Consider the following 56559-nt stretch of genomic DNA (forward strand, 5'->3'; position numbering starts at 1 on the left):
AGACCTCGTCGGCCACGGCGAGGTCCCAGCCCGTCGCCGCGCGGACCTGGTCGACCGTGACGCCGGGGTGGACCTGCGCGAGCTCGAGCTCGCCGAACCGGTCCGGGCGGCGGAGCACCGCGAGCGGGGTGATCACCGTCGAGACGCCGTGGCCCGGGGGCACGGCCCGCGGGTCGAGGTCGCGTGCGCGCACCGGGCTCGGCGAGGTGCAGAAGTCGAGCTCGGCGGGGAAGGCCCCCGGGTCGTGGCGCCGCAGCACGGTGATGCACTCGCGCGCGTTGGGCATGATGTCGGCCGCGCCGCCGGAGCCGGGCAGCCGGACGGTGGGCCGCTGCCAGTCGCCGATCACGCTGGTGTTGAGGCTGCCCCAGCGGTCCACCTGGGCGGCGCCCAGGAAGCCGACGTCGACGTGGCCGCCCTGCAGCACGTATCCGAAGAGTGCCTGGAGGTTGACCACCGCCTCGGCGCCGGAGACCAGCACCGAGTCCGCGATCCCCTCGGCCATCCCCTCGGGGTGGGCGCCGCAGACGCCCGACTCGTAGACGAGCTGGATGTCGGGCTCGACGGTCCGCATCGCCAGGTCGACGGCCAGCGTCGGCAGCCCGACGCCGGCGAAGACCCGCCGCTTGCCGGCCAGCTCGCGGGCCGCGACGGTGGCGAGGAACTCCGTGCTGGAGACCGTGATCCCGGCGGGGCCGACGAGGGTCTCCCCCGCGCCCGTGCCCGTGCTGGTCTCCGTGGTCGTGCTCGTCATGCGGACCTCCGTCCGTAGTCGACCTGGCCCGACAGCCGCTCGCCGACGGCGTTGCGCTGCCAGCGCTCCTCGCCGAGCCGCTCGAGGTAGGCCTCGCGGTCGGGGAGCTCGTGCACCCACTCCTGGAGCCAGGAGCGGAGGAGCTGCGGGTCCTTGCTGATCGCCGTCCACTCCCGGTAGAAGGCGTTGTCCCGGTCGTAGTGGCCCTGCACGTACGACGGGTGGGCGCCGCCGGGGCAGTGCACCACGGCGTCGACCGCGTGCGCGGGGACCAGGGTCCGGTTCGGGTCCGACCGGACGACCTCGTCGTCGACGACCTCCTCGACGGTGACGATCACCTTCCGGGCCGCGTAGGCGACCTCCTGGATGGCGCCGACGATCCCCCACACCTGCACGTTGCCGAACCGGTCGGCGCGCTGGGCGTGGACGACGGTGACGTCGGGGGCCAGGGCCGGGACGACGTGCACGTCGGGTCCCCCGTAGGGGTCGGCCACCTTCCGGATCTGCGGGTTGAGCGCGGGCAGGTCGCTGCCGGCGTACGACTTGAGCGGGAAGAACGGCAGCCCGGCCGCGGCAGCCTGGTAGCGGCCGTACATGCCGTAGTGGCTGTACTCCTCGACCTCCAGGGGCTCGGGGTCGGCCCGCTCGATCCGGCGCCGCAGCTCGTGCAGCGAGCCGGCCGAGCCGGAGGCGAAGAACGACGCGACCAGCTTGCGCACGCACCCCGCCGCGATCATCTGGTCGGCGACCAGGTCGGGGGTCATCCGGCAGAGCGTCAGGTCGCGACGGCCCTGCCGGATGATCTCGTGGGCGGCGGCGAAGGGGATCAGGTGACCGAACCCCTCCAGCGCCACGGTCATGCCGTCCTCGACGTGCTCGGCGATCGCCTCGGCGAGGCCCGTGACCTTGACCTCGCTCACGACGCCGTCGCCCCCGCCGGGGTGGCCGTGGCGGACGCCGCACCGGACGCCGTGCGCTCGGCCTGCTGCGCGGGCACGGCGCCGGGAGCCGGCGCGGTCGAGCCGGCCGCCGGGGCGGTCGCGTCGTCGCCGGGACCCGGCCGCGGCGGCAGCACGCGGGTGACCACGCCCAGCGCCACGACGATGCCCAGCCCGACCAGGCTGCTCGTCAGCTCCGGCGCCAGGATCAGCGCGCCGGCCGGGACCCCGATGATCCGGACCACCGGGTGCAGCCGGCGCTCCAAGCCGATGGCGTAGCCCTCGAAGGCGCAGGCCATCACGAAGACGCCGACCACGGCGAAGACCAGGGTGACCGCGATCTCGCTCGCCGTCCCCTGCGCCACGAGCGCCGGGTTGGCCGCGAAGCAGAAGGGGATCACGTACTTGACCATCCCGAGCCGCATGGCCGTGAGCGAGGTCTGCATCGGCCTCGTCCCGGCGATGCCGGCCGCCGCGAAGGAGGCCAGCGCCACCGGCGGGGTGATGTAGGAGACCGTCGCCCAGTAGATGACGAACAGGTGCGCCGCGATCGGGTCGATCCCGAGGGTGACCAGCGCCGGCGCCATCACGATGGCGAGCAGCACGTAGACCGCGGAGACCGTCATGCCCATGCCGAGGACGAAGGAGGTGATCGCGCCGGCGACGAGGATCAGCACGACGCTGCCGCCGACGGCGCTGACCAGCTCGCGGGCCAGGGAGAGGGAGACGCCGGTCATCGACAGGCCGCCGATGATCAGGCCCACGCCGGCGATGATGCCGAGGATCTCGGCGATCGTGCGGCCGGCCTTGAAGACCACGTCGACCAGGCCCTTGGGCGAGAGCCGGTCGCTCGGGCGGACCATCGTGTAGACCAGCAGCGCGGCGGCGATGATGAACGGCGCCTGGGCCTCGCGGCGGTAGACCACCAGCAGGAAGGTCAGCCCGGCCAGCGCGGCGACGTACGGCCAGCCGCGCAGCAGGGTGCCGAGGAACTTCGGCAGCTCGGAGCGCTTGAGCCCGCGCAGCCCGCGGCGCGCCGAGTAGGCGTCGACCTGGGTGAAGATGCCGAGGTAGTAGAGCAGCGCCGGGATGGCGGCCGCGAGGGCGATCTCGCTGTAGGGGACGCCGACGAACGAGACCATGAGGAACGCCGCGGTGCCCATGATCGGCGGGGTGATCGACCCGCCGGAGGAGGCGGTGGCCTCGACGCCGGCGGCGTACTCGCCGGAGAAGCCGTCGCGCTTCATGGCGGGGATGGTCAGCGGGCCGGTGGTGAGCACGTTGGAGACGGCCGAGCCGCTCATCATGCCCATGCTGGCGGAGCTGACGACCGCGACCTTGGCGGAGCCGCCGCGGCGGGTGCCGAGCATCGACTGGGCGAGGTCGTGGAAGAACGCGCCGCCGCCGACCGACTGCAGCACCACGCCGAAGAGCAGGAAGCCGACCAGGATGCCGGCCGCGGTCTGCAGCGGGAGACCGAGGATGCTGTCGACGCCCATGGCGTGCATCCGCGCCGCACCGTCGAGGTCGAACTGGATGCCCGTGAGGAAGTCGACCGGCATCTGCGAGGCGAAGAGCGGGTAGACCGAGAAGACGCCCGCGATCAGGGTGACCACCAGGCCGGCGGTCCGGCGCAGGGCCTCGAGCACCAGCCCCCAGAGGACGTAGGAGGCGACCAGCGCCGACGTCGGGCCGCCGTAGTCCCAGCCCTGGTTGAGGATGTTCTCGGCGTTGAGGCCGAACCAGGCGGGGACCGCGAGCGCCACCGCGGCGAGCAGGACGTCGTGCCACGGCACGCCGTGGCGCTGGGAGGCGCGCATCGGGAACGCCAGGAAGACGATCGGCAGGAAGCACGCCAGGACGAAGTACAGGAACGTGTTGCGGAGCATGCCGCTGCCGAACGGGTTCCAGTAGAAGACCTGGCTGATCGTGATGGCGATGCCCGCGAGGGTCAGCGCCACCACCACCCAGCGCCAGATCCCCCGGCAGCGGGCGACGGAGCCGTGCTCCTCCTCCGCCTCGACGAGGACGTGGGTCGTGGTCATCAGGACTCCAGGTTGTCGTTCTTGTAGGCGACCCAGGCGTCGTGGACGTTGCCGTCGGCACCCTCGGTCTCGACGAACTCGTCCCAGGCCTCGTCGAGCTGCTCCTCGCGCTCGAGCAGGGCCTCCTGCTGGGCGGCCGCCTCCTCGGTCCAGGCGTCGTTGGCCTCGAGGTAGGCGATCAGCCCCTCGTGGAACGGCACCTCCTTGGGCACGACCTGGGCCTGGTCGAGGTTCCACGCGTCGGTGGTCGCGGTGGCGTCCTTGAAGGAGTCGTAGTTGTCGTTGATCGCGGCGACGATCGCCTCGACCTCGTCGGCGTCGGCGTCGGCGTAGGTCACGACCGGGACCGTGTAGAGCAGGCCCTTCGCGCTCTCGCCGTCCTCGAGGCCGGGGGCGCCGGTGAACTCGCCGATCTCGGTCGACGGGGCGATCTCCTCGACGGCCTCCACCTTGTCGGCGCTGTCGTCGTCCATGCTGAGCCAGCGCACGGGGAAGGCGGACTCGAGCTCGTAGAGCGAGGCGCCGTAGACCTGCTGGAAGAGCACGTCGATCTTGCCGTTCTGCAGGGCGCCCGGCTGGTCGCTGTAGCCGACCTCGACGACGTCGACGTCGTCCCAGGTGAGGCCGCCGTAGGCGAGGAACGCCTCGAGCTTGTTGTTGACCGACGGGTTGGCCGTGATCTGGGGGAACTTCTTGCCCTTGAGGTCCTCGAAGGTCTCGATGCCCGAGTCGTCCTTGACCATCAGGCCGTGGGGGGCGACCGGCGCCCAGACGACGCGCAGGTCCTGGGGGCCCCAGTCCTCGGTCGCGAAGTCGTAGTCGCCCTCGAAGCCGAAGATGTACTCGTCGCCGGTGCGGGCCAGCTGCGCCTGCTCCTCGCGGAGCGGCGTGAGGCGGCCGACGGCGGTGTCGGAGGTGATGACCCGGACGTTGGTGCCCTCGTTGGAGGTGATCGCGTCGGCCACCGCGGCGACGTCGGCGTAGGTCGAGGTGCCGGTCCCGTAGGTGCTCCACACGATCTGGCTGGGCATTCCCTCGGTGACCTCGGCCCCACCGCAGGCGGTGAGCGCGAGGGCCGTGGCCGCAGCCAGTCCGGTCCCGAGCAGAGGCTTCCTCATGGGCTGTTCCCTTCGTCGTGGACCGCGTGCTGGGTCCCGTTCATGACCTGTGTCTCAAGTCACTGTGCGTGATGCGGGTCGCATATATCCAATACTTTGTGAGGCGCTGATTGATGTCGAGGGGGTATCAACAGGGGCCTACCGGGGAGTTCCCTTGTCTCAATAGAGTGGCCGGCGTCACCCGACGAGAGGAAGTCCCGTGTCCCCCGCCAGCAGCACGCCCACCCACGCGCCCGCCTCGGAGGCGGCCGTCACCCTCGACGAGCTGCTCCGCCTGCTCACGCTCCGCGAGGAGGACGGGTACGCCGTGGGGCAGCCGCAGCAGCACCCCGAGGACCGGGTCTTCGGCGGGCTGCTCCTGGCCCAGGCGGTGGTCGCCGCCGGCCGGTCGGTCCCCGCCCACCACCGCCCGTTCACCCTCCAGGCCGACTTCGTCGCCGGCGTGCCGACCGACGAGCCGCTGCGGTGGCGGGTCGACCACGTCTCCGAGGCGGCGAGCCTGACCACCCGGCGCACCACCCTGGTCGCCCCCGACGGCTCCGAGCGGTTCACCGCCCTCTCGCGCTGGGGCAGCGTCCGCGACGACCTCGCCGACCACCGACCGGCCGCGGCGCGCGCCGCCCCGGCGCCCGAGGAGCTCCCCGGCCTCCCGGAGCGGTTCGGCGACGACGAGCGGATCCCGCGGTGGTGGCGCGCCGAGCGGCCCGTCCACTTCCGGCACACCGAGGCGCCGCCGTACGTCGAGACGACGGCGCGCCAGGACCACCAGTCCGCCTGGCTGCGCACCACCTCCGCCCTCCCCGACGACCCGGTGGTGCACGCGGCGGTGGTCGCCTACGTGACCGACATGAGCATCCTCGAGGGCGCCTTCCGGGCGCTGGGCTCCCGCAGGCACGCTCCGGGCAGCCGGATCCTCAGCCTCACCCACACGCTGGCCTGGCACGCCCACCCCGACCTGAGCAGCTGGCACCAGTTCGACAGCGAGGTGCGCGCGGTCGCCCACGGCCGCACCCAGGGCGAGGGCCGGATCTTCGACCGGGACGGCCACCACGTCGTCACCGCGGGCCAGGTCGGTCTCGTCCGCCTCGCCTGACCGGGCCTGGGCCCGGGCCCGGGCCCGGGAGCAGGCTTTCCGTCAGACGACGGGCGCGTCCGGGGCGCCCGGCGGGGTGGGCAGCGCCTCCTCCGAGGCCCGCAGCACCTCGCGCAGGGCCGGGTTGTCGTCCCCCTCGCGCCAGGCCAGCCGGGCGTAGACGGGCTCGCGCCACTCCGCCAGCCGGACCATCGTGATCCCCTCGGTGCGGACGTTGGCCACCGCCGTGTCGACCGTGAAGGTGATCCCGACCCCGGCCGCCACCAGCGCCAGCGCGGTCCAGGAGTCGGGCGCCACCTGGACGATGTCGGGCGCGTAGCCGGCCTCGTGGCAGGAGCGCACGAAGGCGTCGCGCACGCTGGACCCGGGGTCGGCGGGCAGGGTGATGAAGGGCTCTCCGAGGCACTCGGCCATCGAGACCTCCTCGCGCTCGGCGAGGGGGTGGCTCGACGGGACCGCGAGGACGTAGCGCTCGGCGGCCACCGCGCGCGAGACGATCCCCACCGGCTGGACCACGAACCGCACGAAGGCCAGGTCGAGCTGGCCGTCGACCACCGAGCGCAGCCCTTCGTAGGCGTAGGTCACCGACTGCATGCTCAGCTCGATGCCGGGGTGCCGCTGGCGGACCAGCCGGGCCAGCCCGCTGATCAGCAGGTGGGAGGAGGGGCCCGCGAAGCCGAGCCGCACCCGACCGGTCTCCCCCAGGCCGGCGGCCCGGACGGCCGACCGCGCGACGCGCACGGAGTCCAGCACCTGCTGCGCCGGCTCCACCAGCGCCTGGCCCGCCGTGGTCAGCCGCACGCTGCGCGTGGTGCGGTCGAAGAGCTGCGCGCCCAGCTCCTTCTCCAGCTGCTTGATGGTCCGGCTGAGCGGCGGCTGCGCCATGTGCATCCGCTCGGCCGCGCGGCCGAAGTGCAGCTCCTCGGCGACGGCGAGGAAGGCCTGCAGGTGGTGGAGCTCCATGACCCCGTTCCTACCACGATTGATGTCGCGGCGTACACAATCAACTCAGCATTAGGTATTGGACGTGACTCAATCTTCTGGGCCATCGTGAGCGACATGGATCACACCGCCGACTCCTCCCTCCCTCTCGCCGGCATCACCGTCGTCGCGCTCGAGCAGGCCGTCGCGGCCCCCCTGGCCACCCGCCACCTCGCCGACCTCGGCGCCCGGGTGATCAAGATCGAGCGGGTCGGGGAGGGCGACTTCGCCCGCAACTACGACCACGCCGTCCAGGGCCTGGCGTCGCACTTCGTGTGGCTCAACCGCGGCAAGGAGTCGGTGGCCCTCGACCTCAAGGACCCCGCCGGGCTGGCCGCCGCGAAGGCTCTCGTCGCCCGTGCCGACGTCTTCGTGCAGAACTCCGCGCCCGGCGCGGCCGCGCGCCTCGGGCTCGACGGCGAGCAGCTGCGCGTCGAGCACCCCGGCCTGGTGGTGGTCAACATCTCCGGCTACGGCACCGCCGGGCCGCGCCGCGACCGCAAGGCCTACGACATGCTGATCCAGGCGGAGGCCGGCCTCATCTCCGTCACCGGCACCCCCGACACCGCCACCAAGACCGGCGTCCCCAGCGCCGACATCGCCGCCGGGCTCTACACGACCCAGTCGGTGCTCGCGGCCCTGCTGCGCCGGGCCCGGACCGGCGAGGGCGCGGTCGTCGACGTGTCGATGTTCGACGCGACGGCGGAGTGGCTCGGCCACCCCATGTACATGCAGATGTACGCCGGCCGGCAGATCCCCCGGATGGGGCTCAGCCACGCCTCGATCGCGCCGTACGACGCCTACCCCACCCGCGACGGCCAGATCCTCATCGGCGTGCAGAACGACCGCGGCTGGGTCGCCCTCGTCGACGTGCTCGAGCGCCCCGACCTGGCGAGCCACCCGCGGCTGGCCACCAACGTGCTCCGGGTCCAGCACCGCGAGGAGTGCGACCGGGTCGTCGGCGAGCTCACCGCGCAGTGGACCACCGCCGAGCTCGACGAGCGGCTCGCCGCGGCCGGCGTCCCCGCCGCGCAGCTCAACGACATGCAGGGGCTCATCGACCACCCGCAGCTGGAGGCCCGCGACCGGTGGCGCGAGGTCGACAGCCCCGTCGGCCCGCTGCGCGCGCTGCTGCCGCCGACCACCTTCCGCGACGTCGAGCTGCCGATGGGCGCCGTGCCCGCGCTCGGCTCGCACACCGCCGCGGTGCTGGCCGAGGTCGGCCTCGACGACGACGAGGTGGCCCGGCTGCTGGCCTCCGGCGCCGCCCAGGCCGCCGACGCCGACCACCCCGTCGCCGTCACCGGCTGACCGCTCGACTCCCCCCCACCTGCCCCGACCTGCCCCGACCACAGAGACCTGACGAGACCAGGAGTCCCGATGGAGACCGAAGAGTTCAACGCCATCCTCGACGCCGTGCGCACCTTCGTGCGCAAGGAGGTCGTCCCCGCCGAGGACGAGATCGAGGAGACCGACCGGATCCCCGACCGGATCCGCAAGCAGGCCGCCGAGATGGGCCTCTTCGGCTACGCGATCCCCGAGGAGCACGGCGGCCTCGGCTTCACCATGTCGGAAGAGGTCCGCCTCGCCATCGAGGTCGGCTGGACCACGCCGGCCTTCCGGTCGATGTTCGGCACCAACAACGGCATCGCCGGCCAGGTGCTCGTCAACTTCGGCACCGACGAGCAGAAGGCACGCTTCCTGCCGTCGCTGGCCTCGGGCGAGACCGTGGCGTCGTTCGCCCTCACCGAGCCGGAGGCCGGATCGGACCCGAGCGGCATCCGCACCCGCGCGGTCCGCGAGGGCGACCACTACGTGATCAACGGCCAGAAGCGGTTCATCACCAACGCCCCCGACGCCGACCTCTTCATGGTCTTCGCCCGCACCGACGACTCCACGTCGGGCACCAAGGGGATCTCGGTCTTCGCGGTCGACGCGAAGAGCCCCGGCATCGAGATCGGCCCCAAGGACGCCAAGATGGGCCAGCGCGGCGCCACCACCTCCGAGCTCTCCTTCACCGACGTCCGGGTGCCCGTCGAGGACCTCGTCGGCGGCGTCGAGGGCGAGGGGTTCGGGGCGGCCATGCGCTCCCTGGCCAAGGGTCGCCTGCACATCGCCGCGCTCTGCGTGGGGATGGCGAAGCGGCTGATCAAGGAGAGCGTCGACTACGCCGCCGTCAACCGCCAGGGCGGCACCCCGATCGCCGAGTTCCAGCTCGTCCAGGCGCTGCTGGCCGACTCCGAGGCCGAGGCCTACGCCGGCCACGCGATGGTGCTGGAGGCCGCCAAGGCCTACGACGACGGCAGCGACCAGCGGCTCGCCCCGTCGAGCTGCAAGCTCTTCTGCACCGAGATGGTGGGCCGGGTCGCCGACCGGGCCGTCCAGGTGCACGGCGGCATGGGCTACATGCGCTCCGTCCCGGTGGAGCGGTTCTACCGCGACGCCCGCCTCTTCCGTCTCTACGAGGGCACGAGCGAGGTGCAGAAGCTGATCATCGCCAAGCAGCTGCTGCGCGGGGCGGGCAAGTGAGCGGTCTCCTCGTCGAGGACCGCGGCCCGGTTCGCGTCCTCACCCTGGACCGGCCCGAGCGGCGCAACGCGCTCGACCTGCCCGACCGGCGCGAGCTGCTCGCCGCCCTGCGCGACGCCCGCGCGGAGCCCGGCTGCCGCGCGCTGGTGCTGACCGGCTCGGGGGCGATCTTCTGCTCGGGCGGCGACATCACCTCGATGTCACCCGACCCCGAGGTCTCCCGGGAGCGGCTCGACCTGGTCAACCAGGTCGCCCGCGAGCTGGTGACCACCTCGCTGCCGGTGGTGACCGCCGTCGAGGGCGGGGCCTTCGGCCTGGGCCTCTCGCTGGCCTGCGCGGGCGACCTGGTCGTCGCCGGCACGTCCACCCGCTTCTCCGCCTCCTTCGCGAAGATCGGGCTGGTCGCCGACACCGGCCTCTCCTGGACGCTGCCCCGCCGGGTCGGCCCGGGCCGCGCCCGCGCCATGCTGCTCACCGCCCGCACCGTCGGCGCCGAGGAGGCGATGCGGATCGGCCTCGTCGACGAGCTGGTCCCCGACGGGACGACGCTCGAGCGGGCGCTGGAGCTGGCCGCCACCCTGGCGTCGTACTCCGCCCCCGCCACCGCGGCCACCAAGCAGCTGGCGGCCGACTGCGGCGGCACCCTCGACGAGCTCCTCGAGGCCGAGAAGCGGATCCAGGTCGGGCTGCTCGCCTCCGACGACTTCGCCGAGGGCCGGGCGGCCTTCCTCGAGCGGCGCCCCGCGGCGTTCGCCCAGCCGCGCCCCTGAGGAGGGCACGCGGGGCGCCTCAGGACTCCTCGACGAGCAGCTCCAGGACCGCCCGCTCCAGGGCGGCCTGGCGCTCGTCGGGGGTGCTCCACTCCCGGTCGTCGACCCCGATGGTGGTCCCTTCCTCGTAGGCCTCGACCACCCGCGGGTCGACGTAGGAGGTCCGCGCCAGCGTCGGGGTGTTGCCGAGGAACTGCGACACCTCCTTGAAGCAGCCCGAGACGACCCGCTTCCGCGACGTCCGGGTGACCTTCTTCCCCGCCGCCTCGGCCGCGCGCTGCGCCTCGGCGAGGTGGGCGGCCGCGATCACCGTGGCGTGCCAGGTCCGGAAGTCCTTGGCCGTCGCGTCGACCCCGGTGGTCTCGCGGATGTAGTCGTTGACGCTCGCGGAGTCCAGGGTCCGCCAGGTGCGCCCGTCCTTCCAGGCCAGCAGCCGCGGCTGCTCGGGCGTGCGCCGCCGGCGCATCACCTCCAGCGCCTCCACCACGGCCGGGTCGTCGATCTCGATGGAGTGCTCGACGCCCGACTTGCCCTCGAAGCAGAAGATCAGCTTCTGCCCGCGCCGCGTGACGTGCCGCCGCTCCAGCGTGGTGAGCCCGAAGCTGCCGTTCTGGTCGGCGTAGACGTCGTTGCCGATCCGGAAGTAGCCGAGGTCGAGCAGCCGGACGGCGACCGCGCAGGCCCGCCCGCGCTCCATCCCCTCGGTGCCGAGGTCGGTCAGCACCTTCTCCCGCGCCACCGACATCGCGCGGCCGAACTCCAGCACCCGGTCGAACTTCGCGGCGTCCCGCTTCGCCCGCCACTGCGGGTGGTAGAGGTACTGGCGACGGCCCGCGTCGTCGGTGCCGACCGCCTGCAGGTGGCCGTGCGGGTACGGCGTCACCCAGACGTCGCGCCAGGCCGGCGGGATCACCAGGTCGCGCACCCGCTGCGCGTCCTCCTCCGACAGCCGCTCGCCGTGCTCGTCGAGGTAGACGAACCCCTTCCCCGCGCGTCGGCGGGTCCAGCCCGGCTGGTCGGGCGAGGTGCGGCGGAGACGGGGCATGCCGTCATCCTCACACCGGGCGCAAGAGCCACCCGAGCAGCCGGCGCCACCACCCCGCCCCGGGCTCGTCGGACGACCCGTCGGACGCTCCGTCGGACGCCCCGTCGGCCGGTCCGGCGGCCGGCGGCCCGTCGAGCGCCCTCCGCACGCCTGCGGGCAGCCGCACCCGCAGCACCTCGCTGCCGACCCCCTCGGTGCTGACCCACACGTGACCGTCGGGGGTGACCGCGAGCCCCTCGCCCTGCGGCTGCGGGGGCAGCGGCAGGTCGGCGACCTTCTCGACCGCGGGGTAGGAGTAGACGTGGAGCCGGTCGTAGGAGCGGAGCAGCAGGTGGCGGCCGTCGGGCCAGAACGCCCCGTCGGTCACGAGCCCCGCGACCGGAGCCAGCGGCTCGAGCGGGTTGGGCCGGTCCGCGGCCAGCACCGCGGGAGCCGCGACGAGCTCGCCGCCGAGCACCCCCTTGCTGACCAGGTGCAGGCGACCCGTGCGGGGGTGGACCACCAGGGCCTCGGCGTCGCGGGCCCCGTCGGGCCAGGTGAGCCGCCAGCGCGGCGGGTCCACCTGCTGCGCGCGCCGGCCCAGCGGCACCCGCAGGACCTCCACGGCGTCGCGGGCCCGCAGGTTGTCCCCGACGTCGGCGACCCAGACCTCCCCCGGTCCGGCCGGGGCCAGCGCCTCGACGTCGACCGGGTCGGGGGCCCACCGCGTCGTCCCGACCGTCTCCCCCGTGGCGGGGTCGACCGCGAAGACCCGTCCGGAGTCGCCGCTGTCGTTGACCGTCGCGAGCAGCCCGTCCACGAGCGCCAGCCCCGAGGACTCGACCACCTCGGGGTCGCGCAGGACCGTCACGACCTCCCCGCGCGGCCCCGGCCCGCCGGCCGTCGCCCCCACCAGGAAGGGGGTGGCGACGACCAGGGCGCCCAGCCACACGCGGACGCTCACGGGCGCGGCCTCACAGGTCGAGGAGCTCGGCCAGCCGCGGCCGGATCCCCCAGGTCGCGACCAGCTCGTCGTACTCCTTGCGGACCCCGCCGCCCTTGACCGGCCCGCCGGTGCGCACCGCTCGCAGCAGCGCGTTGCGCGGCGTGTGCTCGCTCTCGACGAACTCGACGACGTCGACCCGGTACCCCTGCAGCCGCAGGATCGAGGCGCGCAGCGCGTCGGTGAGGGTGTCGGCGAAGCGCTCGCGCAGGATGCCGTGGCGGGTGAGCAGCGCGTACGGCGCCGGGGTGGGCGTGCGGCGCAGCTGGGCGGCGACGTCGTGGTGGCAGCAGGGGGCCGCGAGGACGAGGGCCGCCTCCCAGCCGACGGCACGGGCCAGCGCCTCGTCGGTGGCGGTGTCGCAGGCGTGCAGCGCGAGGACGACGTCGGGCGGCTGCGGCAGCTCGGCCGCCGCGATGCTCCCGACGACGAAGTCGGCCTCGACGCCCAGCCGCTCGGCCACGCCTGAGCTGTGGTCGGCCGACTGCTGCTTCACGTCGACCCCGGTGACGCGCACGGGCAGCCCGCGCACGTGGGTGAGGAACCGCTGGGCGGCGAAGGTGAGGTAGGCGTTGCCGCAGCCGAGGTCGACGACCCGCAGCGGGTCCTCGGCCGTGGGGCGCCGCAGGTGGCCCTTCTGCAGCGCCTCGCCGAGGCTGGCGTCGAGCAGCCGCAGGAACTCCTCGACCTGGCGGTACTTCGCCTGCCGGCTCGGCTTGATCCGGCCCTCGGCGGTGGAGATGCCGAGCGCGACGAGGACGGGGTCGTCCTCCGGGAACAGCCGTCCCTTGTCCCGGTCGTGCTCGCGGTCGACCTCGACCGCCTCCGCCCGCTCGGTGGTGTGGACCAGTGCCTCGAGCTTCTTGGTCACCCGGACCTGGTGCTGCTGCGTGGTGGTCTCCACGTGCCAGTTGCCGAACGGCTCGTCCATCAGGTCGTCGACCGCGTCCCGCGCCGGGCTCGGCTGCCCCGGCTCCCCCACGGCGTGGTTGGTCGTGTGCGCCTGGGTCTCGTCGTAGGCCGTGACCTGCAGGTGGCGCCCCGCCTTGAGGTCGACGTAGCGCAGCTCCACCCGCTTCCACCGCGGCTGGGCGCCCTTCTGCCGCCCCGACGCCACCGCCCGGACCAGGACGTCGGGGTCGAGCACGAAGCTGCGCATCCGGGTCAGCGCGCGGAGCAGGGGTTCGGCGGCCATCAGGCGCTCCTCACTTGACCAGCGCCGCGACGAGCACGATGAGGATCAGGCCTCCCAGCGCCAGCGGGATCACGAGTCGGCGGTGGCGCGGGTTCATGGGCTCGATGCTAGTTCCCACAGCCCCGGAGGGTTACATCTGCCACAGCCCGGAGGGCTACATCTGCCACAGCCCGGAGGGCCACACCTGCCACGGGGGGCCGGGGCTCGCCGGCAGCCGGCCGTCCCGCCAGGCCGCGTACCACCGACCGGGCTCCCGCAGCAGGAATCGCGTCCCGTCCTCCCCGGTCTCCGTCCCCACCGCATCACCGCCCAGCACGACGTAGCCGCCCCGCGTCGCCACGAAGGGCACGAACCCCTGAGCCTCCATCGTCGCCCGTAGTCGCACCCTGGCCAGTGCCGAGACGCGCCACGGGCCCGCCGCGGACGAGTCCGGACGACGAGGACCCAGCCGCGCCACGAACGTGCCCCGCTGGCAGGCCTCCGGCAGGCTGTCCCTCCCCAGCGGCAGGTCCTCCAGGCACGGACGCGCCGCCAGCTCCGCCACCCGCGCCCGCTCGTGCAGCACCGTGCCCCGCAGCCGCATCCCCTCCCCAGCGAGACCGGCGTCCAGCACCCGCCGGGCCGTCTCCCGGTCGAGCCCCGCGAGCTCGCCCAGCAGCGCACCCGCCTCGCGGCGGCTCATCAGCTCCGCGGCTCCGTCCGTCAGCAGCTCTGCGGCTCCGTCACTCCGCCTCGTCTCCCCCATGGCCCGCGAGCGTAGGGCCGACAGGCCCCGCCGCGCCGACTCCCTCCACAGCCTCCAGGAGAGGTCCTCCCAGCAGTCAGGTTGGCGTGTCGATCGACAGCGTCTGACGCAAGAGACGCTGTCGATCGACCGCCCAACCAGACCGTGGAGGCGGGGGTCCGAGCACCGGTCCCAGGCCTCCGGTCCAGCGCCGGCTCCAGACCCTCAGCGGTCGCCAGCGAGCAGCTCGGCGAGGTGGAGCGCCCGCACGTCGGCGAGGTCGTCGAGCTGGTGCCGGCAGGAGAGGCCGTCGGCGAGCACGACCGCACGGGGGTTGGTCCGCACGGCGGGCAGCAGCTGGAGCTCCGCGACCGCGACCGAGACCTCGTAGTGCCCCTGCTCCATGCCGAAGTTGCCCGCCAGCCCGCAGCAGCCGCCGACCCGGGTCACGGTGGCGCCGGCACGCTGCAGCAGCCTCGCGTCAGCCTCCCAGCCGACCACCGACTGGTGGTGGCAGTGCGGCTGGGCGACCACCTCGACCCCGCTGAGGTCCGGCGGCTGCCAGCCGCGCTCCGCCTCGAGCCGGGCGAGGAGCTCGGCCAGCGAGAGCACGCCGCCGGCGACCTCCTCGGCGCGGGGGTCGTCGCTGAGCTGGACGGCGTCGGAGCGCAGCGTGGCGAGGCAGGACGGCTCGAGCGCGACGACCGGAGTCCCCGAGGCGACGTAGGGAGCAAGCGTCGCGACCGTCTCCTGCATCGTGCTGCGGGCCTTGTCGAGCTGGCCGGTGGAGATCCAGGTGAGCCCGCAGCAGGCGTCGGGGCCGACCAGGGCGGCGGTCAGGCCCGCCTCGCCGAGCAGCCGGATCGCGGCCTGCGCCGCCGACGGCCGGAAGTGGTCGGTGAAGGTGTCCGCCCAGATCCACACGTCCACCTGCGCAGCCGCGCCGGCAGCAGCTACGGCAGCCGTGCCGGCAGCCACACCGGCCGGGGACCCGGCGGGGACCCCGGCGGGAGGCAGCTCACGGGTGCCGAGCAGCGAGCGCGCGGTCCGCGGCGCGACCCGGGGCAGAGAGCGTCGCGGGTCGACCCCGGCGAGGCGGGCGGCGGCCCGGACGAGCGGCCCGGCGCCCATCGCCCGGCCGGCCAGCCCGCGGCCGAACCGCTGCGGCGCGAGGCGGACCAGCGCGGGCAGCCAGCCCAGCGTGTAGTGGGTGCGGGGGCGCCGCTTCCCGCGGTAGGTCTGGTGCAGCACCTCGGACTTGTAGGTCGCCATGTCGACGCCGGTGGGGCAGTCGCTGGCGCAGCCCTTGCAGGAGAGGCAGAGGTCGAGCGCGTCGTGGACGGCCGGGTCGGCGAGCCCCTGGACGAGGGTCCCGTCGAGCGCTTCCTGGAGCACCCGGGAGCGGCCGCGGGTGGAGTCCTTCTCGTCACGGGTCGCCTGCCAGGAGGGGCACATCACCGACGACGCGGGGCCCGTCCCCGGTCCGGCCACGCACTTGCCCACCCCGGTGCAACGGTGCACGGCCCGCCCCATGCTGCCGCCGTCCTCGACGAAGCGCAGCAGGGTCGGCACCTTCGCCACCGGGCGGGCGGGCCGCAGGTCGGCGTCGACGGGCGCGGGGTCGACCAGCACCCCGGGGTTCAGCAGCCCGTCGGGGTCGCAGGCCGCCTTGGCGGCGCCGAACAGCCGCAGCGAGTCGGCGTCGTACATCCTCGACAGCAGCTCGGAGCGGGCGCGGCCGTCGCCGTGCTCGCCCGACAGGGAGCCGCCGAGCGCGACGATCCGGTCGGTGGCCGCCTCGAGGAACTCGCGGAAGACGCGGCGCCCGCCGTCGGGGGCGTCGCCGTCGAAGGGGAAGTCGATGCGGGCGTGGACGCAGCCGTCCCCGAAGTGGCCGTAGGGCACCCCGTCGAGGTCGAACTCGCGCAGCACCTCGTCGAACTCCCGCAGCCAGGTCCCCAGCTTCTCGGGCGGCACGGCGGCGTCCTCCCAGCCGGCGTACGCCGGGCGGCTGAGACTGCGGGCGGCCAGCCCGGCGCCGTCCTCGCGGATCCGCCAGAGGGCCGCCGCGGCCGCGGCGTCGGGGACCGCCAGGCGGGAGAGCTCGCCCGCGGGCGGCAGCGTCCCCTCGCCGGTGGTCTCGACGAAGAGCCACCCGGCGCCGCGGGGCAGCTCGGGGACGGCCTTGCCGGCGCCGCGGACCAGCTCGACGATCCGGGCGTCGAGCCCCTCGCAGGCCACCAGGCCCAGGCCCTGCTCGCGGGCCCCGGCGAGGATCCCGGGCACGGCGTCGGCCGCCTCGACCATCGAGGGGTAGCCGAGCACGACGAGGCGTCGCGGCTCCTCCTCGACCATCCGCACGGTCGCCCCGAGCACCACCCCGAGCGTCCCCTCGGAGCCGACGAGGAACCGACCCACGTCGCGGCCGTGCTCGGGCAGCAGGTGCTCGAGGGAGTAGCCGCTGACCTGGCGGGTGAACCGTCCGAAGTGCTGCCGCACGTGCCCCAGGTCGGCGGCGACCAGGTCGAGGAGGCGTCGGCTCACGGGGTCGGTCGGCTCGGTGCCGGCGGCGAGGGTGGCCGTCGTCCCGTCGCCCCACAGCACGTCGAGGCCGAGCACGTTGTCGCTGGTCCGCCCGTAGCCCAGCGCCCGCGAGCCGCAGGCGTTGTTGCCGATCATCCCGCCGATGGTGCAGCGCGGGTGGGTGGAGGGGTCGGGGCCGAACCGGACGCCGTGCGGCGCGGCCGCGCGCTGCAGGTCGGCGTGGACGGTGCCGGGCTCGACCCGGGCGGTCCGGGCCTCGCCGTCGACCTCGAGCACCCGGTGCAGGTGCTTGCGGGTGTCGACCACGATCCCGGTGCCCACGGCGTTGCCGGCGATCGAGGTCCCGGCGCCGCGCATGGTGACCGGCGTCCCGGTCTCCCGCGCGACGGAGAGGATCGCGGCGAGCTCGTCGCGGTGGCGCGGCCGCGCCACCACCTGCGGCACGACGCGGTAGAGCGAGGCATCGGTGGAGTACGCCGCCCGCGTGACGTCGGCGTCCGAGACGTCGGTGACCCCCGCGCGCTGCAGGGCTTGGAGGACGTCGCGCGGGCTCATGGCGCCATTCTCGCCCACGCGCCCGGGCGTCCCGGACTCACCACAGGGTCATGGAACCCCGGAAGACCTCGGCGAGGTCCTCGGCCCCCACCGGACGGGGCGCGGTCGCGAGCAGCCGCTGCTGGGCGAGCGCCCCCTCCACGAGGTCGTCGACGTCGCCGTCGCCGAACCCGACCTCGGCCAGGCCGTTGGGGATCCCGATGTCGCGCATCAGCGTGCGCAGCACCTCGGGCAGCGCGTCGGGGCCGTCGGCCGCGTGGCCGGGGTCGAGCAGCCGGGCCGCCTCGAGGTGCCGCGCGGGGTCGGCCTCGAAGGTGAACCGGAAGGCGGCCGGGGCGGTGAGCGAGACCGCCATCCCGTGCGGCACGATCGGCCCCTCCCCCGGGTAGCCGTCGGGCCGGAACTCCCGCACCCGGCCCGCGATCGGGTAGGCGCAGGCGTGCGGCACGTGCACCCCGGCGTTGCCGAAGCCGAGGCCGGCGAAGGTCGCCGCGAGCGCCATCTGCTCCCGCGCGGTCGCGTCGTCCCCGTCCCGGACGGCCGTCCGGAACGCGCCGGCCAGGAGCCCCAGCGCGCAGGTCGCCCACATGTCGGCGATCGGGTTGGCGCCGCAGTAGGGCACCCGCTGCTCGGGGCGCTTGGCCTCGAAGTCGGCGTACCAGCGCGCCGTCCACGACTCCAGCGCGTGGCAGAGGATGTCCATCCCCGCCGCGGCGGTCACGGCGGCGGGCTGGGTCATCGTGAGGTCGGGGTCGACCACCGCGAGGGTGGGTCGCAGCGCGGGGTGGCTGATCCCGGTCTTCACCTCCAGCGCCAGCACGTCGAGGACGCAGATCGTCGTCGACTCCGAGCCGGTGCCGGTGGTGGTCGGCACGGCGACCAGCGGCAGCAGCGGCCGCTCGGGCGCCCGCCCCCGGCCGATCGGCGCGTTGAGGTAGTCCATCAGCTCGCCCTCGTTGGTGGTGAGCAGGTCGACCGCCTTGGCGGTGTCGATGCTCGAGCCGCCGCCGACCGCGACGACGGCGCCGAACGGGCCGGCGTCGCGGGCGAAGGCGATGGCGTGCTCCAGCGAGGCGTCGGTCGGCTCGACGTGCACCTCGGCGTACGTCGTCACCGCCAGGCCCGCGGCCTCCAGCCGCTCCGCGATCCGGGCCGGGTGCCCCGTCGCCGCCACCCCCGGGTCGGTGACCAGGAGGACCCGCGACGAGCCGGTGCCGCGCATCAGGCCGGCGAGGTCGTGGGCGAGCTCCCCGGAGGCGCCGCGGCCGAACTTCAGGGCCGGGGCCGCGTAGGTGAAGACCTGCTCGCTCACGTGCTCTCCTCGGGTCGGGCCGCGCGTCAGCGCGGCAGGTGGCCCACAGCGTGCCTCACGACGTCGAGAACCTCCACCGTCCCGTCCTCGATCTGTGCGAGCGGCACAAACGCGGCGGCGTCCGTTGTGCCGTCGACCTCGACGACGGTCGGCTCGGCCCCCTCCTGGCCGGCCTCCAGGGTCGCCTCGAAGATCAGGTGGACGCCGTGGAAGTCCTCGAGCCGGCCGCTCGGCGCGGTCCCCGAGAAGTGCACGTCGTGGACGTCGAGCAGCCGCCCCACCCGGCAGGCCAGCCCCGTCTCCTCGACCACCTCGCGGGCCAGGGCGACGGCCGGCGGCTCCCCGTGGTCGACCCCGCCGCCGGGCAGGGTCCAGCTGCCGGTGTGGTGGCCCCGCCCCGAGATCCGGGTGAGCAGCACCTCGGGTCCCCCGGTCGAGGGCCTCGAGACCAGCGCGTACGCCGCCACCCGCTGCAGCCGGAAGGGCTGGTGGTCGCCGAGGGCCTCGACGACCATCGGCACCACCGGCACCTTCCCCGACAGCACGTCCTCGAGCGGCTGCCACGCCGCCTCGACCGTCGAGCCGTCGACCTCGACGACGCGCGGCTCGGGCGAGTCGCCGGGCACCCACCCCTCGTAGACGATCCGCAGCGCGTGGGCGTCGACCACCCGGCCCTCGCGCCGCACCCCGGGCATGTGGGCGGAGTAGACGTGCGCGGTCTCGCTCACCACGGCATCCAGGCCGGTCTCCTCGTGCACCTCCCGGACCACGGCGGCCCGCGGGTCCTCGCCGTGGTCGAGGCCGCCGCCCGGCAGGGTCCACAGCTCCTGCGGGGTGATCCGCTCCGAGATCCGGCTGAGCAGCAGCTCCTCGCCGGCCGCGCCGTACCGCCGGATCACGGCGTACGCCGCCACGCGCTGGTACCTGGGCAGCTCGCCGGGGGTGCTCATGACGCAAGGCTATGCGTCACGACCCCACCGCTATGGTGACCCGGTGCCCAGACGCAGGGACCCGTGGCTGGACAACGCCAAGACCGTGCTCGTGGTCCTGGTGGTGGTCGGCCACGCCGTCGTGCTGATGCCCTCGGGCGAGGTGAAGTCCCACGCCTACGACTTCGTCTACTACTTCCACATGCCGGCCTTCGTGCTGCTCACCGGCTACCTCTCCCGCAGCTTCACGTGGAGCCGCAAGGGGTTCGTCTCCCTGGTGACGACCCTGGCCGTCCCCTACGTGCTCTTCGAGCTGCTGATGGCCCTGTGGCGCGTGCACGTGGTCGACCAGGTCTCCAGCCTGGAGGTCCTCTCCCCGCTGTGGCTCAACCCGCACTGGCCGATGTGGTACCTCGTGGTGCTCATCATGTGGCGTCTGGCGACCCCGGTGCTGAAGGCCCACTGGGTGATGGTGCCGGCCTCGGTGGGGGTGAGCCTGCTGGCCGGAGCGGTCGACCTGGAGCTCTTCGACCTCAACCGCGCGCTGGGCCTGCTGCCCTTCTTCGTGGTGGGCCTGCACCTGCCCGCGCGGGCGCTGGCGGTCGTGCGGGCCCGCGGCACCGGCCTGGCCGGCCTGGCCGTGCTCGCGGGGCTGTGGTGGCTGGCGGGGCGCACCGACGACCTGTGGTCCACCCAGTGGCTCTACTACCGGGCCTCCTACGACTCGCTGGGCGCGGGGGTGGCGGAAGGGGCGGAGATCCGCCTGCAGCTCATCGGGCTCGCGCTGCTCGGCACCTTCGCCGTGCTCAGCCTGGTGCCGCGCCGCCGCTCCGCGGTCACCCACGTCGGCGCCTACACGATGGGCGTCTACCTGCTGCACGGGTTCCCGGTCCGCTGGGTCGAGGCGCAGGGCTACGCGGAGTGGATGCCCGGCGACGGCTGGGCCTCGCTGGGGATCACCGTCGCGCTCGCCGTGGGGCTGGCGTTGCTGCTCGGCTGGCGGCCGCTCGCGGCCCGCGCACTGTGGCTGGTGGACCCCGTCAACACCTTCACGTCGTGGCGCGAGGACCGGCGGTCCGCGCGGCGGCCGCAGGCCCCCACGTCGGCCTGACGGCGGCGCGGGGCACGACGTCCAGGGACGCGGCCTCCGCCAGGTCGGGCGCGTGCCCGCCCAGGTGGGCGGGGTGCCAGGGGGCGTGCTCGCCCGGGTCCGGCCGGTGGTGCGGCAGGGTCTGCAGCCCCTCGAGGAGATCGGTCAACCGCGCACCCAGGTCCGCGGTCCACGCCGTGAGGTCCTCGCCCGGGGCGACGGTGGTCGGCTCGCCGAAGACGAGGTCGACCCGACGCCCGCGGGTGAGGTCGGGCGGCGGCTCGACCCCGTCGACCGGGCGGCCGACCGAGTAGAGCCGCTGGATCCCCCACAGCGCGACGGGGACGACGGCGGCCCCGGTCTCGCGGGCCAGGGCGGCCGTCCCCCGCATCAGCGGCCGGACGGTGAAGGAGTAGGAGATCCCGGCCTCGGGGTAGACGCCGACCGCCTGCCCCTCGCGCAGCAGCCGGCGGGCGGCCAGGTACGCCGCGGCGGGGGCCGCGCGGTCGACCGGCACGTGCCGCATCCGGGTCATCGCGAGGCCGAGGCCGGGCGGGTGCCAGACGTCGTGCCGGGCGGTGAACCGGACGAACCGGCCGCGGCGGCGCGCGGCCAGCGCGATCGGCAGCGAGTCGAGGTAGGAGACGTGGGTGGCCGCCAGGATCACCGGCCCGGAGGTCGGGACGTGCTCCAGCCCGGTCGTCTCCAGGCGCACGTCCAGGGCCCGCGTCGCGAGCCGGCCGAGCCCCAGGGCGGTCCGGTAGAAGCCTTCGGTCACAGGCGACGACGGTAGTGCGCCACGGCCGGGCGGGCGGGAGAACTCAGGAGAACGGCGGACGGGCATCGAGACCGACCGAGCGACGCCCGGCCCAGCGCCACACCCGGGCCGCGCGGTCGCGGTCCTCGTCGGTGACGAGGTTGCCCATCCAGCGCAGCGCCAGCGTCATCAGCCAGTCGGAGCGCATCCCGGGCGGGCCGAGGGTGGCCACCACCCGCGGGACGGTCGCGATCCCGGCGAGCCGCCGGGCGATCGAGAAGGCCTCCCCGTAGTGCTCCCGGAGCAGCTCGGGCCAGACCCGCCCGAGGTCGAGGTCGGCGCCGCCGTCGGCGACCAGCTCGGCGACGAACCGCCCGGTCTCCAGCCCGTAGTCGATGCCCTCCCCGTTGAGCGGGTTGACGCAGGCGGCCGAGTCGCCGATGAGCGCCCAGTTGCGCCCGGCGACGTTGCTCACCGCGCCGCCCATGGGCAGCAGCGCCGACGCCTCGGCCCGGAGCTCGCCGCTGAGCCCGAACTCCTCGCGCCGCTGCTCGGCGTAGAAGCGCATGAGCGGCTTGACGGCGATGTCGGCCGGCCGCCTCGAGGTGGCCAGCGCCCCGACGCCGAGGTTCACCTCGCCCGTGCCGAGGGGGAAGATCCAGCCGTAGCCCGACAGCACCTTGCCCGCCTCGTCGCGCAGCTCGAGGTGGGAGGAGATCCAGGGGTCGTCGGAGCGGGTGGAGGCGACGTAGGAGCGCCCGGCGACGCCGTAGACGGTGTCGCGGTGCCACTCGCGCCCGAGCTTCTTGCCCAGCGGCGAGCGGACGCCCTCGGCGACCACGAGCCAGCGGCAGCGCACCTCGGTGCGGACCCCGTCGCGCTCCAGCACGACGGCCCCCACCCGGTCGCCGTCCATCACCACGTCGAGCGCCTTGGCGCCGTCGACCGCGGTCGCGCCGGACTTGATCGCGACGGTCCGCAGGTGGTCGTCGAGCTCGGTGCGGGCGACGGCCGAGCCCCAGTCGGGCAGCGAGCTGCCGGGGACCGCCCAGGGCAGGTGGAGCGTCTGGCCGAAGCCGTGCGCGCGCAGCCCCTGGCTCACCGTGTGGGCTCGGAGCCAGTCCTCGAGGCCGAGGCGGGTCAGCTCGCCGATCGCGCGCGGGGTGAGCCCGTCGCCGCACGTCTTGTCGCGCGGGAAGACGGCCATGTCGACCAGGAGCGTCTCGAGGCCGTGGCGGGCGGCCCAGGCGGCCGCGGCGGAGCCGGCGGGGCCGGCACCGACGACGAGCACGTCGGTCTGGGCGGGGAGCGGGGCGGACACGTCCGCGATTCTCTCAGGCTCCCGGGCACCGCCCAAACCTGCCCGGGTCGCGGCCACGCGGGCCAGCCGCCGGCTCTGGCTGCCGGGCGGCCACGCCCCTCGCGTGGGCCAGCGCTTCCGCAACCCCGACCTCGCCCGCACCTACCGGCTGCTCGCCCGCGACGGGGTGGCGGCGCTCCACGAAGGCCCGCTGGCCCCTACGAGGTGAAGGTCCAGCGGCCCACCCGGGTCGGCTACCGGGGGTACGACGTCTACGGGATGGCGCCCTCCTCCTCCGGCGGCTCGACCGTCGGCGAGGCGCTCAACATCCTGGAGCGCCACGACCTCGACGCGATGCCGACCGCCGACGCGCTGCACCTCTACGTCGAGGCGAGCTCGCTGGCCTACGCCGACCGCGCCCGCTACCTGGGCGACGCGGCGTACGTCGACGTGCCCCTGGCCGACCTGCTGAGCGACGCCTGGGCTGCCGAGCGCGCCTGCGCGATCCGTCCCGACGTCGCGATGCCGAAGCCCGCGCCGGCCGGCGACGTGACGGCGTACGACGGCACCTGCTCCCCCGCCTCCCCGGGCGCGGGCGTTGAGGCACCCGACACCGAGAACCTCTCCACCACCAGCCTGACCACGGCCGACCGGTGGGGCAACGTCGTGGTCTACACGCTCACCATCGAGCAGACTGGCGGCTCGGGGCTGACGGTCCCCGGGCGCGGCTTCCTGCTCAACAACGAGCTGACCGACTTCTCCACCACCTGGGACCCGGTCGACCCCAACCGGATCCAGCTCGGCAAGCGGCCGCGGTCGTCCATGTCGCCCACCCTCGTGCTCCGCGACGGCGAGCCGGTGCTCGGCGTCGGCTCGCCGGGCGGCTCGACGATCATCACCACCGTGCTGCAGGTGCTGCTCAACCGGCTGGACCTCGGGATGACGCTGCAGGAGGCGGTGGCGGCCCCGCGCGCGACCCCGCGCAACGGCGCCGAGGTGCTCGCCGAGCCCGCCTTCGTCGACGCCTGGGGAGCAGCGCTGGCCGCCCGAGGGCACCGGGTGGCGGCGGTGACGGAGCCGTCCTTCCCCCAGGCCGAGATCGGGGCGGTCGCGGCCGTCGAGCTGCTGGGCCGGCGGCGGATGCTGGCGGTCGCCGAGCCCAGCCGACGCGGCGGTGGCGCGGCGGCAGTCGTCAGGCCCTGATCGCCGCCGGGATCCCGTCGGAGAAGACCTCGGGGACCTCCGGGAAGGAGACGGCCCGGCCCACGGCGCAGCGCGCCGCCGACCACGCGACCGCGCAGGCGTCCAGGAGGTCGTCGACGGCGTAGCTCGGCCCGGCGGCCAGCCACGGCAGCGGGAAGCCGGCCGCCCGCAGCGCCTCCCGGCGGAGCCGCTGCCCCTCCGGCGTGCGCTTGGGCTCGACCAGCGGCCCGCCGGCCAGGTGGGCGAAGGAGAGCTCGGGGTGGACCTCCACCACCCGGGCCGGGGGGCCGCCGCGGACGTAGCCGTCGACGTCCAGGATCCGCTCGCGCAGCGCCCACGCCTGGGCGGACGCGCTGGTCCCGCCGGTCGCGGCGACCTGCGCGGCGCGCGCCTCGGCGTACGTCGTCGCCTCGTAGGCCGCCCGGGTCAGGGTGGTGAAGACCGAGGAGGCCTTCCCGGGCAAGGCTCGCCGCGCCAGCACGTCGGCCTGCCGGCGCCCGGCGTCGGGGAGCCCGACCGGGATGTCCACGCCGACCACCGAGACGGGTGCGGTCTCGCGGGCGAGCTCGACCAGGGCCGCGAGGCCGGGTGCGGCCAGCACCCGCGAGCGGCCGTCGGCGAGCAGCACGCCGACCCAGCCGCCCTTGCCCGCGTCGACCCCCAGCACGGGCGGCGCGTCGGCCGGCAGCGCGGTCCCCGGGTCGGGGACGGCCGCGAAGCGGTCGGCGAGCGCCGCGAGCTCCCGTGAGGCGTCCACCCCGGCCTCCGCGGCGACCGTCGCGAGCTCGGCGAGCAGCCGCTCCCACGGCGGGTCGCCTGTGCTGGGCCCCGTCGCACGCATGGGCGCCATCCTGCCGTCCGGCCGGCACGCACGAAGGGCCGGCCCCCGCCGCAGCGGGGACCGGCCCTTCGTGGAGGTGCTCGTGACTAGTTCTGGTACGACCCGAAGTCGAAGTCGTCCAGCGCCACGGCCTGGCCGGAGCCCTGGCCGAAGTCGTAGTCGTAGGAGTCGTAGCCGGTGACGGAGTACGCCGCCGCGCGGGCCTCCTCGGTGGGCTCCACCCGGACGTTGCGGTACCGCTCGAGGCCGGTGCCCGCCGGGATCAGCTTGCCGATGATCACGTTCTCCTTCAGACCCAGCAGCGAGTCGGAGCGACCGTGGATCGCCGCGTCGGTGAGCACCCGGGTGGTCTCCTGGAAGGAGGCCGCCGAGAGCCACGACTCGGTCGCGAGCGACGCCTTGGTGATGCCCATCAGCTCGGCGCGACCCGAGGCCGGCGTGCCGCCCTCGGAGACGACCCGACGGTTCTCCTCCTCGAAGCGCGACCGGTCGACCAGGTCGGAGGGCAGCAGGTTGGTGTCGCCCGACTCGATGACCGTCACACGGCGGAGCATCTGTCGCACGATGATCTCGATGTGCTTGTCGTGGATCGACACGCCCTGGCTGCGGTAGACCTCCTGCACCTCGTCGACGAGGTGCTGCTGCGCCCGGCGGATGCCGAGGACCCGCAGGACCTCCTTCGGGTCGGGGGTACCGACCGTCAGCTGGTGGCCGACCTGGATGCTCTCGCCGTCCGACACGTTGAGCCGGGACCGCTTCGAGACCGGGTACTCGACGACCTCGGAGCCGTCGTCGGGGGTGATGATCACCTTCCGCGCCTTGTCGGTCTCCTCGATCTCGACCCGGCCCGCGACCTCGGAGATCGGGGCGAGGCCCTTGGGCTGGCGGGCCTCGAAGAGCTCCACGACGCGGGGCAGACCCTGCGTGATGTCGCTCGCGGAGGCCGAACCACCGGTGTGGAAGGTACGCATCGTCAGCTGCGTGCCGGGCTCACCGATCGACTGGGCCGCGATGATGCCGACCGCCTCGCCGATGTCGACGAGCTTGCCGGTGGCCAGCGACCGGCCGTAGCACTTCGCGCAGGTGCCGGTGCGGGCGTCGCAGGTCAGCACGGAGCGGACCTTGACCTCCTCGATGCCGGCCGCGACGAGCTCGCCGATCTTGACGTCGCCCAGGTCCTCACCGGCGCTGGCGAGCAGCTCCCCGGTCTCGGGGTGGCTGATGTCGACCGCCGCCGAGCGGGCGTAGGCCGCCGTCTCGGAGTGCGGGTGCTTGACGACGGTGCCGTCCTCGCGCCGCTCGCCGATCTGCTTGGGCAGGCCGCGCTCGGTGCCGCAGTCCTCCTCGCGGATGATCACGTCCTGCGAGACGTCGACCAGGCGACGGGTGAGGTAGCCCGAGTCGGCGGTCCGGAGCGCGGTGTCCGCGAGGCCCTTGCGGGCACCGTGGGTGGCGATGAAGTACTCCAGGACGGTCAGGCCCTCCCGGAAGTTCGACTTGATCGGCCGCGGGATGATCTCGCCCTTCGGGTTGGCCACCAGCCCTCGCATGGCCGCCACCTGACGGATCTGGTTCATGTTTCCGGAGGCACCGGAGTCGACCATCATGTAGATCGGGTTGGCCCGGTCGAAGGTCTTCTCCATCGCCCGGCCGACCTCGGCCGCCGCCTGGGTCCAGATCTCGATGAGCTCCTGGCGGCGCTCCTCGTCGGTGACCAGACCGCGCTCGAACTGGGTCTGCACCTTCGCGGCCTGCGCCTCGTAGCCCGAGAGGATCTCGGCCTTCTCCGGCGGCGTGGTCACGTCGTCGATCGAGACCGTGACGCCCGAACGGGTGGCCCAGTGGAACCCGGCGTCCTTGAGGGCGTCGAGCGAGGCTGCGACCTCGACCTTGGTGTAGCGCTCGGCGAGGTCGTTGACGATCTGGCCCAGCGCCTTCTTGCCCACCTCGTAGTTGACGAACGGGTAGTCCGCCGGGAGGCAGTCGTTGAAGATCGTCCGGCCCAGGGTGGTCTCGGCGAGGAACGACCGTCCCTCGTCGAAGTCGGCCACCTCGGTGAGGTCCAGCGGGGGCACGACGTCGTCGAGCCGGATCCGGACCTTGCTCTGGAGGCTGATCTCCTTGCGGTCGAAGGCCATGATCGCCTCGGCCTGCGAGGAGAAGACGCGACCCTCGCCCGGCTCGCCCTCACGGTCGGTGGTGAGGAAGAAGAGGCCGATGATCATGTCCTGGGTCGGCATGGTGACCGGCCGGCCGTCGGAGGGCTTGAGGATGTTGTTGGTCGACAGCATCAGGATCCGCGCCTCGGCCTGGGCCTCGGCGGACAGCGGCAGGTGCACCGCCATCTGGTCACCGTCGAAGTCGGCGTTGAACGCGCTGCAGACCAGCGGGTGGATCTGGATGGCCTTGCCCTCGATCAGCTGGGGCTCGAAGGCCTGGATGCCGAGGCGGTGCAGCGTGGGCGCACGGTTGAGCAGCACCGGGTGCTCGGTGATGACCTCTTCCAGGACGTCCCAGACGACCGGGCGGGCCCGCTCCACCATCCGCTTGGCGGACTTGATGTTCTGGGCGTGGCTGAGGTCGACGAGCCGCTTCATGACGAAGGGCTTGAAGAGCTCGAGCGCCATCTGCTTCGGCAGGCCGCACTGGTGCAGCTTGAGCTGCGGGCCCGACACGATGACCGAGCGGCCCGAGTAGTCGACGCGCTTGCCGAGCAGGTTCTGCCGGAAGCGGCCCTGCTTGCCCTTGAGCATGTCGGACAGCGACTTCAGCGGCCGGTTGCCCGGGCCGGTGACCGGACGACCACGGCGGCCGTTGTCGAACAGCGAGTCGACGGCCTCCTGGAGCATCCGCTTCTCGTTGTTGACGATGATCTCGGGCGCGCCCAGGTCGAGCAGGCGCTTGAGCCGGTTGTTCCGGTTGATCACGCGGCGGTACAGGTCGTTGAGGTCGGAGGTCGCGAAGCGGCCACCGTCCAGCTGCACCATCGGGCGCAGGTCCGGCGGGATGACCGGGACGGCGTCGAGCACCATGCCGATCGGCTGGTTGCCGGTCTTGCGGAAGGCGTCGACGACCTTGAGGCGCTTGAGCGCGCGGACCTTCTTCTGGCCCTTGCCGTTGGCGATGGTGTCGCGCAGCGACTCCACCTCGGCCTCGATGTCGAAGTCCTGGAGGCGCTTCTGGATCGCCGTGGCGCCCATGTGGCCCTCGAAGTACTTGCCGAACCAGTTCTTCATCTCGCGGTACAGGATCTCGTCACCGAGCAGGTCCTGGACCTTGAGCGACTTGAACGTCGACCAGATCTCCTCGAGGCGGGCCAGCTCGCTGTCCGCGCGCTTGCGGATCGCGGCCATCTCGCGCTCGGCGCCGTCCTTGACCTTGCGGCGCTGGTCGGCCTTGGCACCCTCGGCCTCGAGGGCCTCGAGGTCCTCCTCGAGCTTCTTGGCGCGCTCCTCCACCATCGAGTCGCGACGCTTCTCGAGGCGCTCCCGCTCCAGGCCGACCTTGTTCTCCAGGGTCTCCATGTCGCGGTGACGGGCGTCCTCGTCGACCGAGGTGATCATGTAGGCGGCGAAGTAGATGACCTTCTCGAGGTCCTTCGGCGCCAGGTCGAGCAGGTAGCCCAGGCGCGAGGGGACGCCCTTGAAGTACCAGATGTGGGTCACGGGGGCGGCGAGCTCGATGTGGCCCATCCGCTCGCGACGCACCTTGGACCGGGTCACCTCGACGCCGCAGCGCTCGCAGATGATGCCCTTGAAGCGCACGCGCTTGTACTTGCCGCAGTAGCACTCCCAGTCCCGGGTGGGACCGAAGATCTTCTCGCAGAAGAGGCCGTCACGCTCGGGCTTCAGCGTGCGGTAGTTGATGGTCTCCGGCTTCTTGACCTCGCCGTGGCTCCACGTGCGGATGTCGTCCGCGGTGGCCAGGCCGATCCGAAGCTGGTCGAAGAAGTTCACGTCGAGCACGTTGGCTTCAGTTCCTTTGTGAGTTCGTTGCAAGTGTGAGGGGACCGAGTGGGGCGGCGCGCCCGGTGGGGCGCGCCGCCGGCGCACTCAGACTTCTTCGACCGAGCTGGGCTCGCGCCGGGACAGGTCGATGCCGAGCTCCTCGGCCGCCCGGAAGACGTCCTCCTCGGCGTCCTTCATCTCGATGGTGGAGCCGTCCTGGGACAGCACCTCCACGTTGAGGCAGAGGGACTGCATCTCCTTGATGAGGACCTTGAACGACTCGGGGATGCCCGAGTCGGGGATGTTCTCACCCTTGACGATGGCCTCGTAGACCTTGACGCGACCGGGCACGTCGTCGGACTTGATGGTCAGGAGCTCCTGCAGGGCGTAGGCCGCGCCGTACGCCTCCATCGCCCAGACCTCCATCTCGCCGAACCGCTGGCCACCGAACTGCGCCTTGCCACCCAGCGGCTGCTGCGTGATCATCGAGTACGGGCCCGTCGAACGCGCGTGGATCTTGTCGTCGACGAGGTGGTGGAGCTTGAGGATGTACATGTAGCCCACCGAGACCGGGTCCGGGAACGGCTCGCCGGAGCGGCCGTCGAACAGGTTGGCCTTGCCGGTCTCGTCGATCATCCGCACGCCGTCGCGGTTGGGGTTCGTCGCCCCCAGCAGCCCGGTGATCTCGTCCTCGCGGGCACCGTCGAAGACCGGGGTCGCGACCTTCTGGCCGGCCGGGCTCTTCTCGGCGTGGATCGACATGAGCCGCTCCTGCCACTCGGCGGAGCCGCGGTCGTCGTGCAGGTCGAGGTCCCAGCCCTGCTTGGCCAGCCAGCCCAGGTGCAGCTCGAGGATCTGGCCGATGTTCATGCGTCGCGGCACGCCCAGCGGGTTGAGCACCACGTCGACCGGGGTGCCGTCCTCCATGAACGGCATGTCCTCGACCGGCAGGATCTTGGCGATGACGCCCTTGTTGCCGTGACGACCGGCGAGCTTGTCGCCGACCGAGATCTTCCGCTTCTGGGCCACGTAGACGCGGACCAGCTGGTTGACGCCGGGCGGGAGCTCGTCGCCGTCCTCGCGGTCGAAGACCCGGACGCCGATGACGGTGCCGGACTCGCCGTGCGGGACCTTCATCGAGGTGTCGCGGACCTCGCGGGCCTTCTCGCCGAAGATCGCCCGGAGCAGCCGCTCCTCCGGGGTCAGCTCGGTCTCGCCCTTGGGGGTCACCTTGCCGACGAGGATGTCACCGGTGGTGACCTCCGCGCCGATCCGGATGATGCCGCGCTCGTCGAGGTCGGCCAGGCCCTCCTCGGAGATGTTCGGGATGTCCCGGGTGATCTCCTCGGGGCCGAGCTTGGTGTCGCGGGCGTCGACCTCGTGCTCCTCGATGTGGATCGAGGTGAGGACGTCCTCCTGGACCAGCCGCTGGCTGAGGATGATCGCGTCCTCGTAGTTGTGGCCCTGCCACGGCATGAACGCGACCAGGAGGTTGGTGCCCAGCGCCATCTCGGCGTTGTCGGTGCACGGCCCGTCGGCGATCGGCGAGCCGACCTCGACCCGGTCGCCCTCGACGACCAGCGGGCGCTGGTTGATGCAGGTGCCCTGGTTGGAGCGGCGGAACTTCGCCATCCGGTAGGTCTGGTAGGACCCGTCGTCGTTCATCGTCTCGATGGCGTCGGCGGAGACCGACTTGACCACGCCGGCCTTCTCGGCCACGACCACGTCACCTGCGTCGACGGCGGCGCGGTACTCCATGCCGGTGCCGACCAACGGGCTGTCGCTGCGGATCAGCGGCACGGCCTGGCGCTGCATGTTGGCGCCCATGAGCGCGCGGTTGGCGTCGTCGTGCTCGAGGAACGGGATGAGCGCGGTGGCGACCGAGACCATCTGACGCGGCGAGACGTCCATGTAGTCCACGTCGGCGGCCAGGATCTCGGAGACCTCGCCGTCCTTCTGGCGGACCAGGACGCGCTCCTCGACGAACCGGTCGTCGGCGTCGAGCTGCGCGTTGGCCTGGGCGATGACGTAGCGGTCCTCGTCGTCGGCCGTCAGGTAGTCGATCTTGTCGGTGACGACGCCGTTCTCGACCTTGCGGTAGGGCGTCTCCACGAAGCCGAACGGGTTGATCCGCCCGTAGGAGGCGAGCGAGCCGATCAGGCCGATGTTCGGGCCTTCCGGGGTCTCGATCGGGCACATCCGGCCGTAGTGCGAGGTGTGGACGTCACGGACCTCCATGCCCGCGCGGTCGCGGGAGAGACCACCGGGGCCGAGCGCCGAGAGGCGACGCTTGTGGGTCAGGCCCGCGATCGGGTTGGTCTGGTCCATGAACTGCGAGAGCTGCGAGGTGCCGAAGAACTCCTTCAGCGCCGCGACGACCGGACGGATGTTGATCAGGGACTGCGGCGTGATGGCCTCGACGTCCTGGGTCGTCATCCGCTCCCGGACCACGCGCTCCATCCGGGCGAGGCCGGTGCGCAGCTGGTTCTGGATCAGCTCGCCGACCGTCCGCATCCGGCGGTTGCCGAAGTGGTCGATGTCGTCGGCGTACACCTTGACGGGCTTGTCGTCGTGGCCGATGACCACGTTGCCCTGCGGGTCGACGAGGTCGACCGGCTCGGCCGGCGCGCCGCTGGCGTGCAGCTGCACGATGTAGCGGATCGCGTTGACGACGTCGTTGATCGTCAGCGTCTGCTGGTCGAACGCCTCGGTGAGGCCGAGCTTCTTGTTGATCTTGTACCGGCCGACCTTGGCCAGGTCGTAGCGCTTCGGGTTGAAGTAGTAGTTCTTCAGCAGCGTCAGCGCGGCCTCGCGCGTCGGGGGCTCGCCCGGGCGGAGCTTGCGATAGATGTCGAGGAGGGCGTCGTCGGGGCCCTGGGTGTTGTCCTTCTCCTCGGTGAGCTGGATCGACTCGTACTGACGCAGCTCGGCCATGACCGACTCGTAGTCGTACGGCTCGCCCTCGTAGCCCTCCTCGCTCGCCAGCGCCTGGAGCGCCTTGAGCAGGACCGTGACGTTCTGCTTGCGCTTGCGGTCGAGGCGGACGCCGACCAGGTCGCGCTTGTCGATCTCGAACTCGAGCCAGGCGCCGCGCGAAGGGATGACCTTCGCGGTGTAGATGTCCTTGTCGGACGTCTTGTCGGCGGTGCGCTCGAAGTAGGCGCCCGGGGAGCGGACCAGCTGCGAGACGACGACGCGCTCGGTGCCGTTGATGATGAAGGTGCCCTTCTTCGTCATCATGGGGAACTCGCCCATGAAGACGGTCTGGGCCTTGATCTCGCCGGTCGTGTTGTTCATGAACTCGGCCGAGACGTAGAGGGGGCGGGAGTAGGTGAAGTCCTTCTCCTTGCACTCCTCCTCGGTGTACTTCGGGTCCACGAAGACGGGGTTCTCGAAGGACAGCGACATGGTGTCGTTGAAGTCCTCGATCGGGGAGATCTCCTCGAAGATCTCTTGGAGGCCCGACTTCTCCGAGACGTCCTCGCCGGCGGCGCGGCGGGCCGCGACGGTCTCCTCCCACTTCTCGTCTCCGATCAGCCAGTGGAAGCTGTCGGTCTGGAGGGCCAGGAGGGGCGGAACCTCGAGGGGCTCCTTGATCTTTGCGAAAGAGGTGCGACGGGGGTTACCAGCAGAGCTGCGCGCGGCCAAGATGCGTCCTTCGAATCATCGCTGAAGGTGAAGTGGCGCCACCCACCACTACAGCACCCGTCCGGTCCGGGTGAGAGCATATGAGGGCAGACGCAAAGAAGGATCTTAGCCCAAGGGTCGCACGCAGGACAAACCCCCGATGGGGGCCTCGGACTGACGATGCAGCCGGAGGAGCCGTGCGGTTGCGGAAGATGATGACCCGCCGCGGCGCGAAGGTCAAGCAGCGCGGCCGGGCGGGTCATGGAACCGGCGGGCGGCAGGGACGCGAGAAGGCGGCCACCCCGGGGGGTGGCCGCCTTCGCGGTGGTGCAGGTGTCCCCTAGGGGACGGGCGTCACTTGAGGGTGACGGTGGCGCCGGCGCCCTCGAGGGACTCCTTCGCCTTCTCGGCGGTGGCCTTGTCGACCTTCTCCAGGATCGCCTTGGGGGCACCCTCGACGAGGTCCTTGGCCTCCTTCAGGCCGAGGGAGGTCAGGGCGCGCACCTCCTTGATGACGTTGATCTTCTTGTCGCCCGCGGCCTCGAGGACGACGTCGAACTCGTCCTGCTCGGCGGCGGCCTCGCCACCGGCAGCGGCGCCACCGGCGGCCGGGGCGGCGGCCACGGCGACGGGGGCGGCGGCGGTCACGCCGAAGGTCTCCTCGAACTCCTTCACGAACTCGGAGAGCTCGATGAGGGTCATCTCCTTGAACGCGTCGAGGAGGTCAGCGGTGCTGAGCTTCGCCATGGTTGGCGTTTCCTTCCATTCGTTGGTCGGACCGGGGTGCCGGGCCGACCGGGGGTTTCAGGTGGTGGTGGTACGACGCCGTCAGGCGTCGGTGGCCTCGGTCGCCTCGTCGGACGACTCGGCCGGGGCCTCCTCGGCAGCGGGGGCTGCAGCCTCGTCGGCAGCGGCCTCCGGCGCCGGCGTACCGGCACCACCTGCGAGGATCGAGGGGTCCTGCTCGGCCTTCGCCTGCAGGGCGCCGGCGAGCCGGGCAGCCTGCGCGAGCGGGGCGTTGAGCAGGTAGACGGCCTGGGACAGGGAGGCGAGCATCGCGCCCGCCATCTTGCCCAGCAGCACCTCGCGCGACTCGAGGTCGGCCAGCTTGGCCACCTCCGCCGCGTCCAGGGTGTTCCCGTCCAGGACACCGCCCTTGATCACAAGGGCGGGGTTCGCCTTGGCAAAGTCACGCAGACCCTTGGCCGCCTCCACGACGTCACCGCTGATGAAGGCGATGGCGGTGGGACCGGTCAGCAGGTCGTCGAAGCCTTCGATGCCCGCCTCGTTGGCGGCCAGCTTGGCCAGCGTGTTCTTGACCACGGCGTAGTTGGCGTTCTCGCCGAGGGAGCGCCGCAGGTCCTGCAGCTGCTTCACGGTGAGACCGCGGTACTCGGTCAGCACAGCGCCGGCGGACTCGTTGAAGGACTCAACGATCTCCGCGACGGCTGCTGCCTTCTCTGGCCGCGCCATGGGTCTCCTTCCGGACTACGTCGAAGACTGTCGGCGGCACCGGAATGACGAACGCCCCGGGCACAGGGCCCAGGGCGTGGACCGGATCTCTCCGGCTTGCTCCGGAACCTGCGCTGGCCGTCCGCTTCGCGGAACCTTCGACCGACTCGCCACGAGTGGAGGGCCGGTCACCGGCGGTCTCTGGTTACGCGAGAACTGTAGGCGCACCGGGCGACGGCGCCAAATCCTCGATCCCGCCTCCTCGCCGCCGCGGCTGTGGTGAAATCTCGGACGTGGAATCGATGAACTCCCTGCACGAGGTGCTCGAGCGCGTGGACGCCCGGCTGCTCTCCCCGGGCTCGGACGTGAGGATCTGGTCCACGGGCTTCCCCCTGCTCGACGACGCCCTGGGCGGCGGCCTGCGGGCCGGCTCCCTCAACCTGCTGGCAGGCTCGCAGGGCGAGGGCAAGACGACCTTCGCCCTCCAGATCGCCCGCCACTGCGCCCGCCACGGCCGCCCGGTGCTGTTCTTCTCCTTCGAGCTCGAGGCCGAGGTGCTCCTGCAGAAGGTGATCGCCGCCGAGGCCGCCGACTCCGGCGTCGAGGGCCCGATCTCGGTCTACCAGGTTCGCGCCGCGTTCGAGGACGCCGACGGCGTCGAGGGCGGCCTGCCGGAGCGGCTCGGTCGCTTCCCCGGCGGGCTGGACGCCCTCACCACGGTGAGCGAGTACGCGCCCCTGCTCACCATCCACCGCTCCACCACGACCCACACCCACCTCGACGTCATCTCCTCGGCGGTCAAGGAGGTGCTGGCGGAGCACGGCGAGTCGCCGCTCGTCGTCGTCGACTACCTGCAGAAGGTGCGCCCCGTCGCCGACATGGACGAGGAGCAGGCGATCACCCACGTGACCGAGCGGCTCAAGGACGTGGCGATCGAGTTCGACTGCCCCGTGCTGGCCATCTCCGCCTCCGACCGTGCGGGCCTCGAGCCGGGGCACCGGATGCGCGCGCGCAACATGAAGGGGTCGACCGCGCTGGCCTACGAGGCCGACGTCGTGCTGATCATCGCCAACAAGGCCGACATCGTCGCCCGCCACCACCTGATGTACTCCGCCAACAACGGCGAGCACTTCAAGGAGTGGTCGGTGCTGACCATCGAGAAGAACCGCTCGGGCCGCACCGGCGCCGAGATCGAGTTCCGCAAGCAGTTCGCCTACGGCCGGTTCGTGCCGCAGGGCGAGGTGGTCACCGAGAAGCTGGTCGACGAGCGGGTCTTCACCGACTAGTCGGCGCTGGTCGGCGTCGGCGGGCTGGTCGGCGTCGGCGGGCTGGTCGGGACCAGCCCGCGCTCGGCCAGCCGCGAGGCGAGCAGGACCAGGCCGACGAGCACCGCCCCGCCGAGCCACCACCGCCAGTCCCCCAGGCCGAGAGCGCCCCAGAGCACCGACATCCCGACGGTGGTGTAGATCGTCGCCCACGTCGCCGCGCCGAGGACCAGGGCGGGGACGAAGCGGGACAGCGGCATCCGCAGCAGCCCCGAGGCGACCAGGACGGCCGACTGCACCCCCACCGTGAGGTGGGCCAGGGTGACGGCCGGCGCCCCCAGCCGGCGCACGGCCGCCTCGGCCCGGAGCACGACCGGACGGTCGGCCAGGCCCCGCCGCCCGGCGTCGAGCCGGCGCACGCGGCGGCCGACCCAGTGCATGAAGCCGCCCCGGCACAGCGCCCCGAAGCAGAAGAACGCCCAGAGCGCCACGAACGGCCACTCCGACCCGACCCAGCGGTCCATGACCCCAGTCTGCTCCCTGCCCCGGACGCACCGAGGGCCGGCCTCCCCTCGGGGAGACCGGCCCTGCGGCGTACGGCGGGTGAGCGGTCAGGCCTGCTCGTCGTCCTCGACCGCGACGTTCTTGGTGCGGTTGGGGTCGACCTGGATGCCGGGGCCCATCGTCGTGGAGACGGTGACCTTCTTGACGTAGCGGCCCTTGGAGCTGGCCGGCTTGAGCCGCAGCACCTCCTCGAGCGCCGCGGCGTAGTTCTCCGCGAGCTGGACCTCGGAGAACGAGGCCTTGCCGATGATGAAGTGCAGGTTGGCGTGACGGTCCACGCGGAACTCGATCTTGCCGCCCTTGATGTCGGTCACGGCCTTGGCCACGTCGGGCGTGACGGTGCCGGTCTTCGGGTTCGGCATGAGGCTGCGGGGGCCGAGCACGCGGCCCAGGCGGCCGACCTTGCCCATCATGTCGGGCGTCGCGACGACGGCGTCGAAGTCGAGCCAGCCGCCGTTGACCTTCTCGATGAGCTCGTCGCCACCGACGAAGTCGGCGCCGGCCTCACGGGCGGCCTCGGCCTTCTCCGCGTTGGCGAAGACGAGGACGCGGGCGGTCTTGCCGGTGCCGTGGGGCAGGTTGACGGTGCCGCGCACCATCTGGTCGGCCTTGCGCGGGTCCACGCCGAGGCGCATCACGACGTCGACGGTCTCGTCGAACTTCTTCTTGCTGGTGTCCTTCGCGATCTTGATCGCGGCCAGCGGGGCGTGGAGCTCGTTCTTGTCGAACTTCTCCGCCGCCGCGCGGTAGGTCTTGCTGCGCTGCATGTCTGGTACTCGATTCTTTCCAGTGTGGTCGGTGAGCCAGCGCGGCTCTGCCACGGGGTGTCGATCAGGTGGGCCGTGCGGGTGGTCAGTCGGTGGTGATGCCCATGGAGCGGGCGGTCCCCTCGACGATCTTCATGGCGGCCTCGATGTCGTTGGCGTTGAGGTCGGGCAGCTTGGTCTGCGCGATCTCGCGGACCTGGTCCTTGGTCAGCTTGCCGACCTTCTCCTTGTGCGGGACGCCGGAGCCCTTGGCCAGGCCGGCGGCCTTCTTGATCAGCTCCGCGGCCGGCGGGGTCTTCGTGATGAAGGTGAACGAGCGGTCCTCGTAGATGGTGATCTCCACGGGGATGACGTTGCCGCGCATGGACTCGGTCTGCGCGTTGTACGCCTTGCAGAAGTCCATGATGTTCACGCCGTGCGGACCGAGGGCGGTACCCACGGGCGGCGCCGGGGTGGCGGAGCCGGCCTGCAGCTGCACCTTGACCAGGGCAGCGATCTTCTTCTTGGGGGGCATCTTCGAATGCTTCCTTCGCTTCGTGCGTCGTGGTCTTGTCGAGCCGGGCACGTTCCCGGCTCTGCCACCTGGGTGTTGCTGTGCTGCGCCCGGGTCAGACCCGCTGGATCTGGCTGAAGCTCAGCTCGACCGGGGTCTCCCGGCCGAAGATCTCGACGAGGGCCTTGACCCTCTGCGACTCGGCGTTGATCTCGGTGATCGTCGCGTGGAGCGTGGCGAACGGGCCGTCGACCACCATGACGGAGTCGTTGACGTCGAAGTCGGCCACCTCGACCGGCTTCTTCGCCGCCGCGGGGGCGCCGCCCGACTTGCCGCCGGCGGCCTCGGCCTCGGCCTCGGCGACGGCCACGGCGCTGGGCGCCAGCATCGACTCGACCTCGCTCAGCGAGAGCGGGACCGGGTTGTGGCTGTGGCCGACGAAGCCGGTGACCGACGGCGTGTGCCGCACGGCGGACCAGGACTCGTCGGTGAGGTCCATCCGGACGAGGACGTAGCCGGGCAGGACGGTGCGGGTGACCATCTTGCGCTGGCCGTTCTTGATCTCGGCGACCTCCTCGGTCGGCACGACGATCTCGTGGATGTACTCACCCATGTCGAGGGCCTGGATGCGGTTCTCCAGGTTGGCCTTGACCCGCTTCTCCATGCCGGAGTAGGTGTGCACGACGAACCAGTCGCCCGGCTTGGCCCACAGCTCGCGGCGGAACTGCTCCAGCGGGTCGTCCTCGTCGGCGTCCTGCTCGGCCTCGGACTGCTCGGCGTCGGCGTCGGCGTCGGCGTCGGCCTGCTCGGCCTCGGACTGCCCGGCGTCGGGGTCGACGTCAGCGTCGGTGTCGACGTCGCCGACGAGGTCGCCCTCGGCCTGCTCGACGTCGGTGGGCTCGGTCGCCTCGAGCTCGGCCTGCTCGGCCTCGATCGAGTCGTTCTGCTCAGACACGTGCTGCTCCGTCAGTTGGTTTCGCTGTGGGTGGTGCCGGTCACAGCTTGCTGTCGCCGGCGAAGATCTCGAAGACCAGGTTTCCGAACGCGAGGTCCAGGCCCGAGATCAACGTCATCATCACCAGGACGAAGACCATCACCACGATGAAGTAGGTGACGAGCTGCGACTGGGTCGGCCACACGACCTTGCGGAGCTCGGCGACCACCTGCCGGATGAAGGTCACCGGGTCGGTGCGGGTGTTGCCCGTGTCCTTGGCGGGGCCCTTGCCACCGCGTGGCTCGGGTGCCGCCTTCGTGTCAGACACGTTCGGGCCTCCATCGGGGTGTGTGACGAGTTCTGCTGCAGACGTGTTGCGCCTTGCAGGGCACGAGGGACTTGAACCCCCAACCTTCGGTTTTGGAGACCGATGCTCTGCCAGTTGAGCTAGTGCCCTCCGGTCGGTTCCTGCTCCGACGCGCCCGGGGAGGGCATGCCGCAGCATGTGGAGAAACCACCAGACGAGGAGTGTACGGGGACGCCGACCTCTCGTCCAAACGCCCTACGATGTGGCCATGAGTGAGTCCCCCACCTCGAGCCCGTCCACCGGCAACCCCCGCGACCGTCGAGTCTCGCACCGGATCGGCGCCATCGCCGAGTCCGCGACGCTCAAGGTCGACGCCAAGGCCAAGGCGCTCAAGGCGGAGGGTCGCCCCGTCATCGGCTTCGGCGCCGGCGAGCCCGACTTCCCCACCCCCGACTACGTCGTCGAGGCCGCCGTCGAGGCGTGCCGCGACCCGAGGAACCACCGCTACACCCCCGCCGGCGGGCTCCCCGAGCTCAAGAAGGCGATCGTCGAGAAGACCCGCCGCGACAGCGGCTACGAGGTCACCCCCGCCCAGGTGCTGGTCACCAACGGCGGCAAGCAGGCCATCTACGAGGCCTTCGCCGCGATGCTCGACCCGGGCGACGAGGTGATCGTCCCGGCGCCGTACTGGACGACGTACCCCGAGGCCATCGCGCTCGCCGGCGGCGTGCCGGTCGAGGTGCTCGCCGACGAGACGCAGGACTACAAGGTCACCGTCGAGCAGCTCGAGGCGGCCCGCACCGAGCGCACCAAGGTGCTGCTCTTCGTCTCCCCCTCCAACCCGACCGGCGCGGTCTACACCGCCGACGAGATCCGGGCGATCGGCCAGTGGGTCGAGGACCACGACCTGTGGGTGCTGACCGACGAGATCTACGAGCACCTCGTCTACGACGGGGTGGAGACGGGCTCGCTGCCGGTGCTGTGCCCGTTCCTCGCCGACAACTGCGTGGTCGTCAACGGCGTCGCCAAGACCTACGCCATGACCGGCTGGCGGGTCGGCTGGATCATCGGCCCCGAGGACCTCGTCAAGGCAGCCGGCAACCTGCAGTCGCACGCCACCTCCAACGTCGCCAACGTCTCGCAGCGGGCCGCCATCGCCGCCATCGAGGGCGACCTGGCCGCCGTCGAGGAGATGAAGGTCGCCTTCGACCGCCGCCGGAAGAAGATCGTGGAGATGCTCAACGAGGTCGAGGGCATCTACTGCCCCACCCCGCAGGGCGCCTTCTACGCCTACCCGTCGGTCAAGGGGCTGCTCGGCCGCGAGCACGGCGGCCGCACGATCGAGACCTCCGCCGAGCTGGCGGAGTACATCCTCGACCAGGCGGAGGTCGCCGTGGTGCCGGGCGAGGCGTTCGGCTCGCCGGGCTACCTGCGTCTCTCCTACGCCCTGGGCGACGAGGACCTGGTCGAGGGCGTCTCCCGGATCCAGAAGCTCTTCTCCTGACGGCCGACGGCACCGTGACGGCCGCCGCGGCCCGGCGGGACCTGCTGACCCTGCCCAAGGCCCACCTGCACCTCCACTTCACCGGCTCCATGCGGCACGCCACGCTGCTGGAGCTGGCGGAGCGGGACGGCATCGCGCTGCCCGACTCGCTCGTCTCCGACTGGCCCCCGCAGCTGTCGGCCGCCGACGAGAAGGGGTGGTTCCGCTTCCAGCGGCTCTACGACGTCGCCCGCTCGGTGCTGCGCACCGAGGGCGACGTCCGGCGCCTGGTCCGCGAGGCCGCCGAGGACGACGTGCGCGACGGCGGCCGGTGGCTGGAGATCCAGGTCGACCCGAGCGGGTACGCCGCCCGGTTCGGCGGGATCACCGCCTTCACCGACCTGGTGCTCGACGCGGTGGCCGACGCCTCGCGGAGCACCGGGCTGGGGATCGGCGTGGTGGTGGCCGCCAACCGCACCCGGCACCCGCTGGACGCCCGCACCCTGGCCCGGCTGGCCGCCCAGTACGCCAGCCGGGGCGTGGTGGGCTTCGGGCTCTCCAACGACGAGCGCCGGGGCCGCACGGGCGAGTTCGCGCCCGCCTTCCGGATCGCCGAGCGGGCCGGGCTGATGCTGGTCCCGCACGGCGGTGAGCTGCGCGGGCCCGAGCACGTCCGGGTCTGCCTCGACGAGCTGCGCCCCGACCGGCTGGGCCACGGCGTCCGCTCCGCCGAGGACCCGCGCCTGCTGGAGCGGATCGTCGAGAGCGGGACCGCGCTCGAGGTCTGCCCGGTCTCCAACGTGGCGCTGGGCGTCTACTCCGACCTCACCTCGGTGCCGCTGCCCGAGCTCGTGGCCGCGGGGGCGACGGTGGCGCTCGGCGCCGACGACCCGCTCCTCTTCGGCTCCCAGCTCGCCGGGCAGTACGCGACGATGCGGGCCGCCCACGAGCTCACCGACGCCCAGCTCGCCGAGCTGGCCCGGATGTCGGTGCGGGCGTCCCGGATGCCGTCCGACCTGCGGGAGCGCACCCTCGCCGAGGTCGACGCCTGGCTCGCGGCGCCGGCCGACCCGCAGTGACCGGCCGCCTCAGAGCGAGCAGCCGACGAGCACGGGCTCGTTGACCAGCTCGACCCCGAAGGACTCCCGCACCCCGTCGCGGACCGCGCGGGCCAGGGCCAGCAGGTCGGCGGTCGTCCCGCCGCCGCGGTGGGTCAGGGCGAGGGTGTGCTTGGTGGAGAGGCTCACGGGGGCGCCCAGGGTGTAGCCCCGGCCGAAGCCGGCGTGCTCGATCAGCCACGCCGCGCTGGTCTTCACCCGGCCGTCGGGCTGGGCGAACCGCGGGGCGCCCGGGGGCAGCGTCTCGGCCTGCTCGGGGGCGAGGAGCGGGTTGGTGAAGAACGAGCCCGCGCTCCAGGTGTCGTGGTCGGCCTCGTCGAGGACCATCCCCTTGCCCGCCCGCAGGGCCAGCACCGCCGCGCGCACGTCGGCGAGAGGGGCGCGCTGCCCCACCTCGACGCCCAGCCTGCGGGCGAGCTCGGCGTACCCGACCGGCGCCGAGAGCGAGCCGGTCACGAGCTGGAAGGCGACCTCGAGGACGACGTACCGCCCCGGCTCGGCCTTGAAGCGGCTGTGCCGGTAGCCGAAGCCGCAGTCGGCGGCGGCGAAGGTCCGCTGCCGGCGCTCCACCCGGTCCCAGGTGCGCACCGAGGCGACGGTCTGGGAGACCTCCTGGCCGTAGGCGCCGACGTTCTGGACGGGCGTGGCCCCGACCGAGCCGGGGATCCCCGACAGCGCCTCGACGCCCACCCAGCCGCGCTCGACCGCGTGGGCCACGAAGGCGTCCCAGGACTCCCCCGCCGCGACCCTGACCACGACGCCGCCGCAGCTGGGCGCGGCCGGTCCGGGGCCGTCCTCGACGTCGGGGCGCACGCCGCGGGTGCCGACCTTGACCACGAGGCCGTCGAAGCCGTCGTCGGAGACCACGAGGTTGGAGCCGCCGGCGACGAGCAGCAGGGGGCGGCCCGCGGCGTCCGCGGTCGAGACGGCCTCGACCAGCTCGGCCTCGGTGGTGGCGACCACCAGCTCGGCGGCCGGGCCGCCCAGGCGCAGGGTGGTGTGCTCGGCGAGACGGGGAGCGCCGGTCTGCCGGGAGGCGTCAGGCACCGGGCGCCACCCGGACGACGGCGCGCGGCATCCCGAGCACCTTGCTGCCGCCGCTGGTGACCTCCAGCCCGAGGGTGACGACATGGGCGCCGTCGTCCTCGTGGCTGACGCCCTTGACGGTGCCGAGGACGCGCAGCTCTGCGCCGCCCTCGGCGGGGACGACGACGGGGTTGGTGAACTTGCAGCCGATCTCACGGACCTCGCCGCCGTCGGTCCACTCGCGGACCGCCCGGGCGACCAGCGCCATCGTGTACATCCCGTGGGCGATCACGCCGGGCAGGCCGACCGAGCGGGCGACCTCCTCGTCCTGGTGGATGGGGTTGTGGTCGCCGCTGGCGTGGGCGTAGCGGACCAGGTCCTCCCGGGTCACGGTGAACGTGTGCGCGTCCAGGACCTGGCCGGTCTCGAAGGCGGTCATGCGTCCTCCTCCCCCCGGTGGACCAGGGTGGCGTGCGCCGTGCAGACCAGCGAGCCGTCGGGCGCGGTCAGGGCGCTGGTGGTGCCGATGATGTCGTTGCCGCCGATCTGGCGGAGGCTGCTGACGGTGAGGGTGGCGACGAGGGTGTCCCCCACCTCGACCGGGCGCTCGTAGGCGAAGCGCTGCTCGCCGTGGACGATCCGGTGCAGGGCGAGCCCCTCGTTGTCGAGGAAGGCCTGCATCGCGTCGAAGGCGAGCACGATCGGGAACGTCGCCGGGGCCGGGCCGCCGTCGTACCGGTCGCCCGTGGCGGCGACGAAGTCGGCGACCGCCTCGCGCGTCACCTCGTAGGGGTCCGTGGGCGGGAAGCTGCGTCCCACCAGGGTCTGGTCCAGGGGCATGCCAGCCAAAATAGCGAGCGACCCGCCCGGTGGGACCGGGCGGGTCGGCGACGCTGGGTGCTGCGCTCCGTGCTGGGGCGTCAGCGGGTCTCGCGGTGCGCGGTGTGCGTGCGGCAGCGCGGGCAGAACTTCTTCATCTCCAGGCGGTCGGGGTCGTTCCGACGGTTCTTCTTGGTGATGTAGTTGCGCTCCTTGCAGTCCACGCACGCAAGCGTGATCTTCGGGCGAACGTCAGAGCTCTTGCTGGCCACGGGAAGTCCTTCGTCGAATGCTGAGTGTGGTGCGGTGGTCGATCTCGTAGCGAGGGCGGGACTCGAACCCGCGACACCACGATTATGAGTCGTGTGCTCTAACCACCTGAGCTACCCCGCCGCCGGGCGGGGCGCCGTACTCGACCAGAGTACGGGACCCGTCCCAGAGCCCCTTTACGGAATCGAACCGTAGACCTTCTCCTTACCATGGAGACGCTCTGCCGACTGAGCTAAAGGGGCAACGACGGAAGAGAATACACAGCCCCGACCCCAGCGAGAAATCGGCCCCTCACTCCTGGATCCTGGGCCACGGCTGGCCCTCCTCGAGGGAGTAGGCGAGGTCGAGCAGGAGGGCCTCCTGGCCCTTACCCGCGGCCAGCTGCATGCCGTGCGGGAGACCCGCGGCGGTGGTGGCCAGCGGCAGGCTCACGGCCGGGTCGCCGGTGGCGTTCTGCAGGGGCGTGAAGGCCACCCAGTCCATCATCCGGTCGATGACCTCCTCGTAGTCCCGGGTGGGGTCGAGGTGGCCGACCTTCGGCGTCTCGGTGGCGAGCGTCGGCGTCAGCGTGACGTCGTACTTCTCGTAGTGCTTGCGGGACAGCAGCTGGGAGCCGGCCATCGTCGCCATCGCGACGGGCAGCCTGTGCAGGTGGCGACGGCAGTGGCGGTCGAGGCCGAGGGTGAGGTTGTCGAGGTTCTCCGGGTTCCAGGAGGCGCCGTGGGTGCGGCGGCCGGTGCGGACCAGGAACATCGACAGCATCGACCAGTAGAGCAGGAAGTGGTCGGCGAACCAGTCCGGCACCGGCGGGTCGACGTGCTCGACCTGGTGGCCGAGGCTCTCCAGCAGCGAGGCCGTCTTGAGGGTCAGCTCGCGCACCTCCGGCGAGGAGCTGCGGCCCACGCCCTCGGTGACCACCGCGACCCGCAGCCGGCGGCCCGAGGGGCCGCGGACGTCGCCGACGGGCGGGAGCTTCGGGTTGCGGTAGATGCGCTCGGACTCGCGCAGGAACGCCGCGGTGTCGCGGACCGTGCGCGAGACCACGCCGTCGGCGACGATCCGCACCGGCATGCTCCGGTTGAGCTTGTCCTGCGGCACCCGGTCCCGGGTCGGCTTGAGCCCGACCAGGCCGTTGACGGCCGCCGGGATCCGGATGGACCCGCCGCCGTCGTTGGCGTGCGCGATCGGCACCGCTCCCGCGGCCACCAGCGCGGCCGAGCCGGCCGAGGAGGCGCCCGCGTAGTGGTCGTGGTGCCAGGGGCTGCGGACCGGCCCGAGGCGCGGGTGGTCGACGGCGCCGGAGAAGCCGAACTCCGAGAGGCGGGACTTGCCGATCGGGATGATCCCGGTCGCGAGGTACATCCGCGCGAAGTCGCCGTCGCGCTGGGCGGGCGGGGCCACGAAGGCGTCGGTGCCGTGCTGGGTCGGGAGCCCGGCCACGTCGGCGTTGTCCTTGATGACGGTCGGGATCCCGGAGAAGAAGCCGCCCCGCGGGTCTCGCGCCCGGTGCCGGGCGAGGTCGAACATCTCGACCGCCAGGGTGCCGAGGTGCTCGTCGACCTCGAGGGTGCGGGCGATGGCGGCGTCGACGAGCTCGACCGGCGTGACCTCGCCCCGGTGGAGCAGCTCGACGAGCCCGACGGCGTCGTGGTCGAGCAGGGCGTCCTCGGCGTAGGCATGGCGTCGCGTCATGCGACCGGACAGTAACCACCGGTCGTTCAGGAGTCGAGGGTGTCGGTGACCGGGACGGTCCCGTCGGGGCCGACGAGGAACCAGTGGCCGTGGGGGGTGCGCCACAGCCAGCGGACCCGGTCGACCTGCCAGACCCGGACCCCGGCGTGGGTCTTCCACCGGTGGTGGCGCCGGCAGAGGGGTTGGGAGTTGTGGGTGCCGGTCTGGCCCGGCGGGCCCGTGGCCGACCAGGGTTGGGGGTGGTCGTGGTCGACCCGGCGACCCTGGTGGCGCGACCAGGGGAACCGTTCCCCGCCCGCGCGGAGCCAGACCCGCTCCTTGAGGCGGTCGGTGTGCTCGTAGGCGGTGCCTCGGACCTCCTCGGCCAGGTTGACCACCGGCTGCAGCTCCACGTGCGCGTGGCCCAGCAGCTCGGCCAGCCGCGCCACCAGCAGCGGGCCCAGCTCCTCGACCCGGGCCACCGAGGCCTCGGCGTCGACCAGGCCCTGGGCCGTCACGTGGACGTGCACCCGGGCCGTGGGGCGCAGCTGGGCCGGGTCCACGCACCGCAACGCGGCCAGCAGGTCGGCCGGGAACGCCAGTGCCCGCGACACGGACCGCCCGCCCGGGTCGCCCGGCTCTCCCGGCTCGTCGGTTTCGCCGGGCTCCTTGTCGGGCTGGTCGGGCTGGTCGGGGTGGTTGTCGGGGTGGTGCTCCAGCAGCAGGGTCAGAAGCCCCGCGGGGCGGGCCAGCCACCCGAACGCCTCGGAGCGCAGCTGGTCATGGGTGGGCCGTTCGTCGGCCGGCACACCCGCGGCGCAGAGACGTTCGCGGAGGATCTCGGCGACTCGCTCGACCATCGCCTCGACGTAGACCGCGTCCCCGGCCTGGACCCGGGCGATCACGTGCCGCAGGCCGGCCTCGTCGCTCCGCCCCACCGCGACGTACCTGCGCGCCCGCTCCAGCGCGACCCGGTGGGCGTGGGCCTCGGGGTCGGCCTCGATCACCTTCGCCGCCGCGACCTCCAGCACCCTCGCCGGGGACTCCCCGGCGATGATCCGCGCCACCGCGGCGTCCACCACCCCCACCACGTCGGCACCCAGGTGACGCGAGGCCACCGCGACCCGCCGCGCCACCCACGCCTCGGCCTCGCCCGCCCGGACCCGCGCCCACGTCAACGGCAGGCGATGCTGCAGGTCCAGCACGTCAGCGACCGCCGACCGCTGCGTGGACCACCCACACCCCCGCACCAACGCCAGCTCGCCGATGCACAGGTCCCGCACCCACGGCGTCCCCTCGCCACCCAGGCACACCAACCGGTCCATCCGCGACGCCGTCGGATCCTCGGCCGGGTCACCGCCGTGCAACAACGCCCACCGGGCCGCCAGCTCCAGCTCAGCCACCTCAGCCGCCCGCCGGACGCGCAGCTCCGCCTTCGCCGCCGCCAGCACCCCCGCAGCGTCCAGGTCGTCCAGCGGCACCCGCGGCTCCCCCGGCTCGTCACCCCAAGAGCCTGCGAGCGACGTCGTGCCGGCGCCGGTCATGAGCCCCAGCGTCGAGACCAACGCCCCGGGCACGTCCCGGACCGGGGGCACCTCACCGACGCCCGAGAAATCGGGCAGCAGGAGCGGTCGCCGGGCCATGCCCCATTCTCCCTCGAACACATGTTCGATTGCAAGACCCAAAAGGACCCTGTGGACGACCACCCATTCAGGCTCGCGCCGCCCCCGAGCGCGGCGCCGCGCGGGCGTCAGGTTGTCACAGCAGCCACAGGACGAGCGGCAGCAGCAGGCTGGTCGCCAGCGCGGTGAGCCCCATCGAGAGCCCGGAGAAGGCGCCCTCGGTCTCGTCCTCGTGCAGCGCCCGCGACGTCCCGATCCCGTGCGACGAGGCGCCCATCGCCAGCCCGCGGGCCCGCCGGTCCCGCACCCGGGCCAGTGTGAGCACGGTCGGGCCCGCGACGGCGCCGAGCACCCCGGCCACCACCGTCACGACGGCGGTCAGGGCCGGGATCCCGCCGACCTGCTCGGAGAGGGCGATCGAGACCGGGGTGGTCGCCGCCTTGGGCGCGAGGGTGAGGGCCAGCTCCTCTCCCCCGCCCAGCAGCCGCACCAGGCCGTGGGCGCTGACGATCGACACCACGGCCCCGAGCGGGACGGCCACCAGCATCGGCCCCACCACGCCGCGGAGGCGGCGTACCTGTCGGTGCAGCGGGACGGCCAGCGCGACCGTCGCCGGGCCCAGCCAGAAGCTGATCAGCCGGGCCCCGTCGGCGTAGACGGCGTAGTCGACGTCGGCGATCGTGAGGAAGAGCACCGTCACCACGATCGCCACGAGGACCGGCTGGGCCACCGGGTGTCCGCCGGTCCGATCCCGCAGCTGCAGCCCCAGCTGGTAGCCCAGCAGGGTGACCAGGAGCATCAGCAGCGGCGAGGAGACGAGCTCGCGCCACTCGCTCACGAGACGCTCCCCGGGGCGTCGTCGGAGGCCGCCCGCCGGCCCAGCAGCGCGACCGTCCACCCGACGACGAGCAGGCCGGCGAGCCAGGAGCCGGCGAGGGCGACGGCGATCGGCAGGGCGTCATCGCGCAGCACGCCGAGGTAGACGACGACCCCGACCCCCGCGGGCACGAAGAAGAGCTGCAGGTGCTTGAGCAGCACGTCGGCGGCGCGCAAGGTGCCGGAGGCGGAAGGCAGGGTGCCGGAGGCTGGGTCGTCGGGCGGCGTCCGCCGCAGCTGGAGGAACCCGAACAGCAGCACCATGCCGACCACCGGACCGGGCACCGGCAGCGCGGTCAGCCGCACGAGCACCTCTCCGACGAGCTGGCAGCCGAGCAGGACGGTGAGGCCCCGCAGCATCAGGACGCCCGCAGCATCAGCAGGCCCCGCGCCGGTGGCAGCCGGGCAGGTGGGGGTCGAAGAGGCCGACGGCCTCCATGAGCGCGTGCATCGTGGTGGGCCCGACGAAGGCGAACCCGGCCCGCTTGAGCGACTTCGAGAGCGCGACCGACTCGGGCGACGTCGTCGCGGCCTGGGGCTCGACCGGCGAGGCGGGCCGGTGGGCCAGCACCAGCGCCTCCAGGCCGCCGTCGGCGCGGAGCGCGACGGTCGCCCGGGCGTTGGTGATGGCGGCGTCGACCTTGCGGCGGTTGCGGACGATGCCGGCGTCGGCCATCAACCGCTCGACGTCCCGCTCGTCGTACGCCGCCACGGCGTCGGCGTCGAACCCGGCGAACGCCTCCCGGAAGGCCGGGCGCTTGTTGAGGATCGTCAGCCACGAGAGCCCCGACTGGAAGGCCTCGAGGGTGATCCGTTCGAGGTACGCCGACTCCCCCTGGACCGGCACCCCCCACTCGGTGTCGTGGTAGGCCAGGTTGACCGGGTGACCCACCGCCCAGGGGCAGCGGGCGACGCCGTCCGGACGGGTGACCACCGAGAGCTCGCTCATGGCCGGGAGTCTGCCACCGGCCGGGGACGTCCCCGGGCGCGCCGCGAGCGGGCTGTGGAGAACCGGGTCAGCGACGCCGCTTCAACCGCGCGTTGGGCATGGTGGGGGCCGGCAGCGGCGGAAGGTGCTGCCCCTCGACCACCCCGAACCGGCCCGGGACCACCTCGGTGCTGTTGGTGACCAGCTCGCCGTCGCGGTGGAGCTGGGCCTGCCACTCGTCCCGGAAGCCGACGATCTCCTCGTGGGTGCGGCCCACGAAGTTCCACCACATCATGATCTCCTCGCCGAAGGGCGGCCCGCCGATCAGCACCACCCGCGCCTCGTCGTGGCACTCCAGGCGCAGCGAGCGCCGCCCCGGCCCGAGGTAGACCAGCTCGCCGGGCTTCACCTCCTGGCCGTCGACGCTGACGTGGCCGACGTCGAGGAGCACGCCGTGCTCGTGGTCGGGGTCGACGTCGACGTCGAGCGCGGCGCGGTCGGCGAGCATCACCTCGGCCCCCACCAGCGGGGTGTGGGTGGTCACCGGCGAGGTGTCGCCGAGCAGCGAGCCGACGAAGACGCGCCCTTCCCAGCCCGGCCCGCGGATGGCGTCGGGGACGTAGTGCTCGAAGCGGGGCTCGACGTCGCGGGACCCCTCGGGCAGCGCGAGCCAGAGCTGGACGCCGTGCAGCACGTCGCTGGCCGGCGTCGAGACCTCGGAGTGGCTGATCCCGCGGCCGGCGGTCATGAGGTTGAACTCGCCGGGACGCACCATCGCGTGCGCGCCCGAGGAGTCCATGTGCTCGATCTCGCCGGTGAAGAGCCAGCTCACGGTCGCCAGCCCGGTGTGGGGGTGCGGCGGCACGCGCATCCCGCCCGTCTCGGAGACGTCGTCGGGGCCGTAGTGGTCCAGGAAGCACCAGGCGCCGATGAGCGAGCGGTGCCGCTGCGGCAGCGTCCGCCGCACCCGCATCCCGCGCGGCCCGCCCAACGGGACCTCCCGGGGCGGCATCACCTCGACCGCGACGTCGGTGGGCCCGTGGCTGATCGCCTGCTCGGCAGGGCGCGGCTCAGGGTTGGTCACCGAGTGCTCCTCCCGACGCAGACGTACGACGTCCATCCTCCCGTGCGACGCAAGCCCGCCGACGGGACCGCACGCCGGTGAGACGCCCGGACGGAATAGTCGACCGGCCCGGCGGTGTTCGACACCCCATGACCTCCACCGACGCTCCCGCCGACCTCAGCCGACTGCTCGAGCCCCTCGACCTCGGCGCCGTCAAGGCCCGCAACCGTGTCTTCCTGGCGCCGCTGACCCGGATGCGCGCCGAGCAGCCCGGCGACCTCGTCGGCGACCTGCACGTGGAGTACTACCGCCAGCGCGCCACCGCCGGCCTGGTGATCAGCGAGGGCACGCAGATCAGCGAGGAGGCCAAGGGGTACGCCGACACGCCGGGCGTGCACACCCGCGAGCAGGCCGCCGCGTGGCGCCGCGTCACCGACGCGGTCCACGACGAGGGCAGCGTCGTCGCCGCCCAGCTGTGGCACACCGGCCTGGTCGACCACGAGTCGCTGCACGGCGGCCGGCCGCCGGTCTCCGCCTCGGCCGTGCAGGTCCGGACCCGCACGAGCCTCAAGGACGAGCAGGGCCGCATCGTGCGCGCCGACGTGCCCGTCCCGCGGGCGCTGGAGACCTCCGAGATCCCCCGGCTGGTCGACGACTACCGCCGCGCCACCGCCACCGCGCTCGAGGCGGGCTTCGACCTCGTCGAGATCCACGCCGCCCACGGCTACCTGCTGCACCAGTTCCTCTCCGCCGTCACCAACCACCGCACCGACGCCTACGGCGGCTCGCTGGAGAACCGGCAGCGGGTCGTGCTCGAGGTGGTCGACGCCCTCGTCGCCGAGGCCGGGCGCGGCCGCGTCGGCATCCGCGTCTCGCCGACCGGCAAGTTCAACGGCCTCGAGGACGCCGCCGGCGCCGAGGAGGGTCTCGACCTGGCGGCCCGGCTGGCCGAGCGCGACCTCGCTTACCTCCACCTCTCCGAGCCCGACTGGGCCGGCGGGCCCGCCCTGGACGACCAGTGGCGCGAGCGGCTGCGGGCGGCGTACCCCGGGACCCTCGTCGGCGCCGGGTCGTACGACGCCGCGAAGGCCGTGCGCCTCATCGACGCCGGGCTGATCGACGCTGCGGCGTTCGGCCGGACCTTCATCGCCAACCCCGACCTGCCGACCCGGCTCGCGACCGGCGCGCCGCTCAACCCGCAGCGGCCGGAGACCTTCTACGGCGGCGGCGCCGAGGGCTACACGGACTACCCGACCCTGGGCTGACCGGCGGGCCGCGGGAGTCCGCGCCGGAGCCTCACATCAGGTCGGTCGGCTCCAGCGCCTCGGGGTGCTCGGGGACGGGGTGGTCGGCTCCTGCCGCCTCCCGGTCCTCGACCACGCGGTGCCGCCACCAGCAGAGCTGACCGGCGGCGACCACGACCAGCGCCGTCACGGCCAGGCCCAGCGTCGAGACCCCGACCACCGGGGTGACCAGCGCGGCCGTGACGGCGTTGACCATGAGGGTGACGAACGAGGCCGCGGAGACGACCGTTCCGCGGCGCTCCGGGAAGAGGTCGAGCAGCATCAGCTGCAGGGTCGGGTAGGACATCCCGTTGCCGAGCGCGAGCACGCTGGGGCCGACGACCGCCCAGGGCAGGTCGGTCGCCAGCGGCGAGGCGGCCAGCGCCACCCCGACCGCCCCGCCGGCGAGCGAGACCGCGAAGCCGGCGCCGACCAGCCGACGCCCGGTGATCCGCCCCGCGGCCCGGCCCGAGATCCACGAGCCGACGACCATCGAGCCGATCATCGGGACGAAGAAGACCCAGAAGTCGAGCTCGCCGAGCCCGAGCAGGTCGACCACGAAGATCGCCGCCCCGCCGATGTAGAGGAACTGCGCGGCGAAGGCGAGCGTCGCCGCCCACGCCACCCGGTGGAACGCGGGCAGGCGCGCGACCGCCACGAGGCCGGAGACCACCGAGGCCGGCCGCAGCGGCACGCGCCGCTCGGGCGGGTGGCTCTCGGGCAGCACCAGCACGGTCGCGGCGATCAGCACGAGCCCCAGCGCGGCCATGAAGACGAAGACCAGCGGCCACGGCCCGAGCTGCAGCACCGCCCCGCCCACGACCGGCGCCACCGCGGGGGCGAGGCCGAAGATCATCGCCACCCGGCTCATCAGCACCTGCGCCTGGTCGCCCTCGAAGAGGTCACGGATGATCGTGCGGCTGACGATCGTGGCGCCCCCGGCGCTCAGCCCCTGCAGCACCCGGAAGGCCAGCAGCACGCCCAGGTCGGGCGAGAGCGCCGCGCCGAGCGAGGCCACGACGTAGACCGCGACCGACCAGACGATCACCGGGCGTCGGCCCACGGCGTCCGAGAGCGGGCCGTGGAAGACGCTCATCGCCGCGAAGGCCACCATGTAGGAGGTCACGACGAGCTGCATCCGGGCCGACCCGGCGCCGAAGTCGAGCCCCATCTCGGTGAACGCCGGGAAGGGGGTGTCGATGCTGAACGGCCCGATCATCGAGAGCATCGCCAGCACGACCGGGACCGCGACCAGGGCCCGCCGACTGCGGGGGTCGAGCGGGGTCGTCTGCGTCACCGCACGAGTATGCGCTGGGCCGGGTTGGCATGATCAACGGCCATGGAGACTCGGGAGCAGGAGACCAGGGAGAGCGTCGTGGGCGGGCTGCGGATCGCCTGGGACGGCCGCGTGCTGGAGCCGCGCCCGTGGACGGCGGCCCAGGCGGAGTGGCTGGCCGAGCTCTCGCCGCAGGCTCCCGAGGGTCCGGCGCTCGAGCTGTGCAGCGGGGCCGGCCACATCGGGCTGCTGCTCCAGCGGCTCACCGGGCGCGACCTGGTGATGGTCGACGCCAACCCCGTGGCCTGCGAGTTCGCCGCCGCCAACGCGGCCGCCGCCGGGCTCGCGCCCGAGGTCCGGAACGGCTGGATGGACGAGGTGCTGGCGCCCGACGAGCGGTTCGCCCTGGTCTGCGCCGACCCGCCGTGGGTGCCGCGGGCGGAGATTACCCGCTACCCCCAGGACCCGGAGCTCGCGATCGACGGCGGCCCCGACGGGCTCGACGTGGCGGCCCTCTGCGTGGCGCTGATCGACCGGCACCTCGCCGACGGTGGCCACGCGGTGCTCCAGCTCGGCACCGCCGAGCAGGTCGACGCGCTGCTCGCGGCCAACCCGCCGCAGCGGCTGCGGCTGGACGGCGTGCGCACCTTCGAGCGGGGTGTCCTGGCCCACCTGGCGACGGACGGCCGCGAGGTCAGCTGAGGGTCGCGTCCCAGGCCACCGCGCCGGCCGAGGCGGGGGCCTCGGTGAGCACGCGCAGCGCCAGGGCCGTGGTGCCCTCGACCCCGAGGTGGCCGACCACCCGCGAGACGCGCAGGGGGTCGAGCGGGAGCAGGCCGGGCGTCCCGGGCACGTCGGGGGTGAGCCCGAGGTCGAGGTCGGTCCGCCCCGACATGAGGGCGAGGTTGAACGCGTAGCGCTCCCGGGCCCCCTCGGCGCCGAGCCGCCGGACGAGCCCCGCGCCCAGCCGGCGCTGGCCCGTCTCCTCGGCCCAGGAGTCGAGGGCGGCCACGACGTGCCGTCCCTCGCAGTGGTCGAGGTCGGCCCAGACCGCCTCCATCGACCCGGCCTGGGAGAGCAGCACCGGCACGGTCTTCTCGCCCAGCCCGGCGACGCCGGGCAGGTTGTCGCTGGCGTCGCCGCGCAGGGCGGCGAACTCGAGGTACTGCGCCGGGGTCACGCCGTACATCGCGCGCAGCGCCCGCGGGGTCAGGAGCGGCGAGCCGGCCATCCCGCCGTTGATCAGCCGCAGCACCCGGGTGTGGTCGCTGATGTGGGCGAAGGAGTCCCGGTCGGAGGTGACGAGCACGCAGTCCCAGTCGTGGGCCACCGCCCACGTCGCGGCGGAGGCGTTGACGTCGTCGGCCTCCAGCCCGGGCGGGGTGAGCGTCGCGAGCCCGAGGGCGTCGAGGAGGGCGCCGGCCCGCTCGAGCTGCTCCACCAGCGCGGGGTCCTTCTCGGCCCGGCCGGCCTTGTAGTCGGGGTAGAGCTCCTCACGGACCGACGACATCCGGTCGTCGAGGCCGAAGATCACCGCGTCGGGGGCGAACATGTCGATCGCCTCGAGGATCTGGCGCAGCATCCCGTGCAGCGCCCACGCGGGCCGACCGTGGCGGTCGCGCAGGTCGGAGTGGGCGCGTGCGTGGTGGTGCCGGTGCAGCAGGGAGGGCGCGTCGACGGCCAGCAGCAGCTTGCGTCCCTCCACGCGCCCATCCTGACAGGCCCGACCAGCGCGCCTAGGCGGGTCCCCGGCCGGCCCACGTCCAGGCGTACGCCGGGTCCTCGACCGCGAGCCCGCCCTCCCCCAGCTCGAGCGGGGCGAAGGTGTCGACCATGACGGCCAGCTCCTCGAACCGCTCGGCGCCCAGCGACGCCTCGATCGCGCTCGGCTGCGGCCCGTGGGCGTGGCCGCCGGGGTGCAGGCTGATCGACCCGAGCCCGATCCCGGAGCCCTTGCGCGCCTCGTAGTCGCCGGCGACGTAGAACATCACCTCGTCGGAGTCGACGTTGGAGTGGTAGTAGGGCACCGGGACGGCGAGCGGGTGGTAGTCGACCTTGCGCGGCACGAAGGCGCAGACCACGAAGTTGTGGCCCTCGAAGACCTGGTGGACCGGCGGCGGCTGGTGGACCCGCCCCGTGATCGGCTCGAAGTCGGAGACGTTGAACGTGTGCGGGTAGAGGCAGCCGTCCCAGCCGACCACGTCGAAGGGGTGGGTGGCGTAGGTGAGCCGGGTACCGACGACGCCCGCCGACGTGCGGTGCTTGACCAGCACCTCGACGTCGGTCGGGTCGTCGGTCGAGCCTGTCGCGACCAGCAGCGGCTCGGCGGGGCCGTGCAGGTCCCGCTCGCAGTACGGCGCGTGCTCGAGCAGCTGCCCGAACCGCGAGAGGTAGCGCTTCGGGGGGTGGACGTGGCTGTTGGCCTCGACCGCGTAGAGCCGCGACGGCTCGGCCGGCACCCAGCGGTGGTCGCAGGCGCGCGGGACCAGGACGAAGTCGCCGGCCGCGTAGGGCAGCACCCCGAAGACGGTCTCGACCACCCCGCTGCCGGACTCCACGAAGACGCACTCGTCGCCGGTGGCGTTGCGGTAGAGCGGGCTCGGGGCGGTGCCGGTGACGACGTAGGAGATCCGGACGTCGCCGTTGGCCAGGACGACGCGGCGGTCGGTGACCGGGTCGGAGCCGGTCTCCAGGGCGTGCAGCCGCAGGTGCCGCGGCTTGAGCGGGTGGTTGGGCGTGCGCGACTGGTCGGGCAGCTCCCAGACCTCGCTGGCGACGATCGCCGACGGGACGCCGCGGTGGTAGAGCAGGGAGGAGTCGGAGGAGAACCCCTCCTCCCCCATCAGCTCCTCGCGGTAGAGGCGGCCCTCGGGGTCGCGGTGCTGCGTGTGCCGCTTGGGCGGCACGTCGCCGACGCTGCGGTAGTAGGGCATCCCGACCTCCTCGTCGCTGGGGACCCGACGTCCCGGCCCCGTGGTGCGTTCGATAAACGAACAGGATTCGCCGAATATCGCGTGGTGGTTACAGTAGCCCCGTGACCGCCAGCACACCAGCGACCCACCAGCCCGACCCCTCCCTCCCCCCTGCCTGGGCCGGGATCGTCGACGACGCGGCGATCTTCCCGCCGGGCGACCTGCCGCTCGACGAGGCGCTCGCCGCCCACCCCGCGCACCGGCGTACCGGCCTGGTCGGCTCCTTCGTCGCCCGCGACACCGACCTGCCCGACCTCGCCGCCCTCGCCCACCCGGTCTCCGTGGTGGTCACCGGGGGTGCGGGGCAGCTGGTCGGGCCGCTCACGCTGGCCGCCCGTTCGGGCCTCACGCTGGCCGGGGTCGAGATCGCGCTCCGCGACCTCGACGACCTCCCCGGCAACGCCCGCCGGGTGGTCGCCGCGGTCGACACCGCCCGGGCCGAGGGCGTGCTGGACGACGACACCCCCGTCCACGTCGAGCTCCCGGGCCGAGTCGGCGCCGGCTGGCTGCGCGCCGCCGACGAGGTGGCCGCGGTCGAGCTGCGCCTCAAGCTGCGCACCGGCGCCCCCGACGGCTCGCTGCCGGCCGACGAGGCCGACCTGGCGGAGAAGATCGACGCGGCGCTGGACCGGGAGACCCCCTTCAAGTGCACCGCCGGGCTGCACCGGGCGGTGCGCCACGACGACCAGCACGGCTTCGCCAACGTCCTGCTGGCCACCCGCCGCGCCTTCGACGGGGCGGGCCGCGAGGAGGTCGTCGCCACGCTCGCCGAACGCGACGGGGCGACGCTGGCCGCCGCCCTGCTCGCCGAGGACGCCCTGGCCGGGGCCCGCCGCTGGTTCACCTCGTTCGGATCCTGCTCGGTCGACGAGCCGCTGGCCGACCTGCGCGCCCTGGGCCTGCTCGGGGAGCAGGGCGCGTGAGCGCCGTCACCGCGGACGGCGGCGGCTTCGGGCTCGACCACCTGCCGTACGGCGTCCTCACGACCGCCGACGACGGCGAGCGGCGGGTCGGTGTCCGGTACGGCGACCGCGTGCTCGACCTCGCCTCCGCCTTCCCCGACGGCGGCTGGCGCGCGCCCTCGCTCAACGGCTTCCTGGCGCGCGGCCGGGCGGCGTGGGACTCGGTGCGGGCCGAGGTCAGGGTCCTGCTGGCCGGCGGCGGGGGCGAGGAGCACCTGCTGCCGCTGGAGGCCGTGACCCTCCACCTGCCGTTCGAGCCGCGCGACTACGTCGACTTCTACGCCTCCGAGCAGCACGCCTCCAACGTCGGACGGATCTTCCGCCCCGACGCCGAGCCCCTGCTGCCCAACTGGAAGCACCTCCCGGTCGGCTACCACGGCCGCGCCGGGACGGTCGTGGTGAGCGGCACCGGCATCGTCCGCCCGTCGGGTCAGCGGAAGAACCCGTCGGACCCCGCCCCGGTCTTCGGCCCCACCGGACGCCTCGACCTCGAGGCCGAGCTCGGCTTCGTCGTCGGGGTCGGCACGGCGCTCGGCGAGCGGGTGCCCGCCGAGGCGTTCGCCGACCACGTCTTCGGCGTCGTCGGCCTCAACGACTGGAGCGCGCGCGACGTCCAGGGCTGGGAGTACGTGCCGCTCGGCCCCTTCCTCGGCAAGAGCTTCGCCACCACTGTCTCGGCGTGGGTCACCCCGCTCGCCGCGCTCGAGGCGGCCTGGACCGACCTCCCCGGCCAGGACCCCACCCCGCTCCCCTACCTGGCGCCCGGCCGCACCCGGGGCCTGGCGATCGACGTCGAGGTCGAGATCGACGGGCACGTCGTCAGCCGGCCGCCGTACGCCTCGATGTACTGGTCGCCCGCCCAGATGCTCGCCCACCTCACCGTCAACGGCGCCTCGCTCACCCCCGGCGACCTCTTCGCCTCCGGCACGATCTCGGGCCGGGAGCGCGACCAGCTCGGCTCGCTGCTCGAGCTGACCTGGGGGTGGCGCGAGCCGGTGCGGGTCGGCGACGGCGAGCGGATCGCCCTGGAGGACGGCGACGAGGTCGTCCTGCGCTACTCCGCGCCCGGCACGGGCGGCGGCCGGATCACCCTCGGGGAGGTCGCCGGACGCGTCCTGCCGGCCCGGCC

The 56559-nt window shown here is 73.1% G+C and carries 51 protein-coding genes and 3 tRNA genes (2 of these 54 running past the window's edge); 14 read left to right on the forward strand and 40 right to left on the reverse strand.

All coding sequences use genetic code 11. The annotated features are described in order from the left end of the window. The 4 genes in view from DNK53_RS00315 to DNK53_RS00330 are tightly spaced (each overlapping or abutting the next) and all read right to left on the reverse strand, a layout consistent with a single transcriptional unit that may run on beyond the window. Window positions 1-754, reverse strand: partial view of a CoA-transferase subunit beta gene (locus DNK53_RS00315; protein WP_110180353.1) — the 5' portion only. 80 nt of this gene lie to the left of the window's left edge; the window shows 754 of its 834 coding nt (coding positions 1-754); it begins with the start codon at window positions 752-754; the stop codon falls past the left edge of the window. After that, window positions 751-1674: a CoA transferase subunit A gene (locus DNK53_RS00320; RefSeq protein ID WP_110180354.1), complete on the reverse strand. Its 924-nt coding sequence runs from the start codon at window positions 1672-1674 to the stop codon at window positions 751-753. Before DNK53_RS00320 ends, DNK53_RS00315 begins: the two co-directional genes overlap by 4 nt. After that, the gene (locus DNK53_RS00325) at window positions 1671-3737 is read right to left on the reverse strand and encodes a TRAP transporter permease (RefSeq protein WP_110180355.1); all 2067 of its coding nucleotides are present in this window, start codon (window positions 3735-3737) and stop codon (window positions 1671-1673) included. The genes DNK53_RS00320 and DNK53_RS00325 overlap by 4 nt, the downstream gene beginning before the upstream one ends. Beyond that, entirely contained in the window at window positions 3737-4855 is a 1119-nt protein-coding gene (locus DNK53_RS00330; RefSeq protein WP_110180356.1) for a TAXI family TRAP transporter solute-binding subunit, read from the reverse strand. Before DNK53_RS00330 ends, DNK53_RS00325 begins: the two co-directional genes overlap by 1 nt. Before the next feature lie 199 nt (window positions 4856-5054). Between DNK53_RS00330 and DNK53_RS00335 the strand changes: the two genes are divergently transcribed. Further along, window positions 5055-5948, forward strand: a complete 894-nt coding sequence (locus tag DNK53_RS00335) for an acyl-CoA thioesterase (RefSeq protein WP_110180357.1) — start codon at window positions 5055-5057, stop codon at window positions 5946-5948. Between the two features lie 42 nt (window positions 5949-5990). Here DNK53_RS00335 and DNK53_RS00340 read toward each other — a convergent pair whose 3' ends face one another. Further along, window positions 5991-6911, reverse strand: coding sequence for a LysR family transcriptional regulator (locus DNK53_RS00340; protein WP_110180358.1), 921 nt, complete (start codon window positions 6909-6911; stop codon window positions 5991-5993). Window positions 6912-7007: 96 nt separating this feature from the next. Here DNK53_RS00340 and DNK53_RS00345 point away from each other — a divergent pair, with 96 nt between their 5' ends. The 3 genes from DNK53_RS00345 (at window position 7008) to DNK53_RS00355 (ending at window position 10228) form a co-directional block, all read left to right on the forward strand. Continuing rightward, window positions 7008-8240 carry a CaiB/BaiF CoA transferase family protein gene (locus DNK53_RS00345; protein WP_110180359.1) on the forward strand — a complete coding sequence of 411 codons (1233 nt, stop codon included), beginning with the start codon at window positions 7008-7010 and terminating at the stop codon, window positions 8238-8240. A gap of 69 nt (window positions 8241-8309) precedes the next feature. After that, window positions 8310-9458 carry an acyl-CoA dehydrogenase family protein gene (locus tag DNK53_RS00350; RefSeq protein WP_110180360.1) on the forward strand — a complete coding sequence of 383 codons (1149 nt, stop codon included), beginning with the start codon at window positions 8310-8312 and terminating at the stop codon, window positions 9456-9458. Continuing rightward, window positions 9455-10228, forward strand: coding sequence for an enoyl-CoA hydratase/isomerase family protein (locus DNK53_RS00355; RefSeq protein WP_110180361.1), 774 nt, complete (start codon window positions 9455-9457; stop codon window positions 10226-10228). Before DNK53_RS00350 ends, DNK53_RS00355 begins: the two co-directional genes overlap by 4 nt. 19 nt (window positions 10229-10247) lie before the next feature. Here the strand turns inward: DNK53_RS00355 and DNK53_RS00360 are convergent, their stop codons facing one another. The 7 genes from DNK53_RS00360 to DNK53_RS00395 form a co-directional block, all read right to left on the reverse strand. Continuing rightward, on the reverse strand, window positions 10248-11273 hold the full coding sequence (locus DNK53_RS00360; RefSeq protein WP_110180362.1) for a DNA topoisomerase IB: 1026 nt from the start codon (window positions 11271-11273) through the stop codon (window positions 10248-10250). 10 nt (window positions 11274-11283) lie between these two features. Then, complete coding sequence (locus tag DNK53_RS00365) at window positions 11284-12216, reverse strand: hypothetical protein (protein WP_110180363.1); 933 nt, start codon at window positions 12214-12216, stop codon at window positions 11284-11286. Window positions 12217-12226: 10 nt separating this feature from the next. Beyond that, window positions 12227-13450 (reverse strand): SAM-dependent methyltransferase, encoded by a 1224-nt coding sequence (locus DNK53_RS00370; protein ID WP_110180364.1) that lies wholly within the window; start codon window positions 13448-13450, stop codon window positions 12227-12229. A gap of 154 nt (window positions 13451-13604) precedes the next feature. Further along, a complete protein-coding gene (locus DNK53_RS17290; protein ID WP_162599681.1) occupies window positions 13605-14195 on the reverse strand; it encodes a hypothetical protein in 591 nt (196 codons plus the stop codon). 204 nt (window positions 14196-14399) lie between these two features. Beyond that, window positions 14400-17273 carry an FAD-binding and (Fe-S)-binding domain-containing protein gene (locus tag DNK53_RS00385; RefSeq protein ID WP_110180367.1) on the reverse strand — a complete coding sequence of 958 codons (2874 nt, stop codon included), beginning with the start codon at window positions 17271-17273 and terminating at the stop codon, window positions 14400-14402. Between the two features lie 37 nt (window positions 17274-17310). After that, a complete protein-coding gene (locus DNK53_RS00390; RefSeq protein ID WP_110180368.1) occupies window positions 17311-18585 on the reverse strand; it encodes a hydroxyacid-oxoacid transhydrogenase in 1275 nt (424 codons plus the stop codon). A gap of 26 nt (window positions 18586-18611) precedes the next feature. Next, window positions 18612-19535: an NUDIX domain-containing protein gene (locus DNK53_RS00395; RefSeq protein WP_110180369.1), complete on the reverse strand. Its 924-nt coding sequence runs from the start codon at window positions 19533-19535 to the stop codon at window positions 18612-18614. Window positions 19536-19578: 43 nt separating this feature from the next. Here DNK53_RS00395 and DNK53_RS00400 point away from each other — a divergent pair, with 43 nt between their 5' ends. Then, entirely contained in the window at window positions 19579-20625 is a 1047-nt protein-coding gene (locus DNK53_RS00400; RefSeq protein ID WP_162599682.1) for an acyltransferase family protein, read from the forward strand. Here DNK53_RS00400 and DNK53_RS00405 read toward each other — a convergent pair. Together DNK53_RS00405 and DNK53_RS00410 are read right to left on the reverse strand one after the other, a co-directional pair. Next, window positions 20564-21382: a lysophospholipid acyltransferase family protein gene (locus tag DNK53_RS00405; protein WP_162599683.1), complete on the reverse strand. Its 819-nt coding sequence runs from the start codon at window positions 21380-21382 to the stop codon at window positions 20564-20566. The genes DNK53_RS00400 and DNK53_RS00405 overlap by 62 nt on opposite strands. 43 nt (window positions 21383-21425) lie before the next feature. Next, the gene (locus DNK53_RS00410; protein WP_110180372.1) at window positions 21426-22682 is read right to left on the reverse strand and encodes a geranylgeranyl reductase family protein; all 1257 of its coding nucleotides are present in this window, start codon (window positions 22680-22682) and stop codon (window positions 21426-21428) included. Between DNK53_RS00410 and DNK53_RS18255 the strand changes: the two genes are divergently transcribed. Together DNK53_RS18255 and DNK53_RS00415 are read left to right on the forward strand one after the other, a co-directional pair. Beyond that, window positions 22567-22890, forward strand: a complete 324-nt coding sequence (locus tag DNK53_RS18255; protein ID WP_275425719.1) for a gamma-glutamyltransferase — start codon at window positions 22567-22569, stop codon at window positions 22888-22890. The genes DNK53_RS00410 and DNK53_RS18255 overlap by 116 nt on opposite strands. Next, window positions 22887-23864: a gamma-glutamyltransferase gene (locus DNK53_RS00415; RefSeq protein ID WP_275425720.1), complete on the forward strand. Its 978-nt coding sequence runs from the start codon at window positions 22887-22889 to the stop codon at window positions 23862-23864. Before DNK53_RS18255 ends, DNK53_RS00415 begins: the two co-directional genes overlap by 4 nt. Here DNK53_RS00415 and DNK53_RS00420 read toward each other — a convergent pair. The 5 genes from DNK53_RS00420 to rplJ form a co-directional block, all read right to left on the reverse strand. After that, entirely contained in the window at window positions 23854-24705 is an 852-nt protein-coding gene (locus DNK53_RS00420; RefSeq protein WP_162599684.1) for a DUF429 domain-containing protein, read from the reverse strand. The two genes, DNK53_RS00415 and DNK53_RS00420, sit on opposite strands and share 11 nt — an antisense overlap. 86 nt (window positions 24706-24791) lie before the next feature. Next, on the reverse strand, window positions 24792-28670 hold the full coding sequence (locus DNK53_RS00425) for a DNA-directed RNA polymerase subunit beta' (protein ID WP_110180374.1): 3879 nt from the start codon (window positions 28668-28670) through the stop codon (window positions 24792-24794). An 87-nt stretch (window positions 28671-28757) separates the two neighbouring features. Next, window positions 28758-32300 (reverse strand): DNA-directed RNA polymerase subunit beta, encoded by a 3543-nt coding sequence (rpoB, locus tag DNK53_RS00430; RefSeq protein ID WP_110180375.1) that lies wholly within the window; start codon window positions 32298-32300, stop codon window positions 28758-28760. 333 nt (window positions 32301-32633) lie between these two features. Continuing rightward, on the reverse strand, window positions 32634-33026 hold the full coding sequence (gene rplL, locus DNK53_RS00435; RefSeq protein ID WP_110180376.1) for a 50S ribosomal protein L7/L12: 393 nt from the start codon (window positions 33024-33026) through the stop codon (window positions 32634-32636). 81 nt (window positions 33027-33107) lie between these two features. Further along, complete coding sequence (rplJ, locus tag DNK53_RS00440) at window positions 33108-33752, reverse strand: 50S ribosomal protein L10 (protein ID WP_110180377.1); 645 nt, start codon at window positions 33750-33752, stop codon at window positions 33108-33110. 281 nt (window positions 33753-34033) lie between these two features. Here rplJ and DNK53_RS00445 point away from each other — a divergent pair, with 281 nt between their 5' ends. Next, window positions 34034-35017 carry a DnaB-like helicase C-terminal domain-containing protein gene (locus DNK53_RS00445; RefSeq protein WP_162599685.1) on the forward strand — a complete coding sequence of 328 codons (984 nt, stop codon included), beginning with the start codon at window positions 34034-34036 and terminating at the stop codon, window positions 35015-35017. Here the strand turns inward: DNK53_RS00445 and DNK53_RS00450 are convergent. The 6 genes from DNK53_RS00450 to DNK53_RS00475 form a co-directional block, all read right to left on the reverse strand. Continuing rightward, on the reverse strand, window positions 35014-35520 hold the full coding sequence (locus DNK53_RS00450) for a DedA family protein (RefSeq protein WP_110180379.1): 507 nt from the start codon (window positions 35518-35520) through the stop codon (window positions 35014-35016). The two genes, DNK53_RS00445 and DNK53_RS00450, sit on opposite strands and share 4 nt — an antisense overlap. 87 nt (window positions 35521-35607) lie before the next feature. Beyond that, window positions 35608-36327, reverse strand: a complete 720-nt coding sequence (gene rplA / locus DNK53_RS00455; RefSeq protein ID WP_110180380.1) for a 50S ribosomal protein L1 — start codon at window positions 36325-36327, stop codon at window positions 35608-35610. A gap of 85 nt (window positions 36328-36412) precedes the next feature. Further along, window positions 36413-36841, reverse strand: coding sequence for a 50S ribosomal protein L11 (gene rplK / locus DNK53_RS00460; protein WP_110180381.1), 429 nt, complete (start codon window positions 36839-36841; stop codon window positions 36413-36415). A 94-nt stretch (window positions 36842-36935) separates the two neighbouring features. Continuing rightward, window positions 36936-37775 carry a transcription termination/antitermination protein NusG gene (nusG, locus tag DNK53_RS00465; RefSeq protein WP_204163688.1) on the reverse strand — a complete coding sequence of 280 codons (840 nt, stop codon included), beginning with the start codon at window positions 37773-37775 and terminating at the stop codon, window positions 36936-36938. Window positions 37776-37815: 40 nt separating this feature from the next. Continuing rightward, complete coding sequence (secE, locus tag DNK53_RS00470; protein WP_110180382.1) at window positions 37816-38082, reverse strand: preprotein translocase subunit SecE; 267 nt, start codon at window positions 38080-38082, stop codon at window positions 37816-37818. Window positions 38083-38138: 56 nt separating this feature from the next. Beyond that, window positions 38139-38211 (reverse strand) — tRNA-Trp (locus tag DNK53_RS00475). Window positions 38212-38329: 118 nt separating this feature from the next. Between DNK53_RS00475 and DNK53_RS00480 the strand changes: the two genes are divergently transcribed. Both DNK53_RS00480 and DNK53_RS00485 read left to right on the forward strand, forming a co-directional pair. Further along, on the forward strand, window positions 38330-39565 hold the full coding sequence (locus DNK53_RS00480; RefSeq protein WP_110180383.1) for a pyridoxal phosphate-dependent aminotransferase: 1236 nt from the start codon (window positions 38330-38332) through the stop codon (window positions 39563-39565). Between the two features lie 14 nt (window positions 39566-39579). Then, a complete protein-coding gene (locus DNK53_RS00485) occupies window positions 39580-40623 on the forward strand; it encodes an adenosine deaminase (RefSeq protein WP_110180384.1) in 1044 nt (347 codons plus the stop codon). Between the two features lie 9 nt (window positions 40624-40632). Here DNK53_RS00485 and DNK53_RS00490 read toward each other — a convergent pair whose 3' ends face one another. The 12 genes from DNK53_RS00490 to DNK53_RS00545 form a co-directional block, all read right to left on the reverse strand. Beyond that, window positions 40633-41709 (reverse strand): UDP-N-acetylmuramate dehydrogenase, encoded by a 1077-nt coding sequence (locus tag DNK53_RS00490; RefSeq protein ID WP_239456286.1) that lies wholly within the window; start codon window positions 41707-41709, stop codon window positions 40633-40635. Then, a complete protein-coding gene (locus DNK53_RS00495) occupies window positions 41702-42127 on the reverse strand; it encodes a MaoC/PaaZ C-terminal domain-containing protein (protein ID WP_110180386.1) in 426 nt (141 codons plus the stop codon). The genes DNK53_RS00490 and DNK53_RS00495 overlap by 8 nt, the downstream gene beginning before the upstream one ends. Further along, window positions 42124-42528: an FAS1-like dehydratase domain-containing protein gene (locus DNK53_RS00500; RefSeq protein WP_110180387.1), complete on the reverse strand. Its 405-nt coding sequence runs from the start codon at window positions 42526-42528 to the stop codon at window positions 42124-42126. Before DNK53_RS00500 ends, DNK53_RS00495 begins: the two co-directional genes overlap by 4 nt. 80 nt (window positions 42529-42608) lie before the next feature. Further along, entirely contained in the window at window positions 42609-42779 is a 171-nt protein-coding gene (gene rpmG, locus DNK53_RS00505) for a 50S ribosomal protein L33 (protein ID WP_110180388.1), read from the reverse strand. Window positions 42780-42826: 47 nt separating this feature from the next. Next, window positions 42827-42900: transfer RNA gene (locus DNK53_RS00510), tRNA-Met, on the reverse strand. Between the two features lie 46 nt (window positions 42901-42946). After that, window positions 42947-43019: transfer RNA gene (locus DNK53_RS00515), tRNA-Thr, on the reverse strand. Window positions 43020-43068: 49 nt separating this feature from the next. Then, window positions 43069-44469: an amidase gene (locus tag DNK53_RS00520; protein ID WP_110180389.1), complete on the reverse strand. Its 1401-nt coding sequence runs from the start codon at window positions 44467-44469 to the stop codon at window positions 43069-43071. Window positions 44470-44495: 26 nt separating this feature from the next. Then, window positions 44496-46091: an HNH endonuclease signature motif containing protein gene (locus DNK53_RS00525; RefSeq protein ID WP_110180390.1), complete on the reverse strand. Its 1596-nt coding sequence runs from the start codon at window positions 46089-46091 to the stop codon at window positions 44496-44498. A gap of 115 nt (window positions 46092-46206) precedes the next feature. Further along, window positions 46207-46908: an LrgB family protein gene (locus DNK53_RS00530; protein WP_239456287.1), complete on the reverse strand. Its 702-nt coding sequence runs from the start codon at window positions 46906-46908 to the stop codon at window positions 46207-46209. Further along, window positions 46905-47306, reverse strand: coding sequence for a CidA/LrgA family protein (locus DNK53_RS00535; protein WP_110180391.1), 402 nt, complete (start codon window positions 47304-47306; stop codon window positions 46905-46907). Before DNK53_RS00535 ends, DNK53_RS00530 begins: the two co-directional genes overlap by 4 nt. Window positions 47307-47322: 16 nt before the next feature. Then, window positions 47323-47895, reverse strand: a complete 573-nt coding sequence (locus DNK53_RS00540; RefSeq protein ID WP_110180392.1) for a DNA-3-methyladenine glycosylase I — start codon at window positions 47893-47895, stop codon at window positions 47323-47325. 67 nt (window positions 47896-47962) lie between these two features. After that, the gene (locus DNK53_RS00545) at window positions 47963-48958 is read right to left on the reverse strand and encodes a pirin family protein (RefSeq protein WP_162599687.1); all 996 of its coding nucleotides are present in this window, start codon (window positions 48956-48958) and stop codon (window positions 47963-47965) included. A 128-nt stretch (window positions 48959-49086) separates the two neighbouring features. Here DNK53_RS00545 and nemA point away from each other — a divergent pair, with 128 nt between their 5' ends. Next, on the forward strand, window positions 49087-50202 hold the full coding sequence (gene nemA / locus DNK53_RS00550; protein WP_110180394.1) for an N-ethylmaleimide reductase: 1116 nt from the start codon (window positions 49087-49089) through the stop codon (window positions 50200-50202). Window positions 50203-50233: 31 nt separating this feature from the next. Here the strand turns inward: nemA and DNK53_RS00555 are convergent, their stop codons facing one another. Further along, entirely contained in the window at window positions 50234-51517 is a 1284-nt protein-coding gene (locus DNK53_RS00555) for a multidrug effflux MFS transporter (RefSeq protein WP_204163689.1), read from the reverse strand. Between the two features lie 42 nt (window positions 51518-51559). Between DNK53_RS00555 and DNK53_RS00560 the strand changes: the two genes are divergently transcribed. Beyond that, window positions 51560-52198, forward strand: a complete 639-nt coding sequence (locus tag DNK53_RS00560) for a methyltransferase domain-containing protein (protein ID WP_110180395.1) — start codon at window positions 51560-51562, stop codon at window positions 52196-52198. Here DNK53_RS00560 and DNK53_RS00565 read toward each other — a convergent pair. Both DNK53_RS00565 and DNK53_RS00570 read right to left on the reverse strand, forming a co-directional pair. Beyond that, window positions 52191-53201: a 5'-3' exonuclease gene (locus DNK53_RS00565; protein WP_110180396.1), complete on the reverse strand. Its 1011-nt coding sequence runs from the start codon at window positions 53199-53201 to the stop codon at window positions 52191-52193. The genes DNK53_RS00560 and DNK53_RS00565 overlap by 8 nt on opposite strands. A gap of 31 nt (window positions 53202-53232) precedes the next feature. Continuing rightward, on the reverse strand, window positions 53233-54429 hold the full coding sequence (locus DNK53_RS00570; protein ID WP_110180397.1) for a homogentisate 1,2-dioxygenase: 1197 nt from the start codon (window positions 54427-54429) through the stop codon (window positions 53233-53235). A gap of 101 nt (window positions 54430-54530) precedes the next feature. Between DNK53_RS00570 and DNK53_RS00575 the strand changes: the two genes are divergently transcribed. Then, window positions 54531-55391 (forward strand): hypothetical protein, encoded by an 861-nt coding sequence (locus DNK53_RS00575; protein ID WP_204163690.1) that lies wholly within the window; start codon window positions 54531-54533, stop codon window positions 55389-55391. Beyond that, window positions 55388-56559 carry the 5' portion of a fumarylacetoacetase gene (gene fahA / locus DNK53_RS00580; protein ID WP_110180398.1) on the forward strand. It continues 4 nt past the right edge of the window, so the window shows 1172 of its 1176 coding nt (coding positions 1-1172); its start codon is at window positions 55388-55390; the stop codon falls past the right edge of the window. Before DNK53_RS00575 ends, fahA begins: the two co-directional genes overlap by 4 nt.

The sequence above is a fragment of the Nocardioides solisilvae genome (assembly GCF_003194625.1).
Taxonomy (GTDB): Bacteria; Actinomycetota; Actinomycetes; order Propionibacteriales; family Nocardioidaceae; genus Nocardioides; species Nocardioides solisilvae.

Excerpts from the sequence above, each read along its gene's own strand:
- DNK53_RS00325 (WP_110180355.1), bottom strand. The coding sequence starts at position 3,737 with ATGACCACGACCCACGTCCTCGTCGAGGCGGAGGAGGAGCACGGCTCC.
- DNK53_RS00330 (WP_110180356.1), bottom strand. The coding sequence starts at position 4,855 with ATGAGGAAGCCTCTGCTCGGGACCGGACTGGCTGCGGCCACGGCCCTC.
- DNK53_RS00340 (WP_110180358.1), bottom strand. The coding sequence starts at position 6,911 with ATGGAGCTCCACCACCTGCAGGCCTTCCTCGCCGTCGCCGAGGAGCTG.
- DNK53_RS00345 (WP_110180359.1), top strand. The coding sequence starts at position 7,008 with ATGGATCACACCGCCGACTCCTCCCTCCCTCTCGCCGGCATCACCGTC.
- DNK53_RS00350 (WP_110180360.1), top strand. The coding sequence starts at position 8,310 with ATGGAGACCGAAGAGTTCAACGCCATCCTCGACGCCGTGCGCACCTTC.
- DNK53_RS00360 (WP_110180362.1), bottom strand. The coding sequence starts at position 11,273 with ATGCCCCGTCTCCGCCGCACCTCGCCCGACCAGCCGGGCTGGACCCGC.
- DNK53_RS00370 (WP_110180364.1), bottom strand. The coding sequence starts at position 13,450 with ATGGCCGCCGAACCCCTGCTCCGCGCGCTGACCCGGATGCGCAGCTTC.
- DNK53_RS17290 (WP_162599681.1), bottom strand. The coding sequence starts at position 14,195 with ATGGGGGAGACGAGGCGGAGTGACGGAGCCGCAGAGCTGCTGACGGAC.
- DNK53_RS00385 (WP_110180367.1), bottom strand. The coding sequence starts at position 17,273 with ATGAGCCCGCGCGACGTCCTCCAAGCCCTGCAGCGCGCGGGGGTCACC.
- DNK53_RS00395 (WP_110180369.1), bottom strand. The coding sequence starts at position 19,535 with ATGAGCACCCCCGGCGAGCTGCCCAGGTACCAGCGCGTGGCGGCGTAC.
- DNK53_RS18255 (WP_275425719.1), top strand. The coding sequence starts at position 22,567 with ATGTCGACCAGGAGCGTCTCGAGGCCGTGGCGGGCGGCCCAGGCGGCC.
- DNK53_RS00420 (WP_162599684.1), bottom strand. The coding sequence starts at position 24,705 with ATGCGTGCGACGGGGCCCAGCACAGGCGACCCGCCGTGGGAGCGGCTG.
- rplL (WP_110180376.1), bottom strand. The coding sequence starts at position 33,026 with ATGGCGAAGCTCAGCACCGCTGACCTCCTCGACGCGTTCAAGGAGATG.
- rplJ (WP_110180377.1), bottom strand. The coding sequence starts at position 33,752 with ATGGCGCGGCCAGAGAAGGCAGCAGCCGTCGCGGAGATCGTTGAGTCC.
- DNK53_RS00445 (WP_162599685.1), top strand. The coding sequence starts at position 34,034 with ATGAACTCCCTGCACGAGGTGCTCGAGCGCGTGGACGCCCGGCTGCTC.
- DNK53_RS00450 (WP_110180379.1), bottom strand. The coding sequence starts at position 35,520 with ATGGACCGCTGGGTCGGGTCGGAGTGGCCGTTCGTGGCGCTCTGGGCG.
- rplA (WP_110180380.1), bottom strand. The coding sequence starts at position 36,327 with ATGCAGCGCAGCAAGACCTACCGCGCGGCGGCGGAGAAGTTCGACAAG.
- rplK (WP_110180381.1), bottom strand. The coding sequence starts at position 36,841 with ATGCCCCCCAAGAAGAAGATCGCTGCCCTGGTCAAGGTGCAGCTGCAG.
- DNK53_RS00480 (WP_110180383.1), top strand. The coding sequence starts at position 38,330 with ATGAGTGAGTCCCCCACCTCGAGCCCGTCCACCGGCAACCCCCGCGAC.
- DNK53_RS00495 (WP_110180386.1), bottom strand. The coding sequence starts at position 42,127 with ATGACCGCCTTCGAGACCGGCCAGGTCCTGGACGCGCACACGTTCACC.
- DNK53_RS00500 (WP_110180387.1), bottom strand. The coding sequence starts at position 42,528 with ATGCCCCTGGACCAGACCCTGGTGGGACGCAGCTTCCCGCCCACGGAC.
- DNK53_RS00520 (WP_110180389.1), bottom strand. The coding sequence starts at position 44,469 with ATGACGCGACGCCATGCCTACGCCGAGGACGCCCTGCTCGACCACGAC.
- DNK53_RS00525 (WP_110180390.1), bottom strand. The coding sequence starts at position 46,091 with ATGGCCCGGCGACCGCTCCTGCTGCCCGATTTCTCGGGCGTCGGTGAG.
- DNK53_RS00535 (WP_110180391.1), bottom strand. The coding sequence starts at position 47,306 with ATGCTGCGGGGCCTCACCGTCCTGCTCGGCTGCCAGCTCGTCGGAGAG.
- DNK53_RS00540 (WP_110180392.1), bottom strand. The coding sequence starts at position 47,895 with ATGAGCGAGCTCTCGGTGGTCACCCGTCCGGACGGCGTCGCCCGCTGC.
- nemA (WP_110180394.1), top strand. The coding sequence starts at position 49,087 with ATGACCTCCACCGACGCTCCCGCCGACCTCAGCCGACTGCTCGAGCCC.
- DNK53_RS00560 (WP_110180395.1), top strand. The coding sequence starts at position 51,560 with ATGGAGACTCGGGAGCAGGAGACCAGGGAGAGCGTCGTGGGCGGGCTG.
- DNK53_RS00570 (WP_110180397.1), bottom strand. The coding sequence starts at position 54,429 with ATGCCCTACTACCGCAGCGTCGGCGACGTGCCGCCCAAGCGGCACACG.